The sequence below is a fragment of the Streptomyces sp. NPDC039423 genome, assembly GCF_055598725.1.
In genome coordinates, this window is the sequence record NZ_JBVKAH010000001.1 from 115,344 (window position 1) to 169,199 (window position 53,856).

55 protein-coding genes, 3 tRNA genes and 1 riboswitch (1 of these 59 cut by a window edge) are annotated in these 53,856 nt (G+C 72.1%); of the genes, 36 read left to right on the forward strand and 22 right to left on the reverse strand.

The window, feature by feature from the left end:
• On the forward strand, nt 1–280 hold the 3' portion of the coding sequence (locus tag ACZ7LK_RS00475; protein ID WP_469463782.1) for a hypothetical protein. Its footprint begins 74 nt before the window's first position; 280 of the gene's 354 nt are visible here — the last part of the coding sequence; its start codon lies beyond the left edge, outside the window; the stop codon is at nt 278–280.
• Between the two features lie 57 nt (nt 281–337).
• Here ACZ7LK_RS00475 and ACZ7LK_RS00480 read toward each other — a convergent pair whose 3' ends face one another.
• Both ACZ7LK_RS00480 and ACZ7LK_RS00485 read right to left on the reverse strand, forming a co-directional pair.
• Nucleotides 338–925 (reverse strand): isochorismatase family protein, encoded by a 588-nt coding sequence (locus ACZ7LK_RS00480; protein WP_392274453.1) that lies wholly within the window; start codon nt 923–925, stop codon nt 338–340.
• Nucleotides 926–1,073: 148 nt separating this feature from the next.
• Nucleotides 1,074–2,402, reverse strand: a complete 1,329-nt coding sequence (locus ACZ7LK_RS00485; RefSeq protein WP_471137709.1) for a nicotinate phosphoribosyltransferase — start codon at nt 2,400–2,402, stop codon at nt 1,074–1,076.
• Nucleotides 2,403–2,492: 90 nt separating this feature from the next.
• Between ACZ7LK_RS00485 and clpS the strand changes: the two genes are divergently transcribed.
• The 7 genes from clpS to ACZ7LK_RS00520 all read left to right on the forward strand — a co-directional run bounded on the left by clpS (nt 2,493) and on the right by ACZ7LK_RS00520 (nt 7,253).
• Nucleotides 2,493–2,798: an ATP-dependent Clp protease adapter ClpS gene (gene clpS, locus ACZ7LK_RS00490; RefSeq protein WP_471137710.1), complete on the forward strand. Its 306-nt coding sequence runs from the start codon at nt 2,493–2,495 to the stop codon at nt 2,796–2,798.
• Nucleotides 2,798–3,373 carry a DUF2017 domain-containing protein gene (locus ACZ7LK_RS00495; protein ID WP_392274455.1) on the forward strand — a complete coding sequence of 192 codons (576 nt, stop codon included), beginning with the start codon at nt 2,798–2,800 and terminating at the stop codon, nt 3,371–3,373. The genes clpS and ACZ7LK_RS00495 overlap by 1 nt, the downstream gene beginning before the upstream one ends.
• A gap of 312 nt (nt 3,374–3,685) precedes the next feature.
• On the forward strand, nt 3,686–5,113 hold the full coding sequence (locus ACZ7LK_RS00500) for an amino acid permease (RefSeq protein ID WP_469463784.1): 1,428 nt from the start codon (nt 3,686–3,688) through the stop codon (nt 5,111–5,113).
• Between the two features lie 91 nt (nt 5,114–5,204).
• Nucleotides 5,205–5,627: a M67 family metallopeptidase gene (locus ACZ7LK_RS00505; protein ID WP_392274457.1), complete on the forward strand. Its 423-nt coding sequence runs from the start codon at nt 5,205–5,207 to the stop codon at nt 5,625–5,627.
• A gap of 86 nt (nt 5,628–5,713) precedes the next feature.
• On the forward strand, nt 5,714–5,833 hold the full coding sequence (locus ACZ7LK_RS00510) for a putative leader peptide (RefSeq protein ID WP_392274458.1): 120 nt from the start codon (nt 5,714–5,716) through the stop codon (nt 5,831–5,833).
• Nucleotides 5,834–6,024: 191 nt separating this feature from the next.
• The gene (locus ACZ7LK_RS00515; protein ID WP_189554479.1) at nt 6,025–6,303 is read left to right on the forward strand and encodes a MoaD family protein; all 279 of its coding nucleotides are present in this window, start codon (nt 6,025–6,027) and stop codon (nt 6,301–6,303) included.
• A complete protein-coding gene (locus tag ACZ7LK_RS00520) occupies nt 6,303–7,253 on the forward strand; it encodes a PLP-dependent cysteine synthase family protein (RefSeq protein WP_392274459.1) in 951 nt (316 codons plus the stop codon). Before ACZ7LK_RS00515 ends, ACZ7LK_RS00520 begins: the two co-directional genes overlap by 1 nt.
• A gap of 75 nt (nt 7,254–7,328) precedes the next feature.
• Here ACZ7LK_RS00520 and ACZ7LK_RS00525 read toward each other — a convergent pair whose 3' ends face one another.
• Nucleotides 7,329–7,784: a type II toxin-antitoxin system PemK/MazF family toxin gene (locus ACZ7LK_RS00525; RefSeq protein ID WP_471137714.1), complete on the reverse strand. Its 456-nt coding sequence runs from the start codon at nt 7,782–7,784 to the stop codon at nt 7,329–7,331.
• A gap of 163 nt (nt 7,785–7,947) precedes the next feature.
• On the opposite strand from ACZ7LK_RS00525, the gene ACZ7LK_RS00530 reads away from it, so the two are divergent.
• Complete coding sequence (locus ACZ7LK_RS00530) at nt 7,948–8,700, forward strand: MBL fold metallo-hydrolase (RefSeq protein WP_392274461.1); 753 nt, start codon at nt 7,948–7,950, stop codon at nt 8,698–8,700.
• A 52-nt stretch (nt 8,701–8,752) separates the two neighbouring features.
• On the opposite strand, the gene ACZ7LK_RS00535 is transcribed toward ACZ7LK_RS00530, so the two are convergent.
• Nucleotides 8,753–10,015, reverse strand: a complete 1,263-nt coding sequence (locus ACZ7LK_RS00535; RefSeq protein WP_471137715.1) for a PTS transporter subunit EIIC — start codon at nt 10,013–10,015, stop codon at nt 8,753–8,755.
• 215 nt (nt 10,016–10,230) lie between these two features.
• Complete coding sequence (locus ACZ7LK_RS00540; protein ID WP_392274463.1) at nt 10,231–11,529, reverse strand: PTS transporter subunit EIIC; 1,299 nt, start codon at nt 11,527–11,529, stop codon at nt 10,231–10,233.
• A 188-nt stretch (nt 11,530–11,717) separates the two neighbouring features.
• On the opposite strand from ACZ7LK_RS00540, the gene ACZ7LK_RS00545 reads away from it, so the two are divergent.
• The 4 genes from ACZ7LK_RS00545 to rdgB all read left to right on the forward strand — a co-directional run bounded on the left by ACZ7LK_RS00545 (nt 11,718) and on the right by rdgB (nt 13,849).
• Nucleotides 11,718–11,951, forward strand: coding sequence for a PTS sugar transporter subunit IIB (locus tag ACZ7LK_RS00545; protein WP_031076305.1), 234 nt, complete (start codon nt 11,718–11,720; stop codon nt 11,949–11,951).
• 77 nt (nt 11,952–12,028) lie between these two features.
• Complete coding sequence (gene rph / locus ACZ7LK_RS00550) at nt 12,029–12,760, forward strand: ribonuclease PH (RefSeq protein ID WP_064072990.1); 732 nt, start codon at nt 12,029–12,031, stop codon at nt 12,758–12,760.
• Nucleotides 12,761–12,851: 91 nt separating this feature from the next.
• Complete coding sequence (locus ACZ7LK_RS00555; RefSeq protein ID WP_392274465.1) at nt 12,852–13,235, forward strand: hypothetical protein; 384 nt, start codon at nt 12,852–12,854, stop codon at nt 13,233–13,235.
• 11 nt (nt 13,236–13,246) lie between these two features.
• Nucleotides 13,247–13,849 (forward strand): RdgB/HAM1 family non-canonical purine NTP pyrophosphatase, encoded by a 603-nt coding sequence (gene rdgB / locus ACZ7LK_RS00560; RefSeq protein WP_392274466.1) that lies wholly within the window; start codon nt 13,247–13,249, stop codon nt 13,847–13,849.
• An 81-nt stretch (nt 13,850–13,930) separates the two neighbouring features.
• On the opposite strand, the gene ACZ7LK_RS00565 is transcribed toward rdgB, so the two are convergent.
• The 3 genes from ACZ7LK_RS00565 to bcp form a co-directional block, all read right to left on the reverse strand.
• Nucleotides 13,931–14,014, reverse strand: a tRNA-Leu gene (locus ACZ7LK_RS00565).
• Nucleotides 14,015–14,063: 49 nt separating this feature from the next.
• Nucleotides 14,064–15,545: a glycine betaine/L-proline transporter ProP gene (proP, locus tag ACZ7LK_RS00570; RefSeq protein WP_471137719.1), complete on the reverse strand. Its 1,482-nt coding sequence runs from the start codon at nt 15,543–15,545 to the stop codon at nt 14,064–14,066.
• A 152-nt stretch (nt 15,546–15,697) separates the two neighbouring features.
• The gene (gene bcp / locus ACZ7LK_RS00575; protein ID WP_392274468.1) at nt 15,698–16,165 is read right to left on the reverse strand and encodes a thioredoxin-dependent thiol peroxidase; all 468 of its coding nucleotides are present in this window, start codon (nt 16,163–16,165) and stop codon (nt 15,698–15,700) included.
• 131 nt (nt 16,166–16,296) lie between these two features.
• On the opposite strand from bcp, the gene ACZ7LK_RS00580 reads away from it, so the two are divergent.
• From ACZ7LK_RS00580 to ACZ7LK_RS00590, 3 genes are all read left to right on the forward strand, one after another.
• Entirely contained in the window at nt 16,297–16,617 is a 321-nt protein-coding gene (locus ACZ7LK_RS00580; RefSeq protein WP_392274469.1) for a DUF3618 domain-containing protein, read from the forward strand.
• Nucleotides 16,618–16,672: 55 nt separating this feature from the next.
• Nucleotides 16,673–17,011, forward strand: coding sequence for a GroES family chaperonin (locus tag ACZ7LK_RS00585; protein WP_073750705.1), 339 nt, complete (start codon nt 16,673–16,675; stop codon nt 17,009–17,011).
• A gap of 66 nt (nt 17,012–17,077) precedes the next feature.
• Nucleotides 17,078–17,143: riboswitch (guanidine-III (ykkC-III) riboswitch) on the forward strand.
• A gap of 38 nt (nt 17,144–17,181) precedes the next feature.
• Complete coding sequence (locus tag ACZ7LK_RS00590) at nt 17,182–17,502, forward strand: DMT family transporter (protein WP_392274470.1); 321 nt, start codon at nt 17,182–17,184, stop codon at nt 17,500–17,502.
• Nucleotides 17,503–17,597: 95 nt separating this feature from the next.
• On the opposite strand, the gene ACZ7LK_RS00595 is transcribed toward ACZ7LK_RS00590, so the two are convergent.
• A complete protein-coding gene (locus ACZ7LK_RS00595; protein WP_471137722.1) occupies nt 17,598–20,273 on the reverse strand; it encodes a transglycosylase domain-containing protein in 2,676 nt (891 codons plus the stop codon).
• A 261-nt stretch (nt 20,274–20,534) separates the two neighbouring features.
• Here ACZ7LK_RS00595 and ACZ7LK_RS00600 point away from each other — a divergent pair, with 261 nt between their 5' ends.
• The 5 genes from ACZ7LK_RS00600 (at nt 20,535) to ACZ7LK_RS00620 (ending at nt 25,389) form a co-directional block, all read left to right on the forward strand.
• Nucleotides 20,535–21,335, forward strand: a complete 801-nt coding sequence (locus ACZ7LK_RS00600) for an ABC transporter permease (protein WP_392274472.1) — start codon at nt 20,535–20,537, stop codon at nt 21,333–21,335.
• 40 nt (nt 21,336–21,375) lie between these two features.
• Nucleotides 21,376–22,140: an ABC transporter permease gene (locus ACZ7LK_RS00605; protein ID WP_471138588.1), complete on the forward strand. Its 765-nt coding sequence runs from the start codon at nt 21,376–21,378 to the stop codon at nt 22,138–22,140.
• Nucleotides 22,141–22,146: 6 nt separating this feature from the next.
• Nucleotides 22,147–23,112 carry an ABC transporter ATP-binding protein gene (locus ACZ7LK_RS00610; RefSeq protein ID WP_469463789.1) on the forward strand — a complete coding sequence of 322 codons (966 nt, stop codon included), beginning with the start codon at nt 22,147–22,149 and terminating at the stop codon, nt 23,110–23,112.
• Between the two features lie 25 nt (nt 23,113–23,137).
• A complete protein-coding gene (locus ACZ7LK_RS00615; RefSeq protein WP_392274474.1) occupies nt 23,138–23,758 on the forward strand; it encodes a DUF1707 SHOCT-like domain-containing protein in 621 nt (206 codons plus the stop codon).
• 341 nt (nt 23,759–24,099) lie between these two features.
• On the forward strand, nt 24,100–25,389 hold the full coding sequence (locus ACZ7LK_RS00620; protein ID WP_392274475.1) for a DUF445 domain-containing protein: 1,290 nt from the start codon (nt 24,100–24,102) through the stop codon (nt 25,387–25,389).
• Nucleotides 25,390–25,532: 143 nt separating this feature from the next.
• On the opposite strand, the gene ACZ7LK_RS00625 is transcribed toward ACZ7LK_RS00620, so the two are convergent.
• Together ACZ7LK_RS00625 and ACZ7LK_RS00630 are read right to left on the reverse strand one after the other, a co-directional pair.
• Nucleotides 25,533–25,835: a hypothetical protein gene (locus ACZ7LK_RS00625; RefSeq protein ID WP_392274865.1), complete on the reverse strand. Its 303-nt coding sequence runs from the start codon at nt 25,833–25,835 to the stop codon at nt 25,533–25,535.
• 44 nt (nt 25,836–25,879) lie between these two features.
• Nucleotides 25,880–26,077 (reverse strand): hypothetical protein, encoded by a 198-nt coding sequence (locus ACZ7LK_RS00630; protein ID WP_469463791.1) that lies wholly within the window; start codon nt 26,075–26,077, stop codon nt 25,880–25,882.
• 207 nt (nt 26,078–26,284) lie between these two features.
• Here ACZ7LK_RS00630 and ACZ7LK_RS00635 point away from each other — a divergent pair, with 207 nt between their 5' ends.
• Entirely contained in the window at nt 26,285–26,881 is a 597-nt protein-coding gene (locus tag ACZ7LK_RS00635; protein ID WP_471137726.1) for a hypothetical protein, read from the forward strand.
• A gap of 20 nt (nt 26,882–26,901) precedes the next feature.
• Here the strand turns inward: ACZ7LK_RS00635 and ACZ7LK_RS00640 are convergent, their stop codons facing one another.
• From ACZ7LK_RS00640 to ACZ7LK_RS00650, 3 genes are all read right to left on the reverse strand, one after another.
• On the reverse strand, nt 26,902–30,054 hold the full coding sequence (locus ACZ7LK_RS00640; protein ID WP_471137728.1) for a DEAD/DEAH box helicase: 3,153 nt from the start codon (nt 30,052–30,054) through the stop codon (nt 26,902–26,904).
• A 151-nt stretch (nt 30,055–30,205) separates the two neighbouring features.
• Nucleotides 30,206–30,652, reverse strand: a complete 447-nt coding sequence (locus ACZ7LK_RS00645) for an excalibur calcium-binding domain-containing protein (RefSeq protein WP_471137730.1) — start codon at nt 30,650–30,652, stop codon at nt 30,206–30,208.
• A gap of 131 nt (nt 30,653–30,783) precedes the next feature.
• On the reverse strand, nt 30,784–31,797 hold the full coding sequence (locus tag ACZ7LK_RS00650; protein WP_392274492.1) for an SEC-C metal-binding domain-containing protein: 1,014 nt from the start codon (nt 31,795–31,797) through the stop codon (nt 30,784–30,786).
• Between the two features lie 271 nt (nt 31,798–32,068).
• Between ACZ7LK_RS00650 and ACZ7LK_RS00655 the strand changes: the two genes are divergently transcribed.
• The 3 genes from ACZ7LK_RS00655 to ACZ7LK_RS00665 all read left to right on the forward strand — a co-directional run bounded on the left by ACZ7LK_RS00655 (nt 32,069) and on the right by ACZ7LK_RS00665 (nt 34,146).
• Nucleotides 32,069–32,377: a DUF6412 domain-containing protein gene (locus ACZ7LK_RS00655; RefSeq protein ID WP_392274493.1), complete on the forward strand. Its 309-nt coding sequence runs from the start codon at nt 32,069–32,071 to the stop codon at nt 32,375–32,377.
• Nucleotides 32,378–32,494: 117 nt separating this feature from the next.
• The gene (locus ACZ7LK_RS00660; protein WP_392274494.1) at nt 32,495–33,187 is read left to right on the forward strand and encodes a YidC/Oxa1 family membrane protein insertase; all 693 of its coding nucleotides are present in this window, start codon (nt 32,495–32,497) and stop codon (nt 33,185–33,187) included.
• Between the two features lie 101 nt (nt 33,188–33,288).
• A complete protein-coding gene (locus ACZ7LK_RS00665; RefSeq protein ID WP_469463804.1) occupies nt 33,289–34,146 on the forward strand; it encodes a fumarylacetoacetate hydrolase family protein in 858 nt (285 codons plus the stop codon).
• Nucleotides 34,147–34,257: 111 nt separating this feature from the next.
• Here the strand turns inward: ACZ7LK_RS00665 and ACZ7LK_RS00670 are convergent, their stop codons facing one another.
• Complete coding sequence (locus tag ACZ7LK_RS00670; RefSeq protein ID WP_471137736.1) at nt 34,258–34,746, reverse strand: heme-degrading domain-containing protein; 489 nt, start codon at nt 34,744–34,746, stop codon at nt 34,258–34,260.
• Nucleotides 34,743–35,810, reverse strand: coding sequence for a Gfo/Idh/MocA family oxidoreductase (locus tag ACZ7LK_RS00675; RefSeq protein WP_392274497.1), 1,068 nt, complete (start codon nt 35,808–35,810; stop codon nt 34,743–34,745). The genes ACZ7LK_RS00670 and ACZ7LK_RS00675 overlap by 4 nt, the downstream gene beginning before the upstream one ends.
• Nucleotides 35,811–35,866: 56 nt before the next feature.
• On the opposite strand from ACZ7LK_RS00675, the gene ACZ7LK_RS00680 reads away from it, so the two are divergent.
• The 6 genes from ACZ7LK_RS00680 to ACZ7LK_RS00705 all read left to right on the forward strand — a co-directional run bounded on the left by ACZ7LK_RS00680 (nt 35,867) and on the right by ACZ7LK_RS00705 (nt 41,627).
• Nucleotides 35,867–36,934 (forward strand): ROK family transcriptional regulator, encoded by a 1,068-nt coding sequence (locus tag ACZ7LK_RS00680; protein WP_471137738.1) that lies wholly within the window; start codon nt 35,867–35,869, stop codon nt 36,932–36,934.
• A gap of 294 nt (nt 36,935–37,228) precedes the next feature.
• Nucleotides 37,229–38,026 carry a hypothetical protein gene (locus ACZ7LK_RS00685; protein ID WP_469463806.1) on the forward strand — a complete coding sequence of 266 codons (798 nt, stop codon included), beginning with the start codon at nt 37,229–37,231 and terminating at the stop codon, nt 38,024–38,026.
• Between the two features lie 202 nt (nt 38,027–38,228).
• Nucleotides 38,229–39,008, forward strand: a complete 780-nt coding sequence (locus ACZ7LK_RS00690) for an HAD-IIA family hydrolase (protein WP_392274500.1) — start codon at nt 38,229–38,231, stop codon at nt 39,006–39,008.
• A 113-nt stretch (nt 39,009–39,121) separates the two neighbouring features.
• The gene (locus ACZ7LK_RS00695) at nt 39,122–39,721 is read left to right on the forward strand and encodes a hypothetical protein (protein ID WP_471137741.1); all 600 of its coding nucleotides are present in this window, start codon (nt 39,122–39,124) and stop codon (nt 39,719–39,721) included.
• Nucleotides 39,718–40,404, forward strand: coding sequence for a class F sortase (locus ACZ7LK_RS00700; RefSeq protein ID WP_471138590.1), 687 nt, complete (start codon nt 39,718–39,720; stop codon nt 40,402–40,404). Before ACZ7LK_RS00695 ends, ACZ7LK_RS00700 begins: the two co-directional genes overlap by 4 nt.
• A gap of 191 nt (nt 40,405–40,595) precedes the next feature.
• Nucleotides 40,596–41,627: a glycoside hydrolase family 6 protein gene (locus tag ACZ7LK_RS00705; protein WP_392274502.1), complete on the forward strand. Its 1,032-nt coding sequence runs from the start codon at nt 40,596–40,598 to the stop codon at nt 41,625–41,627.
• Nucleotides 41,628–41,707: 80 nt separating this feature from the next.
• Here the strand turns inward: ACZ7LK_RS00705 and glxA are convergent, their stop codons facing one another.
• From glxA to ACZ7LK_RS00720, 3 genes are all read right to left on the reverse strand, one after another.
• Nucleotides 41,708–43,660 (reverse strand): radical copper oxidase GlxA, encoded by a 1,953-nt coding sequence (glxA, locus tag ACZ7LK_RS00710; RefSeq protein ID WP_392274503.1) that lies wholly within the window; start codon nt 43,658–43,660, stop codon nt 41,708–41,710.
• A complete protein-coding gene (locus tag ACZ7LK_RS00715) occupies nt 43,657–45,618 on the reverse strand; it encodes a glycosyltransferase family 2 protein (RefSeq protein WP_392274504.1) in 1,962 nt (653 codons plus the stop codon). Before ACZ7LK_RS00715 ends, glxA begins: the two co-directional genes overlap by 4 nt.
• Before the next feature lie 413 nt (nt 45,619–46,031).
• Nucleotides 46,032–46,105, reverse strand: a tRNA-Lys gene (locus ACZ7LK_RS00720).
• 207 nt (nt 46,106–46,312) lie between these two features.
• Between ACZ7LK_RS00720 and ACZ7LK_RS00725 the strand changes: the two genes are divergently transcribed.
• From ACZ7LK_RS00725 to ACZ7LK_RS00745, 5 genes are all read left to right on the forward strand, one after another.
• A complete protein-coding gene (locus ACZ7LK_RS00725) occupies nt 46,313–47,653 on the forward strand; it encodes a peptidoglycan-binding protein (RefSeq protein WP_471137744.1) in 1,341 nt (446 codons plus the stop codon).
• Between the two features lie 20 nt (nt 47,654–47,673).
• Nucleotides 47,674–48,861 (forward strand): SPFH domain-containing protein, encoded by a 1,188-nt coding sequence (locus ACZ7LK_RS00730; RefSeq protein ID WP_469463810.1) that lies wholly within the window; start codon nt 47,674–47,676, stop codon nt 48,859–48,861.
• Between the two features lie 117 nt (nt 48,862–48,978).
• Nucleotides 48,979–49,569, forward strand: a complete 591-nt coding sequence (locus ACZ7LK_RS00735) for a lytic polysaccharide monooxygenase auxiliary activity family 9 protein (RefSeq protein ID WP_392274507.1) — start codon at nt 48,979–48,981, stop codon at nt 49,567–49,569.
• Between the two features lie 107 nt (nt 49,570–49,676).
• Nucleotides 49,677–50,930, forward strand: coding sequence for a sensor histidine kinase (locus ACZ7LK_RS00740; RefSeq protein ID WP_471137745.1), 1,254 nt, complete (start codon nt 49,677–49,679; stop codon nt 50,928–50,930).
• Complete coding sequence (locus ACZ7LK_RS00745) at nt 50,909–51,562, forward strand: response regulator (protein ID WP_392274509.1); 654 nt, start codon at nt 50,909–50,911, stop codon at nt 51,560–51,562. The genes ACZ7LK_RS00740 and ACZ7LK_RS00745 overlap by 22 nt, the downstream gene beginning before the upstream one ends.
• A gap of 90 nt (nt 51,563–51,652) precedes the next feature.
• Here ACZ7LK_RS00745 and ACZ7LK_RS00750 read toward each other — a convergent pair.
• From ACZ7LK_RS00750 to ACZ7LK_RS00760, 3 genes are all read right to left on the reverse strand, one after another.
• A tRNA-Lys gene (locus ACZ7LK_RS00750) sits at nt 51,653–51,726 on the reverse strand.
• A gap of 121 nt (nt 51,727–51,847) precedes the next feature.
• A complete protein-coding gene (locus tag ACZ7LK_RS00755; protein ID WP_392274510.1) occupies nt 51,848–52,606 on the reverse strand; it encodes an IclR family transcriptional regulator in 759 nt (252 codons plus the stop codon).
• Between the two features lie 276 nt (nt 52,607–52,882).
• Nucleotides 52,883–53,833, reverse strand: coding sequence for a D-2-hydroxyacid dehydrogenase (locus ACZ7LK_RS00760; RefSeq protein WP_392274511.1), 951 nt, complete (start codon nt 53,831–53,833; stop codon nt 52,883–52,885).
• Nucleotides 53,834–53,856 lie beyond the last annotated feature (23 nt).

Sequence of the window (53,856 nt, forward strand, 5' to 3'; positions counted from 1 at the left end):
CGACGGCTCCACGGTCCGCGTCCTGGTCCACGCGGCCAACCGCGCCCGCGCCCTGACCCGGCTGCGGAACCTGGGCCTTCGCGCGGTCTACCTCCGGGGCAACACCCACCCGCCCACGCCGGACGAGGTCACCGCGGTGCTCCACCACCCCGACGGCCTGCTCTGGCGCACGGTCCCGGAGTCCCGCACCGAGCTGTGGCACCCCATCCGCGCGCTGCTCCCGCGGCCGAGGGCCTGGGGCGCGCCCACGGGCGCCTCGTGGCCCGGAGGCGCGCCGTAGGACCTCCATGGGGCCGCCGCAGGGCCGATGCGGGGCCGTCGGGGGGCCGTCGGGGGTTCAGACGACCGGCTTGCCGGTCAGCTCGACGCCCGCGGCCCGCAGGTCCCTCAGGGCCCGCTCCGTGGTCTCCGCGGCGACACCGGCGGTCAGGTCCAGCAGCACCTGGGTGCGGAAGCCCGCCCGGGCCGCGTCCAGCGCGGTGGCGCGCACGCAGTGGTCGGTGGCGATGCCCACCACGTCCACCTCGGTGACCTCCCGCTCCCGCAGCCAGTCGGCCAGCCGGACGTCGTTCTCGTCGGTGCCCTCGAAGCCGCTGTACGCCGCCGCGTACGCCCCCTTGTCGAACACCGCGTCGATCGCGCCCGACGCGACCGCCGGCGCGAAGTTCGGGTGGAAGCCCACCCCCTCCGTTCCGGCCACGCAGTGCCTCGGCCAGGAGTTCACGAAGTCGGGCCGGTCGGAGAAGTGGTCCCCCGGGTCGACGTGGTGGTCCCGGGTGGCCACCACGTGCTGATAGACGGCTCCGGCGGCCTCGCCGACCAGGTCGGTGATGGCGGCGGCGACGTCCGCGCCGCCCGTCACCGCGAGGCTGCCGCCCTCGCAGAAGTCGTTCTGGACGTCGACGACGATCAGTGCGCGGTGCATGACGGTAGTCCTTCGGTGGGGGACCGGTCGGCCGGCCGTTCGAGCGGGTGGTCACGGGGGATGGGACCGAGCCTAGAGACTCCTCCGGTCCGGCGGGAGGGGGCGTCCCACCCGCCCGGACCCGGTCGTCCGCACGCTCCGGGTGATCTCAGAGGTACTCCGTGGGGATGACGGCCTCGCCCCGGGAGAGCTGGATCGCCGACATCGGCAGCCCCGCCAGCGCCGCCATGTGCCGCTCGCGCGCCGCGTCCAGCGGCTCGCGCGCCACCACCTCGCCGCCCTTGACCAGCTCGACCAGGAGCTGCCGGTCCGCGAGCTCCGCCGGCACCGGCCCGGTGCCGATGACCTCGGCCTCGGCCACCCCGTCCGCGTCCACCCGGCGCGCCGCCCATTTGCGGCCGCCGACGGACATCTTGCCGCCCAGCGACTTCTTGGCCACCGACCGCAGCGGCGCCTTCGGGTCCGCCGACTCGGCACGGGCGACCAGCTTGTAGACCATGGAGCAGGTCGGGTGGCCGCTGCCGGTCACGAGCTGGGTGCCCACCCCGTACGCGTCCACCGGCGCCGCCGCCAGCGACGCGATGGCGTACTCGTCCAGGTCGGAGGTGACCACGATCCGGGTGTCGTGGGCCCCCAGGTCGTCGAGCTGCTGGCGCACCCGGTGCGCCACCAGCAGCAGGTCCCCGGAGTCGATGCGCACCGCGCCCAGCTCGGGGCCGGCGATCTCCACGGCGGTGCGCACCGCCTCGGCCACGTCGTAGGTGTCGACCAGCAGCGTCGTACCGCGGCCCAGGGACTCCACCTGGGCGCGGAAGGCGTCCCGCTCCGTGTCGTGGAGCAGGGTGAACGCGTGCGCGGAGGTGCCGACCGTCGGGATGCCGTAGCGGAAGCCCGCCGCCAGGTCGGAGGTGGAGGAGAAGCCGCCCACGTACGCGGCGCGGGCGGCTGCGACCGCGGACAGCTCGTGGGTGCGCCGGGCGCCCATCTCGATCAGCCGCCGGTCACCGGCCGCGGCCGACATCCGCGAGGCGGCGGCCGCGATGGCCGAGTCGTGGTTGAGGATGGACAGGATCACGGTCTCCAGCAGCACGCACTCCGCGAAGGAGCCCTCCACGCGGAGGATCGGCGAGCCGGGGAAGTACACCTCGCCCTCGGGGTAGCCCCAGACGTCGCCGCCGAAGCGGTAGTCCGCGAGCCAGGCGAGGGTGGGCTCGTCGACGATCCCGCGCTCCCGCAGGAAGCCGAGCACACCGGCGTCGAAGCGGAAGTTCTCCACGGCGTCCAGCACCCGGCCGGTGCCGGCCACCACGCCGTAGCGCCGCCCCTCGGGCAGCCGGCGGGTGTACACCTCGAAGACCGACCGCCGGTCGGCGGTGCCGCCCCGCAGTGCCGCCTGGAGCATGGTCAGCTCGTACTGGTCGGTGAAGAGCGCGGTAGACGGCACGTCCACCGGCAGCCCAAGATCCGCAGCATTCATAGGACGATGCTACCCCCGAATACTCGTCACTCTGACGATTTCTAGGACCCGTTTGTGCGGCTGCCCACCCCGAGTGGCAGCATTGGGTGAGTGAGTGTTGCTCCCGCAGAGATCGAACGCACCGAAGCGGCCGAAGAGGGTTTCGCCGTCACCGAACCCGACGTGCCCTGGGTGACGATCGTCCACAACGACCCGGTCAACCTCATGAGCTACGTCACCTACGTCTTCCAGGCGTACTTCGGCTACTCCAAGGACAAGGCGCACAAGCTGATGCTGGACGTCCACCACAAGGGCCGGGCCGTGGTCTCCAGCGGCACCCGCGAGGAGATGGAACGCGACGTGCAGGCGATGCACGGTTACGGACTGTGGGCGACCCTCTCCCGGGACCGCGGCTGATGAGCGGCCACTTCGAGGCGCTGCCCGGCGGCGGCGCGGCCGTCCCGCTCGACGAGGTCGAGATCTCCATCCTCCGCTCCCTGGCCGTCCAGCTCCTGGAGCTGATCGGCCCCGGCGAGGCGCCGCCCATGGGCGAGGACCCGCTGGCCGAGCTGTTCCGCGACGGCCCCACCGAGCCGCCGGCCGACCCCGCGCTGGCCCGGCTCTTCCCGAACGCCTACGAGGACGCCGACGAGGAGCTGCGGGCCGCGTCCGCCGAGTTCCGCCGCTTCACCGAGAACGACCTGCGCGCCCGCAAGCGGGAGGACGCCCTCGCCGTCGTCCGCAGCCTGGACCTGCTGGACGTGGCGGGCGGCGGCGGCGCGGTCCTGGAGCTGACGGGCGAGGAGGCCCGCCACTGGCTGGGCGCGCTCAACGACCTGCGGCTGACCATCGGCACCCGGCTGGAGGTCAGGGACGACGACGAGAACGAGGCGCTGTACCGGCTGCCCGACTCCGACCCGCGCAAGCCGATGGTCATGGCGTACCTGTGGCTGGGCGCCCTTCAGGAGACGCTCGTCGAGACCCTCATGTGACCTCCGTTCGCTCAGCGGACGCTCAAATCCGCATAACGATCGGATTACCAGCCCGCCCCACCTTGTAGGCATTTCCTCCGTTTGTCCGCTTCTTCCTGTGCGGTGCGCCACAATCCGGCTCGTCGATCACTGTTGCGGCCGTGATAAATCTTCACGACCGCCCGGGGACGCCACCCCTGTTCCCGGGTGCGCTTCGACCGGCAGACCGCCGGTGGCACTCCATCCATATCCGGGGGGATCAGGACCTGATCCGCGGTCACGCGCAGTCCAGTGCGAGCGACGCGGATCAGCGTGGAGAAAGGCGCACCAACCATGACCTCAGTGCAGGTCGACAAGCAGCACGACGGCAGTGAGGCCGCGGAGTCCGCGTCCGGCGAGGGCTACCAGCGAGGCCTCGGAGCCCGTCAGATCCAGATGATCGCGATCGGCGGAGCCATCGGCACCGGGCTCTTCCTCGGCGCGGGCAAGGCCATCTCCAAGGCGGGACCGAGCCTCATCCTCGCGTACGCCATCGCCGGCCTCGTCATCTTCTTCATCATGCGGGCGCTGGGCGAGCTGCTCATGTACCGCCCCGTCTCGGGCTCCTTCTCCGAGTACGCCCGTGAGTTCGTCGGCCCCTTCATGGGCTTCGTCACCGGCTGGACGTACTGGCTCTTCTGGGTCGTCACCGGCATCACCGAGGTGACCGCGGCGGCCACCTATATGACGTACTGGTGGAACATCCCGCAGTGGGTGTCCGCCCTCGTCTTCACGATCATCCTGTACGGCGCGAACCTCATCTCCGTGAAGCTCTTCGGCGAGCTGGAGTTCTGGTTCTCGATGATCAAGGTCACCGCCATCATCGGCATGATCCTGATCTGCGCCGGCATCCTCACCATCGGCTTCTCCGACGCCGCCGACACCGCGTCCGTGACCATGCTCTGGTCCGAGGGCGGCTTCTTCCCCAAGGGCATCGGCGGCACGCTGATGACCCTCCAGATCGTGATGTTCGCCTTCCTCGCGGTCGAGCTGGTCGGCGTCACCGCCGGCGAGTCCAAGGACCCGAAGGTCACGCTGCCGAAGGCCATCAACACCGTCCCGTGGCGCATCGCCGTCTTCTACGTCGGCGCGCTCATCATGATCCTGTCGGTCGTGCCGTGGACGCACTTCAAGCCGGGCGTCTCGCCCTTCGTCGCGGCCTTCGAGCAGATGGGCCTCGGCATCGGCGCCGCGATCGTCAACTTCGTGGTGCTCACCGCCGCCCTGTCCTCCTGCAACTCGGGCATGTACTCCACCGGCCGCATGCTGCGTGACCTCGCGCTCAACGGCCAGGGCCCGAAGGTCTTCACCAAGCTGACGAAGTCCGGCACCCCGCTGGTCGGCACCACCTTCTCGGCGGCGCTGATGCTGGTCGGCGTCTGGATCAACTACGTCGCCCCCGGCAAGGCCTTCGAGTACGTCGTCTCCTTCGCGACCATCTCCGGCATGTGGGCCTGGATCATGATCCTGGTCTGCCAGATCCGCTACCGGGCGGCCGTCGGCCGCGGCGAGCTTCCGGAATCGGAGTTCAAGGCCCCCGGCGCCCCCTTCACGAGCTGGTTCGCCCTGCTGTTCATCGGCATGGTCATCGTGATGATGGGCATCGACGAGGGCGCGCGGGTCTCCCTGTACTGCGCCCCGCTGTGGGCCCTGCTGCTGGGCGTCTCCTTCCTGGTCCTGAAGAACCGGAACCCCGAGAACGCCGCCTTCAAGCGCCGCTGATCGGCTCCGCTCTCAGCATGTGGGCCCGTTCGTACCGGATGTTGGTACGAACGGGCCCGTTCGCTTGTTCCCTCTGCTTATCCTGATGCCCATGCTGACCATCACACGGGCCCTGTACGACCAGATCGTCGCGCACGCGCGCGAGGACCACCCGGACGAGGCGTGCGGCGTCGTCGCGGGCCCGGCCGGCTCCGGACGCCCGGAGCGCTTCGTCCCGATGCTCAACGCCGCCCGCTCGCCCACGTTCTACGAGTTCGACTCGGGTGACCTGCTCAAGCTGTACCGCGAGATGGACGACCGCGACGAGGAGCCGGTGGTCATCTACCACTCGCACACCGCGACCGAGGCCTACCCGTCCCGCACGGACGTGTCCTACGCCAACGAGCCCGAGGCCCACTACGTGCTCGTCTCGACCGCCGACGCGGACGGCGCCGGACCGTTCCAGTTCCGGTCGTACCGCATCGTGGACGGCGAGATCACGGAGGAAGAGGTCCAGGTCGTCGAGGCCTACTGACCTCCGGTCTCGCATGATGGTCGCAAAACGTCCACCATGCGATATCACACTCCGAATGCCGGACCGGGAATCGATACGATGACCGCATGGTTTCCCTCGACGTGAGCGAACAGACGCCGGGCACCGTGCTGCTCGTGGCGCGGCTGCACGTCGATCTGTGCCGTCTCGCCAGCGCCATCTGTCCGCGCCGCGCCCCCGCCGTCTGAGCCGTACGGCGCCGCGCGGAGCGCGCACCACCCGGCTGTACCGGTACCACCCGCACCACCGCGCGGCCGTCCCCGTGCGCGCACGCAGCACGTCCCGCACCAGCCTCCCGGCCGACCGGGCCGTCGCCCAGACTTCAGAGCCCGACCAGCCGTCCGACGCCATCCGACGCCATTCGACAGGAGCCCACGCCATGGCCATCGAGGTCCGCATCCCGACCATCCTCCGTACCCACACCGGTGGCGCCAAGGCCGTCGAGGGCAGCGGGGACACCCTCGCCGACCTCTTCGCCGACCTCGAGAGCCGGTACGCCGGCATCCAGGAGCGCATCGTCGAGGGCGGCGAGCTGCGCCGCTTCGTGAACGTCTACCTGAACGACGAGGACGTCCGCTTCCTCGAGGGCATCAACACCAAGCTGTCGGACGGCGACAACGTCACGATCCTCCCGGCCGTGGCCGGCGGCATGCGCTGATGCGCTACGACTCGCCCCTCGCCGCGGTCGGCAACACCCCGCTCGTCCGCCTGCCGCGCCTGTCCCCCTCGGAGGACGTGCGCATCTGGGCCAAGCTGGAGGACCGCAACCCGACCGGCTCGGTCAAGGACCGCCCCGCCCTGCACATGATCGAGCAGGCGGAGAAGGACGGCCGGCTCACGCCCGGCTGCACCATCCTCGAACCGACCAGCGGCAACACGGGCATCTCGCTCGCGATGGCGGCCCGCCTCAAGGGCTACCGCATCGTGTGCGTGATGCCCGAGAACACCTCCCAGGAGCGGCGCGACCTGCTCGCCATGTGGGGCGCCGAGATCATCTCGTCCCCCGCGGCGGGCGGCTCCAACACGGCGGTACGGGTGGCGAAGGAACTCGCCGCCGAGCACCCCGACTGGGTGATGCTCTACCAGTACGGCAACCCCGACAACGCGGGCGCCCACTACGCCACCACGGGCCCCGAGATCCTGGCCGACCTGCCGTCCGTCACGCACTTCGTGGCGGGCCTCGGCACCACCGGCACCCTGATGGGCGTCGGCCGCTTCCTCCGGGAGCACAAGCCGGACGTGAAGATCGTCGCCGCCGAGCCGCGGTACGACGACCTCGTGTACGGGCTGCGCAACCTCGACGAGGGCTTCGTCCCCGAGCTGTACGACGCCTCCGTGCTCACCACCCGCTTCTCGGTCGGCTCGGCCGACGCGGTCACCCGCACCCGGGAACTCCTCCAGCAGGAGGGCATCTTCGCGGGCGTCTCGACGGGCGCGGCGCTGCACGCGGCGATCGGGGTCGGGAAGAAGGCGGTCAAGGCGGGCGAGAGCGCGGACATCGTGTTCGTCGTCGCGGACGGGGGCTGGAAGTACCTGTCGACGGGCGTCTACACGGCCCCGACCACGGAAGCGGCCATCGAGACCCTCCACGGCCAGCTCTGGGCCTGACCCCCCGGGCGCCGCGGAACCGGGGCGGCGCCGCCGCGGGGGCGGCCCCGGTGGGGGCACGGGGTTGCGGGACCGTCAGGTGGCCAGGTGCCGCACGCGGTCCCACACCAGCGGGTCCACGTCACTCGCGCGCCGCCGGAACCCCGCCAGCGGCACGTCCCGCAGCTCGTCCGTCTCCAGGAAGCTCGGCCGCCCCCGCGCGTCGCCCACCGCGCCCGGCCGCAGCGCGATCACGCCCGGCCGGTCGTCCCGGTAGCGGCTGGTGATCTTCGCGACCAGCGCCGTACCGCCGCGTACCGTCAGCACCAGACAGGGGCGGTCCTTGGAGCCGGGGCCGTCCTCGTAGGGGACGTCCGCCCACCAGATCTCGCCCGGCCGGGGCCGCGCCCCGCGCCCGCCGGGCCGGCCCGGCGGGCGGGTACGGCCTCCCGGTCGGCGACGCCGGCGCCGCCGACCGGTCGCGTCGGACACCGCCGCCACCAGCGCGAGCACCACGACGGCGCCGAGCGCCAGCCACCAGGACGTGTCCATGGAACGGACGCTACCCGCCCGAACCGGTGACAGCGCGGGTGAGTTCGACCACAAGGGGCCACTGCGGAGGAGCGACCCGGCGCGCCGCGCCTTACGCTCGGTAAACCGCACGACCTCCCCTGTCAGCGCCTGCCCGGCTCCCGTCCTCGGAGGTTCACGCTCCATGAAGCTCACCGTCGTCGGCTGCTCGGGGTCGTTCCCGTCCGCGGAATCGGCCTGTTCGAGCTACCTCGTAGAGGCCGACGGCTTCCGGCTGCTCCTCGACATGGGCAACGGCGCCCTGGGCGAGTTGCAGCGCCACATCGGTCTGTACGACCTCGACGCGATCTTCCTCAGCCACCTGCACGCCGATCACTGCATCGACATGTGCGGGTACTTCGTCGCGCGCTACTACCGCCATGAGGGCGGCCGCTGCCCCGCCATCCCCGTGTACGCGCCGGACGGCGCGGAGCAGCGCCTGACGACGGCGTACGCGGACACCCCGTCCGACACGTCGATGAGCGAGGTGTTCGACTTCCACACGCTGAAGACCGGCTCGTTCGACCTCGGCCCGTTCCGGGTGCGGACGGAGAAGGTGTGCCACCCCGTGGAGGCCTACGGGATCCGGGTGGAGCACGGCGGGAAGTCCCTCGTGTACTCGGGCGACACGGGTGTCTGCGAGGAGCTGGACACGCTCGCCGCGGGGGCCGACCTGTTCCTGTGCGAGGCGTCGTTCACGTACGGCAAGGAGGACATCCCCGGACTGCACCTGAACGGCAGGGAGGCGGGGGCGCACGCCGCCCGGGCCGGGGCGGGCCGGCTGGTCCTCACGCACATCCCGCCGTGGACGGACGGCGAGCGCAACCTGGCGGACGCGCGGGCGGTCTACGACGGCCCGTCGGAGCTGGCGTACGCGGGCGCGGTCTACGAGGTGTGACGGCATGCGGAAGGCCCCCGGAACCGAGTGGTTCCGGGGGCCTTCGGCGTGCTTACTTGGCCTCGGCCTTCTGGAGCTCGGCGAGCTCCTCGTCGGACTCACGGCCCGGCGTCGGGAGGTTGAACTTGGTGATCGCGAAGCGGAAGACCACGTAGTAGACCGCCGCGAAGCACAGGCCCACCAGGGCCAGGCCCCACGGGTTGGACGCGATGCCCAGGTTGAGGAAGAAGTCGATCGCGCCGGCGGAGAAGCCGAAGCCGTCCTTCATGCCGAGCGCCCAGGTCAGTGCCATGGAGACACCGGTCAGCACCGCGTGGAGGGCGTACAGCACCGGGGCGATGAACATGAAGGTGAACTCGATCGGCTCGGTGACACCGGTGACGAAGGAGGTCAGCGCGAGCGAGAACATCATGCCGCCGACGACCTTGCGGCGCTCGGGGCGGGCGCAGTGCACGATCGCGAGGCAGGCCGCGGGGAGAGCGAACATCATGATCGGGAAGAAGCCGGTCATGAACTGTCCGGCGGTCGGGTCGCCGGCGAGGAAGCGGGCGATGTCGCCGGTCTTGCCGTTGTACTCACCGGCCTGGAGCCACGGGAAGGAGTTCAGCAGGTGGTGCATGCCGACCGGGATCAGGGCGCGGTTGGCGACACCGAAGACACCCGCACCGACGGCGCCGGAGCCGACCAGGCTCTCGCCGAACCAGTGCAGACCCGCGCCGAGCCACGGCCAGATCAGGCCGAACACGATGCCGACGAGCAGACCCGCGAAGGCGGACAGGATCGGGACGAGACGGCGGCCGCCGAAGAAGCCCGCCCAGTCCGGCAGCTTGGTGCGGTAGAAGCGCTGGTAGAGCAGCGCCACGATGATGCCCATGACCACACCGCCGAGCACCTTGGCGTCGACCGCCTGCTCGACCATGACGATCTTGCCGTCGACGATGGCCTGCTTCTTCGGCAGGCTGCTGTCCGTGAAGGTGCCCAGCACGCTCTTGAAGACGAGGTAACCGACCACCGCGGCCAGCGCGGTGGAGCCGTCCGACTTCTTCGCGAAGCCGATCGCGATGCCGACGGCGAAGAGCAGCGCCATGTTGTCGAGCAGGGCCCCGCCACCGGCGGCCATGTAGCCTGCGATCTTGGTGATGAAGGTCGGGAAGGACTCCCGGCCCAGCATGTCGGGCTGACCGAATCGCACCAGGAGCGCGGCGGCCGGCAGCACGGCGACCGGCAGCATGAGGCTGCGGCCGATGCGCTGCATGACGGCCATCACGCCGGCGCCCTTCTTCTTCTCCGCCGCGGGGGCGGTGGCGGTGGACATCAAGTTCCTCCAGGTGGGCAAGGCGCCGCCCGGGGACATGGTTCACGGGGGACGGCGGCGTCTCGGAAAACGCGGCGCGACGCCGCGTGGTCTACACCATTAACTGGTGTAGACCTGTTGTAGCACGGTGAGGGTTAGATAAGGAACTTGCGATTTGATAACGCCGAAAGGGCCCCGGACCAGAGCTGGTCCGGGGCCCTTCGCGCGTCCGGTGGCTACGGCTTGGTGACGTCCGTCTCCGCGTCCTCGGGCTCCCGGCCCGGGGTCTTCAGGTCGAACGTGGTGATCGCGAAACGGAAGATCGCGTAATAGACGACGGCGAAAGCGAGACCGATGGGAATGATCAGCCACGGTTTGGTCGCCAGCCCCCAGTTGATCACGTAGTCGATCAGGCCCGCCGAGAAACTGAAGCCGTCCTTCACGCCGAAGGCCCAGGTCACGGCCATCGACACACCCGTCAGCAGGGCGTGGACCACATACAGCAGCGGGGCGATGAAGAGGAAGGAGTACTCGATCGGCTCGGTGATGCCCGTGACGAACGAGGTGAGGGCCACCGAGAGCATCAGGCCGCCGACCTCCTTGCGCCGGTGCGGCTTGGCGCAGTGGGTGATGGCCAGCGCGGCGGCCGGCAGCGCGAACATCATGATCGGGAAGAAGCCGGTGGTGAACTGGCCCGCGTCGGGGTCGCCCGCCAGGAACATGCTGATGTCGCCGTGCACCACCGTTCCGTCCGGCTTGGTGTACGAGCCGAACTGGAACCACACGGGCACGTTCAGGAACTGGTGCAGTCCGATGACCAGCAGCGCGCGGTTGGCCACGCCGAAGATGCCGGCGCCCCAGGAGCTCAGCCCCACCAGCCAGTCGCTGAAGCTCTCCAGGGCGTCACCGACCGGCGGCCACACGAAGAGGCACACCACCGCGAACGCGATCGCGAGGAACGACATGAGGATCGGCACGAGCCGGCGGCCGTTGAAGAAGCCCAGCCAGTCGACCAGCTTCGTCCGGTGGTACCGCTGCCAGACGTACGCCGTGAGCAGGCCCATGACGATGCCGCCGAAGACGCCCGGGTTCTGGTACGTGTACGCCACGAAGGTGTCGTCCGAGGCCAGGCAGCCGCCGTTGACGTCCGTGGTGTCCGCCGGGCAGTCCTTGGGAAAGGCGCGCAGCACGCCCCGGTAGACCAGGAAGCCGGTGACGGCGGCGAGCGCGGTGGAGCCGTCCGCCTTCTTGGCCATCCCGATCGCGACGCCCACGCAGAAGAGCAGCGGAAGACCCAGGTCGGCGTCGAGAAGGGCCCCGCCCGCGCCGGCCATCACCCTGGCGACGTCGTTCCAGCCGAGCCCGTCCGCGCCGAACACGTCCGGCTGGCCGAGCCGGTTGAGGATGCCGGCCGCGGGCAGCACGGCGATGGGGAGCTGGAGGCTGCGGCCCATCTTCTGGAGCCCCTGGAAGGCACCGGCCCACCGTTTCGGCTTCGGTGCGGACCGCGATCCAGCCGCGCTCTCGGCGCTCATCGGCGTCCTCCTGAAGACTGGTGTAGACCAGTTGCGATATCGTAGGCGCTGGTGATCGTCATCCTTCGGTACAACCGGGTAATGCGCCCGCGAAGATGGGCCAACCGTGCGTTACCGTGACGAAAGACCTAGGTGGGCCGAGCAGCGCTCAGTGCTCCGAAACGGCTCTTGGACGCAGGGAGAAAGACATGGCCAGCAAGGCTGAGAAGATCGTCGCCGGGCTCGGTGGCATCGACAACATCGAAGAGGTCGAGGGCTGCATCACCCGCCTGCGCACCGAGGTCGCCGACCCCGCCCTGGTCGACGAGGCCGCGCTGAAGGCCGCCGGCGCCCACGGCGTCGTCAAGATGGGCTCCGCGATCCAGGTCGTCATCGGCACCGACGCCGACCCGATCGCCGCCGAGATCGAAGACATGATGTGAGCCGACCGCTCACCCGTGAGGGGCCCGTTCCGGTACCGGAACGGGCCCCTCGCACGTCGGCGGCTAGGCTCGACCCCATGTCTCGAATCGACGGCCGCACCCCCGAACAGCTCCGCCCGGTCACCATCGAACGCGGATGGAGCAAGCACGCCGAGGGCTCCGTCCTCATCTCCTTCGGCGACACCAAGGTCTTCTGCACCGCCTCGGTCACCGAGGGCGTCCCCCGCTGGCGCAAGGGCAGCGGCGAAGGATGGGTCACCGCCGAGTACTCGATGCTCCCGCGCTCCACCAACACCCGCGGCGACCGCGAGTCCGTGCGCGGCAGGATCGGCGGCCGCACGCACGAGATCAGCCGGCTCATCGGCCGCTCCCTGCGGGCCGTCATCGACTACAAGGCCCTCGGCGAGAACACCATCGTCCTCGACTGCGACGTCCTCCAGGCCGACGGCGGCACCCGCACCGCCGCCATCACCGGCGCGTACGTCGCCCTCGCCGACGCCGTCGCCTGGGCGCAGGGCAAGAAGCTCGTCAAGGCCGGCCGCAAGCCCCTCACCGGCACCGTCGCCGCCGTCTCCGTCGGCATCGTCGACGGCACCCCCCTGCTGGACCTCTGCTACGAGGAGGACGTCCGCGCCGAGACCGACATGAACGTCGTCTGCACCGGTGACGGCCGCTTCGTCGAGGTCCAGGGCACCGCCGAGGCCGAGCCCTTCGACCGCAAGGAGCTCAACGCGCTCCTCGACCTCGCCACCGGAGGCTGCGCCGACCTCGCCGCCCTCCAGCGCGACGCCCTCGGCATCACCCTGTAGCAACCGCGGACGCCCTGCCGGCGTCCCTACCGGTACGGGCGTACGGGCCGAACCGTACGCCCGTCCGCAGCCCCTGGGGAGGACCCGTTCCATGCGACGTCGCCGTACCGCCGCTCTCGCCGCCGCCACCGCGCTCCTCGCCGTCACCGGAGCGGCCGGCTGCGGCGCGCTGGACAAGGCCATGGACTGCGTCCAGGCCGCCGACTCCATCGCCACCAGCGTCGACGAACTGGGCCGTGCCGTCTCGTCCGCCGCCGACGACCCCACCCGGCTCAACGAGTCCCTCGACAAGATCGACAAGGAACTCGACGGCCTCAAGGACAAGACCGACAACGCCGACCTGTCCAAGGCCGTCGACGACCTCGGCAGGGGCGTCGACAGCGTCCGCACCGCCGTCAACAACGGCGACGCCACCCCCGACATCACCCCCGTCACCGACGCCGCCACCGAGATCGGCAAGATCTGCACCCCGTAGATACTGGGGACATGACCCGCCTGATCCTCGCCACCCGCAACGCCGGGAAGATCACCGAACTGCACGCGATCCTCGCCGACGCAGGACTGCACCACGAACTCGTCGGCGCGGACGCCTACCCGGAGGTCCCCGACGTCAAGGAAACCGGCGTCACCTTCGCCGAGAACGCCCTCCTCAAGGCCCACACCCTCGCCCGCGCCACCGGCCTGCCCGCCATCGCCGACGACTCCGGCCTGTGCGTCGACGTCCTCGGCGGCGCCCCCGGCATCTTCTCGGCCCGCTGGTCGGGCCGGCACGGCGACGACGAGGCCAACCTCCGGCTCCTGCTGGCCCAGCTCTCGGACATCGACGACGCCCACCGCGGCGCCCACTTCGCCTGCGCCGCCGCCCTGGCCCTCCCCGACGGCACCCAGCGCGTCGTCGAGGGCCGCCTCGGCGGCACCCTCCGCCGCGCTCCGGCCGGCACCGGCGGCTTCGGCTACGACCCGGTCCTCCAGCCCGACGGCGACAGCCGTACATGCGCCGAGCTGACCGCCGAGGAGAAGAACGCCATCAGCCACCGCGGACAGGCCTTCCGCGCCCTGGTCCCGGTGATCCGCGAACTCGTCGGCTGAGCAGCCCGCGCCGGCCGGGCCCGCGGCCCGCGGACGCACCGAAGGGCCGCCCCCCACCGGGAGGCGGCCCTTCGCCGTGCGTGCGGCCGGAGGGACTCGAACCCTCACGGGTGTTACCCCACTGGGACCTAAACCCAGCGTGACTGCCAGTTCCACCACGGCCGCGTGCGCGCCACCATCGTAGTGGGCGGCCCGCCGCCGCTCGGCGCCACCGTCAGAACCGCGGCTCCGGGGCGCGGGACTGGACGAGTGCGGCCGCCTCCTCCTTGGTGCAGACCGACGGCGGGGAACCGGCGAGGGGCTGACGGGCCGTCTCCTTCATGCAGGCCACCGCCACGACACCGACCAGGGCCGCCGCCATCGCGTAGTACGCCGGCATCAGGGTGCTGCCGGTGAGGCTGATGAGGGCCGTGATGACCAGCGGGGTGGTGCCGCCGAACAGGGAGGCGGACAGGTTGTAGCCCACCGACAGGGAGCCGTAGCGCACCTGGGTGGGGAACAGCGCCGGGAGCGCCGCCGACATGGTGCCCAGCAGGCAGACCAGCGACAGACCGAGCATCAGCATGCCCGCCGTGATGGCGACGACGCCGCCGAGGCCGATCAGCAGGAAGGCCGGGGCCGACAGCAGCAGGAAGCCCAGCATGCCCGCCATCAGCAGCGGCTTGCGCCCGAAGCGGTCACTGAGGCGGCCCACCTGGGTGATGATCAGCATCAGGAACGCCATCACGGCCAGCAGGATCAGCAGACCGTGCGTCGCGCCGTAGCCGAGCTCGTCGGAGAGGTACGTCGGCATGTACGACAGCAGCATGTAGTCGGTGACGTTGTACGCGCCCACCAGTGCCACGCACAGGATCAGCGTCGGCCAGTGGTCGCGGAAGATCGTGGCGAGGTCGCCCTTCACCGAGGTCTCCACCGGATCGGCCGCCTCGGACGCCGAGGCGCTCTCCGACTCCAGCTTCTGGAAGGCCGGGGTCTCGTCCAGCCTCAGCCGCAGGTACAGCCCCACCAGCCCGAGCGGGCCGGCCACCAGGAACGGGATCCGCCAGCCCCAGGCCTCCATGGACGCGTCGCCCAGGACCGCCGTCAGCACCGTGACCAGACCCGCCGCCCCGACGTACCCGGCCAGCGTGCCGAACTCCAGGAAGCTGCCGAAGAAACCGCGCCGCTTGTCCGGGGCGTACTCGGCGATGAAGGTCGAGGCACCGCCGTACTCACCGCCCGTGGAGAACCCCTGGACCAGCCGGAACAGGATCAGCAGCACCGGCGCCCAGAAGCCGATCGACGCGTACGAGGGGATCAGGCCGATCGCGAACGTACCGACCGCCATCAGGATCATCGTCAGCGCGAGGACCTTCTTGCGGCCGATCCGGTCGCCCATGGGACCGAACACCATGCCGCCCAGCGGCCGGATCAGGAAGGCGACGGCGAAGGTCGCGAAGGACGACAGCAACTGCGCCGTGCCGTTCCCGGGCGGGAAGAAGACATGGCCGATGGTGACGGCCAGATAGCTGTAGATGCCGAAGTCGAACCACTCCATGGCGTTGCCCAGTGAGGCCGCCTTCACGGCCCGCTTCACCGCCGCCTGGTCGGTGACGGTGATGTCGCACCGACGGAGCTTCGGGTTCTTCCGCTGCTGGATCGTGCGGAACAGGGTGCGGTGGCGCCTGACCGCCGCTGGATCGGCCGTGGCCGCCATGGGCAGGGGTCCTTTCCTGGACTTCGGGTGGGGAGAATCCAAGGGGGACACCTGCTCGGGCATAGCGTTCGCAAACCGAAGTCCCGGGGGACGGGAATGGGACTTCGGTCACACGACGACGGGCGGGCCCAAAGGGCGGACCGGGCGCCCGATCAGATGCCCAGGTCCTTGATGATCTTGGCGACATGGCCGGTCGCCTTCACGTTGTACAGCGCGCGCTCCACCGTGCCGTCCTCGGCGACGACGACCGTCGAGCGGATGACGCCCGTGACCGTCTTGCCGTACAGCTTCTTCTCGCCGAAGGCGCCGTACGCGGCCAGCGTCTCCTTCGACGGGTCGCCGACCAGCGTGACCCGCAGGTCCTCCTTCTCCCGGAACTTCGCCAGCTTCTCCGGCTTGTCCGGCGAGACGCCGATCACGTCGTAGCCGGCGGCCGCGAGCACGTCGAGGTTGTCGGTGAAGTCGCACGCCTGCTTGGTGCAGCCGGGCGTCAGCGCGGCCGGGTAGAAGTAGACGATGACCTTGCGGCCGCGGTAGTCCGCGAGCGACACGTCCTTGCCGTCCGCGTCGGGCAGGGTGAAGGCGGGGGCGGTGTCGCCGGGCTGGAGTCGCTCGCTCATGGCTTCTGGCTCCTCGGGAGAGGGGATGCTCGTACGCGTTCAGAGCCTAATGGGGGTCTGCGACAGTCATCCGGGTCCCGAGCTGACAGACTGTCCACCACGGATTCGGCCGGACCTACGGAGGCAGCGCGGTGTCGGAAGCCAGGACCCCTGCGCAGATCGAGGCGGACATCGTCCGCCGACGCGAGCAGCTCGCCGTCACTCTCGACGAGATCGGCGTGCGCATGCACCCGAAGACGATCATCGGGGACGCGAAGGCCAGGGTGGCGTCGACGGTCGACCAGACCGCCGGACGCGCCTTCGTCACCGTCAACCGCGTCGTCACCGATGTGAAGGGACGGTTCGTCTCGGAGGACGGCGCGCCCCGGCTGGAACGGGTCGTACCGGTGGCGCTGCTCGCCGTCGGCGTGGTCGGGCTGCTCGCCCTGTCCGCCCGCAGGCGCAAGGGCTGACGCGAGTCGTGACCCACCGGCGTGCGGGACGGGGCCGGGCAGGTAGGTTCGTGGCGTGAGCGAGAACACCCACGACAAGCTGCCCATCCGGATGCTGCACGACCGGGTGCTGGTCCGCACCGACACGCCCGAGGGCGAGAGGCGTTCGGGCGGCGGCATCCTGATCCCCGCGACCGCCGCCGTCGGCCGCCGGCTCGCCTGGGCCGAGGTCGTCGCGGTCGGACAGAACGTACGGACCGTGGAGACCGGCGACCGGGTGCTGTACGACCCCGAGGACCGTGCCGAGGTCGAGGTGCGGGGCGTGGCGTACGTACTGATGAGGGAACGCGACCTGCACGCGGTCGCGGCGGACCGTTTCGGGGGCTCGGAGGACTCGACCGGCCTGTACCTGTAGGGCGGCGTTCGACACGCGCGTGCGGAAAAGGCCTGGTGGCGGACGTCACCAGGCCTTTGTGCATGCGCTGTGCCAGCATGGAGGGACCCCCGACGAGACGCGCCGTACCGGGTCACGCAAAGACGACGCACCCCGTTGTCCGTACGTCTTCGCGTCCCGGAGGTGCCGTCATGGCATGGGTCCTGCTGATCGTCGCCGGCCTGCTCGAGGTGGGCTGGTCGATCGGAATGAAGTTCACCGACGGATTCACCCGGCTGTGGCCCAGCCTGCTCACCGGCGCCGCCATCGTGGCCAGCATGGCCCTGCTGTCCCAGGCCGCCAGAACCCTGCCGATCGGCACCGCCTACGGCGTCTGGGTCGGCATCGGCGCGGCCGGCGCGGCGGTCGTCGGCATGGTGGTGCTGGGCGAGCCGGTCACCGCCGCGCGGATCTTCTTCGTCTGCCTGCTGCTCGTCGCCGTCGTGGGCCTGAAGGCGACGTCGGGGCACTAGGTCATGTCCGCAAGCCCTTCCCGGGCGGCCCCGGGCGCATGGCCGTCCCGGGCCGGCGCGGAACCGGTGCCCCGGTGCCCGCCGGGCCCGGGGGCTCAGCGGGCGGGTGGTGCGGCGCCCGGACCGCCCGGGGGACCGGCGGGGGTGACCGGGACGGGGGCCGGGTCCACGGCGGCGGCGTTCGTGCCGGGTGCCGGGCCGGTGCTCACCGCCGCGCCGCTCCGCCCGGGGCCCGGCCCGCCGGTGCCCCGCGCCGCGCCCCGGTCGCCGCCCGGCGCGCCGGGGCCTTCGTACCCCTCGTACCCGTCGTACCCGTCCTCCTCCTCCCGGCCCCGGCCCGCCTCCCGGCCGTTCGCGTCCCGGACCTCCTCGGGGTCGCCCGGCTCCGAGGACCAGGGCTCCTCCTCCGGTTCCTCGTCCGCGCCCTTGGCCAGGACCAGGTCGAAGTCCCGTACCGGACTGCCCTCCAGTGCCGCCCGCGTGTACTGGCCCCAGATCTCCGCGGGCGCCCCGCCCCCGTTCATCCGTTCCAGCCCCAGCGCCCCGTACAGCGGCTTCTGCGCCCCGGTGTCCGGGTCCTGGCCCATCACGGTGACCACCGTCGCCAGGTCCGGGGTGTAGCCGGCGAACCAGGCGGCCTTGTCGTCCTCCGCCGTCCCGGTCTTGCCCGCGGCCGGCCGCCCGGCCGCCTGCGCGGCGGTGCCGGTGCCGCCGTCGATGACGCTGCGCAGCATGGCCGTGGTCGTGTCGGCGGCCTCCCTGCTGATCACCTGCTTGCTGCCGGAGGACGGCAGCGGCAGCTCCCGCCCGTCCTTCTCGATCTTCCGCACGAGCACGTACGCGCCGTGCTTGCCGTGGTTGGCGAGGGTCGCGTACGCCTGCGCCATGTCCAGCACGCTCGCGGTGGCGGGGCCGAGCGCGATGGAGGGGGACGGGTTGAGGTCGGGCGTGTCGGCGGGCAGGCCCAGGTCGATGGCGGTCTGTTCCACCTTGGCCGGGCCGACGTCCACGGCGAGCTGCGCGTAGACGGCGTTGACGGACTTGTCGGTGGCGGTGCGGACGCTGATGGGACCGTAGTCGACGTCGTCCTCGTTGGCCGGCGCGTACGGGCCGCCGCTCCAGCCCTGCACCCGGCGTTTGTTGGTGCCGTCGTACCGGGTGTTGGGGGTGATGGGGTCGCCGTCCTGGGTGACGGAGGAGTGGTCGACGGCGGCGGCGAAGACGAACGGCTTGAAGGTGGAGCCGACCTGGTAGTCGCGGCGGGTCGCGTTGTTCACGAACTGCTGGGTGTAGTCGATGCCGCCGTACATGGCGACGACCTCGCCGGCGGCGGGCTCGATGGACACCCCGCCGACCCGTACGTAGCGGTCCGTCTCGTTGGAGGTGTCGAGGCGGGCCACGACCTGTTCGTCGACGGCCGCCGCGAGGGACTCCTGCTTGTCCTGCTCCAGGGTGGTGGTGATGCGGTAGCCGCCCTGGGCCAGGGTCTTGCGGTCGATGACGTGGCGGGCGGTGAGGTAGTCCTCGACGGCCTGCACGATGTAGCCGCGCTGGCCGGACAGGCCGGTCGTGGCGGTGACCTCCTCCGGGTCGGGGAAGTCGGTGGCGCCGCGCGCGGCGGGGCTGAGCCACTTCTCCTCGACCATGGCGTCCAGGACGTAGTTCCAGCGGCGGACCGCCTTGGCGCGGTTCTCGGGCCGGCCGTCGACGTCGTAGGCGCTGGGCGCGTTGAGCAGGACGGCGAGGTACGCGCCCTGGGCGGTCGTCAGTTCCTGGGCGTCCTTGCCGTAGTAGGCGCGGGCGGCGGCCTGGATCCCGTAGGCGTTGCGGCCGTAGAAGCTGGTGTTGAGGTAGCCCTGGAAGATGGCGTCCTTGCTCTTCTCCCGGTCGAGCTTGATGGAGATGAAGAACTCCTTCACCTTCCGGACGAGGGTCTGTTCCTGGCCGAGGTAGTAGTTCTTGACGTACTGCTGGGTGATGGTGGAGCCGCCCTGGGTGCCCTTGCCGGTGAGGGTGTTCCAGGCGGCGCGGAGCATCGCCTCGGGGTCGACGCCGGGCTGGGAGTAGAAGTCGCGGTCCTCGGCGGCGAGTACGGCGTGCCGCACGGTGGCGGGGACCTGCGAGAGGCGTACGTTCTCGCGGTTCACGTCACCCTTCTGGGCGAGCGGGGTGCCGTCGCGGTAGAGGAACACGTTCGACTGGGCCGTGGCGGCGGCGTTGGCGGGCGGGATGTCGACGAGGTGGTAGCCGGCGAAGAAGCCGCCGAGCAGCAGGACGGCGGTGATGAGCGAGGCGCCCAGGACCATCCGCCAGGTCGGCAGGAGGCGGCGCCAGCCGGTGCGTTTCCTCCGCGCCGCCTTCCCGTTCTTCCCCGGCTTCCCGCCCGGCGCGGTCTTCCCGGGCTTCCCGTCCGGTGCGGTCCTGCCGCCCGGTGCGGCGGTGCCGGCCTTCCCGTCCGGTGCGTTCTTCCCGGACCGCGCGGTTCTGCCGGATCGCGCGGCGCCCTTGGTGCCGGGCTTCCCGTCCCTCGCGGCGCTCTTGGTGCCGGCCGCCTCGGCCGCCCGGGCACCCTCGGCCCCCTGCGTGTCGTCGGCTCCCGCCGCCCCGGTGGGTCCTGCTGAGCCCGTGGCTTTCCGCGCGTTCCGCGCGTCCGGGGTGCTCCCGTCGCCGTGGTCGGTCTGCCCGGCCGGCCGGGCGGGGGTGTCGGGGCCTCGCCCGGGAACGGTCGGGTCGCGGGGCTCCCAGCCCGGCTGCGGTGGCTCGTCGCTCATGGTCTCCGGCCTGTTTAGTCGATTATGGGGCGATTTGCGCAGTCCCTTCATAGTGCACGGCCCACCCGCCCAACCCCGGCAACGGCAGCCGAAAACCGCTCGCGGACATGCATCGGGGCCCATTAGGCTCCTCGGCTTTGGCGCGTGCCGGGACGTGGGCAGGTATGTGCCGGACGCGTACGCGGCGCGTACCGGACGGGGGCGGACCCGACGCACGCGTACCGGACGCGGCCGTACCGGGGACGCGGGAGGGAGCAGGGGATGCGGCTGTACGCGGCCGTGGCGGCGGGCGGGTTCCGGCGCTACGCGACGTACCGGGTGGCGACCGCCGCCGGGGTGTTCACCAACACCGTCTTCGGCTTCATCCTGACGTACACCTACATCGCCCTGTGGGACGAGCGACCCGGTCTCGGCGGGTACGACATGGCCGAGGCGCTGGCCTACGTGTGGATCGGCCAGGCCCTGCTGGCGACCTGCGGGCTGATGGGCGGCGGGTTCGAGGACGAGCTGATGGAGCGGGTCAAGACGGGCGACATCGCCGTCGACCTCTACCGCCCGGCGGACCTCCAGCTCTGGTGGCTGTCGGTCTCCCTGGGCCGGGCCGGCTTCCAACTGCTGGGCCGGGGGGTGGCGCCGATGGCGGTCGGCGCGCTCGTCTTCGACCTGGCCCTGCCGGAACACCCGTGGACCTGGCTCGCCTTCCTGGTGTCGGTGGCGCTGGGTGTGGTGGTGAGCTTCGCCGTCTGGTTCCTGGTGGCGCTGAGCGCGTTCTGGCTGATGGACGGGGCCGGGGTGGTGCAGGTGGCCTGGCTGTCGGGGATGTTCTTCTCGGGGATGCTGCTGCCGCTGACGGTTTTCCCCGGGGCGCTGGGCGAGGTGGCGCGGGCGCTGCCGTGGGCGTCGCTGCTCCAGGTCCCGGCGGACGTGTTCCTGGAGAAGCGGACGGGATGGGGGCTGATGGGGGCGTACGCGTTCCAGGCCGGCTGGGCGCTGGTGCTGCTGGCGGCGGGCCGGGTGCTCCAGGCGGCGGCGACCCGGCGGGTGGTGGTCCAGGGTGGCTGAGGCGGGCGCGGGGCTGCGCGCGTACGGGCTGATCGCCGCGATGTGGGTGCGGTCCACCATGACGTACCGCTTCTCCTTCGCGATGACGCTGCTGTCGAACTTCGTGGCCACCGGCTTCGACTTCGTGGTCATCCTGCTGATGTTCAGCCAGGTCCGCGGGCTGGGCGGCTTCTCGTTCGCCGAGGTGGCCTTCCTGTACGGGACGACCGGCACGGCCTTCGGACTGGCGGATCTGGTGCTCGGTCAGGTGCAGCGGCTGGGGCGGCGGGTGCGGGACGGGACGCTGGACACGCTGCTGGTGCGGCCGGCGCCCGTGCTGGCGCAGGTGGCGGCGGACCGGTTCGCGCTGCGGCGCCTGGGGCGGGTGGCGCAGGGGCTGATGGTGCTGGTGTGGTCGCTGGTCCTCCTCGACGTGGACTGGACCCCGGCACGGGTGGCCCTGGTGCCCCTGATGGTGCTGAGCGGATGGCTGATCTTCTCGGCGGTGATGGTGATGGGCGCGGCGTTCCAGTTCTGGGCGCAGGACGCCTCGGAGGTCGCCAACGCCTTCACCTACGGGGGCAACAACCTGCTCCAGTTCCCGCCGGTGATCTTCGCCCAGGACCTGGTCCGGGGCGTGGTGTACGTGGTGCCGCTCGCCTTCGTGAACTGGGTCCCGGCACTGTACGTGCTGGGGCGCGAGGCACCGGCGGGCCTGCCGGTGTGGGCGGTGTTCGCGTCGCCGCTGGTGGCGGCGGTGTTCTGGGTGGTGGCGGGGCTGGCGTGGCGGGTGGGGGTTCGTTCGTACCGGAGCACGGGGAGCTGAGCAGGGATGCAGGACTTCATCGCACTGGACGGCGTCGAGAAGGTCTTCGACGTACGCCGCAAGGCCGGCCGCTTCCGACGGGAGCGGCACCGGGTCCGCGCGGTCGACGGAATCAGCTTCCGGGTGCCGCGCGGCGAGATGGTGGGCTACATCGGGCCCAACGGGGCCGGCAAGTCGACCACCATCAAGATGCTGACCGGCATCCTCACCCCCAGCGGCGGCCGGCTGCGGGTGGCCGGCATCGACCCCTCCCGGGACAGGACCCGGCTGGCGCGCCGCATCGGGGTGGTGTTCGGGCAGCGGACGACGCTGTGGTGGGACCTGCCGCTGCGGGACTCGTACCGTCTGGTCCACCGGATGTACCGGATCCCCGACGCCCGCTTCCGGGAGAACCTGGAGCGGTGCGTCGAACTGCTCGACCTGGCCGACCTGCTGGAGGTGCCGGTCCGTCAGCTCTCCCTGGGGCAGCGGATGCGGGGCGACATCGCGGCCGCGCTGCTGCACGACCCCGAGGTCCTCTACCTGGACGAGCCGACGATCGGCCTGGACGTCATCTCCAAGGCCAAGGTGCGTGACTTCCTCCGGGACCTGAACGCCGAGCGCGGCACGACGGTGCTCCTCACCACGCACGACCTCACCGACATCGAGCAGCTCTGCAAGCGCGTGATGGTCATCGACCACGGGCGGCTGATGTACGACGGGCCCCTGGGCGGGCTGCACGAGGTGGGCGAGAGCGAGCGCACCCTGGTCGTGGACCTGGAGCGGGAGCTGCCCCCCATCTCCGCCGACGGCGCCCGGGTGGTGAGGGTGGACGGCCCGCGTCAGTGGCTGGCCTTCCCCGCCGCCCGCTCGGCCGCCCCGCTGGTGGCGCGGATCGCCGCCGAGTACCCGCTGGTGGACCTGTCGGTGCGGGAGCCGGACATCGAGACGGTGATCGCCAAGATGTATGCCGAACGATCAACGGGCCGGTGACCGCACCCCGCACTAGTCTGTTCGTATGACGAGCGAACTGCCCGAGATGCGGGCCTCGGACGCCGACCGCGAGCGGATCGCGGAGCGGCTGCGGGACGCGGTGGCGGAGGGCCGCCTGGACATGGCGGAGTTCGAGGAGCGTCTCGACCTGGCGTACAAGGCGCGTACGCACGGCGAGTTGGTCCCGCTCGTGCGCGACCTGCCGCAGGCGGTCGGGGACGGGGCGACCCGTGCCGGGGCCTCGGACGGCAACTGGCCGGCCCGGATCGGGAAGCCCGCCACCTCCAGGGGTGCCTTCGCCTTCTGGAGCGGCTTCGGGCGCCGCGGCAGGTGGACCGTCGCGCGCCGCTTCACCGCGGCCGTCCTCCAGGCCGGCGGCGACATCGACCTGCGGGAGGCGGACTTCGAGGACCGGGAGGTCGTCATCCGCTGCTTCGCCGTCATGGGGGGCATCCAGGTGGTCGTCCCGCCCGAGCTGCACGTGGAGGTCACCGGCTTCGGCTTCATGGGCGGCTTCGACGACCGGGGCTCGGGCGGGGGCACGCCCGGCTCGCCGCGCGTCCGGGTCACCGGGTTCGCGCTGATGGGCGGGGTGGACGTGAAGCGCAAGGAGCGGAAGGCGGCCCGCAAGCAGCTCGGGAAATGACCGGGCGGGGGCCCATGGCCGGGCTCCTGGCCGGTCCGCCCGCCGCGCCGGGGTCCCGGCGGGTCTCGGCCCGGCGCGCCGGGCTCCCGCCGGTCTCGGCCCGCATCCCGGCCGGGGCCCGGCCTCCGCCAGCGGCCCCGGCCCCCGCCCGCAGCGGCCCGCCAGGCCGCCCAGCCAACCCGCCCGCAGCGGCCCGGCCACCCGCCCTCCAGGGCCCGGTGTGTCGTCAGGGGCGTGACCGTCCGGGTGTGCCGGCCCGTGCGGGCGGGAACTCGCCGTGCGGCTGAGGAGTACCTGAGGTAGGGACTGAGGTACGCATGCGCGGGGACGGGTGGAACCGGATGAACCATACGAAGACGCCGCTGGTCGCCTTCTCGTACACGGCCGCGGACGAGGAGAAGCGCAGGGGCGTGCGCCGGATGAAGATCACGGCGACCAGCCTGCTGCTGCTGGTCGCGCTGATCTACGTCCTGGCCACGTGGGCCGGGAACTCCGGCGTCACCGGCTGGCCCGGTTACGTCGCCGCCGCGGCGGAGGCCGGCATGGTGGGCGCGCTGGCGGACTGGTTCGCGGTGACCGCGCTGTTCCGCCGCCCCATGGGCCTGCCCATCCCGCACACGGCGATCATCCCCACCAAGAAGGACCAGCTCGGCGCCTCGCTCGGCTCCTTCGTCGGCGAGAACTTCCTCTCCGAGGGCGTCGTCCGCGGCCGGCTCCACGCCCTCGGCATCAGCAGCCGCCTCGGCGCCTGGCTGGCCGAGCCCGAACACGCCGACCGGGTCACCGCCGAGCTGTCGACAGCGCTGCGCGGCGCGCTGACCGTCCTCCGGGACGCGGACGTCCAGGCGGTGGTGGGCGAGGCCGTCACCCGGAGGGCCGAGGCGGCGGAGATCGCCCCCGGGCTCGGCAAGGCCCTGGAACGGGTCGTCGCCGACGGGGCCCACCGCGGGGCGGTCGACCTGGTCTGCAACCGGGCCCACGACTGGCTCGTCCTGCACGCCGACTCGATCATGGAGGCGGTGCAGGGCGGGGCGCCCGGCTGGACGCCACGGTTCGTGGACCGGAAAGTCGGCGAGCGCGTCTACAAGGAGCTGCTGCGGTTCGTCACCGAGATGCGGGACATGCCCGGCCACCCGGCGCGCGGCGCCCTCGACCGGTTCCTCACGGACTTCTCGGCCGACCTCCAGGGCGACACGGACACCCGGAGCCGGGTGGAGCGCCTCAAGTCCGACCTGGTGGCCCGGCCGGAGGTGCAGGACATCATCGCCTCGGCGTGGGCCTCCGTACGCGCCATGATCATCTCGGCGGCCGAGGACGAGCGCAGCGAGCTGCGCCTGCGCGCCCGCGCCTCCCTCCTCAAGCTCGGCAACCGGCTGGCCACCGACGGCCGCCTCCAGGCCAAGGTCGACGGCTGGGTCGAGGACGCGGCGGTGTACGTGGTCACCACCTACCGCGCCGAGATCACCTCGCTGATCAGCGACACGGTCGCGAGCTGGGACGCCGACCAGACGTCGAAGAAGATCGAGGCGCACATCGGCCGCGACCTCCAGTTCATCCGCATCAACGGCACGGTCGTCGGCGCCCTGGCCGGCCTGCTGATCTACACCGTGTCGCACGCCCTGGGCGGCTGACCCCGCCGGCCGTCCGGCCCGGGCGCGTCCCTCCCCCGCTCGTGGGGGACGTGCCGGGCGGGGGACCGGCCCCTGCCCGACCGGTCACCCGCCCAGCCACTGTGGGGAGGTGCTGTGCTATACGTGCGCCGGGGCGCGGGTGTTCAACCGCTCTTCCGGCTGACCGCCCAGGACGCCGCCGCCATGCCCCCGGCCACCGAGAACACCGCGGGCCACGCCCCCACCTTCTTGGCCAGCGGGTGCGAGCCGGCGAAGGCAGCCACGTACGCCGCGGTGAGCCCCGCCGCGGCCTTCCCGCCGCTGCGCTGCTTCCACTCCCGCGCGGCCACGGCGCCGGCCGCCGCCAGCGCCACCCCGCCGAGCGGCCGCTTCTTCGTCCACCGCGCCACGGCGTACCCGCCGACGAGCCCGCCCGCCGCCACCACCGTTGCCGGAACCCTTGCCATCTCCGTCGCCTGCCCTTCGTCGTACGACATGCCTCCGCCCGAGGCTAACGCGGCGGCCGGGGGCGGCCGCGGCGGGTGCGCGCGTACACCCCGCAGCCCAGGGCGACGGAGACCCCGAGCACCATGCCGAGGGCGGCCCCTTCCGGTACGTCGGGGAGGAGCAGCGTCACGCCCCTCACGAGCAGCGCCCCGGCGACGGAGCACAGGAGGCCGATCAGCAGCGGGCGCGTCGGACGGGTCATGGGGTGTCCACCTGTCGTTCGGTGATGTTCGTGGCTGCCGGGCGGCGCACGCACACCCCGCCGCCGTGCTCCAACGCGCGCGCCGCCCCGCCGACACGGCCGCGGGGCCGGCGTACCGCCGGATGTGCAGGACCCTTCCTGCCACCATCCCGTAACGGACGGCCGTCCCGCGGGTAGCCACCCGCCCCCCGCGGGCACGAACCGCGCATGCCGACCCCCATCCCGCCGCAGCTCCTCGCCACCGACCCGCTCGTGGTCGCCCAGGACGGCGTCGCCACCGTCCACCAGCTCATGGACCTGGGCTGCGCCTCCTCCGTGATCGCCGCCCACTGCCGCCCCGCCGGCCCCTGGCGCCGCCTCCTGCCCCGGGTGGTCACGCTCCAGACCACCGCCCCCACCCCCCGCCAACGCCTCCGCGGCGCCCTCCTGTACGCCGGCCCCGACGCCCTCCTCACCGGCCCGGCCGCCCTCGCCCTGTACGGCCTGCCGTCGGCCCCCACCACCGCCGAGGTCGACGTCCTGGTCACCCACCGCACGGCCCCCCGGGGCCACGCCTACACCCGCGTCCGCCCCACCCACCGCCCCACCCGCCGCGTCCCCGTCGACGGCCTGGCCTGCGCACCCCCGGCCCGAGCCGTCACCGACGCCGTCCCGCACCTCACCCCCGACACCGCCACCACCCTGGTCACCGACCTCGCCCACCACGCCCTCTGCCGCCCCGCCGACCTCCGCACCGAAATCACCGCGGCCCAACTCCCCCACACCCCGGTCGTACTCGCCCTCTTACAAGCCGCCGCCGACTGATCCCCCCTCCACGCGGAGGTTCAGCCCGCTGCGATCGCCGAGTACGTGTAGACATCAGCGGGGATCTCGTGCCGGAGCTGCCAGGTGATGGCCATCGGCTTGCTACCGGTGTGCTGTACGTACTCCGCCGGGCCGAGCAGCATCCAGGGTTGGGCACCGCCTATGTCCGTACTCTTGTAGCGGCGGACGAAGAGCAGCACGTGACTGCCCTGCGCGACGTGCTTCTGGTAGCGCATTCCGGTGGGGGAGGTGTCGGAGATCTGGTTCTGTGACTCCCAGTGGAAGCGCGTCTCGCTGAGGGCATAGTCGTGGTAGCGCGTCTGCGGCGAGAAGTCCTTCTCGTCCTTTTCCAAGGTGATGAGCAGCGCATCCGTCTTGATGGACTCGCACCACTTCACGCCTTCGCGGAAGTCGGCGGGCATGAAGCCGCCGATGAAGGACTGGCCGAGAGCGGGCAGGATTTCCTCGCGGCTGTAGGAGGCGTGCACGGTCAAGGGGAGACCAGCGTGCTCGTCAGCCAGCGGGATGGGCACGTGCTCCGTGTGTTCCAGGTTGTACGCCAGGACTTGGCGCAGCTCGCGGCGGAAGGCGTGCTGGTCGCGGAGGGTGGCGAATCCCTCGTCATAGCTTCCGTAGCCCTTCCTCGTGGTGCCGCCGAGCGGCCAGAGCTGGAAGAAGAGCATGCGGGCGTACGCCTGGTCCTGCGGGGTGAGATCGTCATACGCGGGGGCATCGTCCTCGAGGAGGCGGGTGTAGGCGGCGACCCGCTGCGGGTCGTCCACGTGCAGGAACGACGGAACGCGCTTCAGAAGAGCAGCTTCGCCCTCCGGAGGGTCCGTCTTCAGCAGCCCGGCGCGGCGCAGCAGGCCGGTCCAGGAGTTGCCATTGCCTCGGTACAGCTCCTTAAGCTCGCGCCCACTTTCCGCGAGGTAGCTGCTGAGTTCCGGGAGGGCGTAATCCGCTACCTCGCGGGCCAAGGCCGTGACGTTGACACCGATCTGCTCCTTGATGTTCGCGATGATGGTCTTCTTCGCCTTCTCCTCGAGAACGATGTGGCATCCGGAAGGCAACTGAGGGAAGTCGTGTTCGATGTTTGCCAGGAGTCGCTTCCTGGTCAGGTTGGTGAGTGCTCGGAACTGGTTCTCGAAGCGGAACTCCTTGCGGTGCTGACCGATGAAGTCCAGGACGGTCAGGACAGCCTTGTTCTCGCTGCGTCGCAGTCCCCGTCCCAGCTGCTGGAGAAAGACGGTGGCGCTGGAAGTCGGGCGGAGGAGGAGCAGGGTGTCGACGTCAGGGATGTCGAGACCTTCGTTGAAGAGGTCGACCGAGAAGATCACCTGAATACTGCCGGCCCGGAGGTCGGCCAGAGCCTTCTGGCGCTGCTCGGCAGGCGTTTCACCGGAGAGCGCCACGGCGTTCAGGCCGGCAGTACGGAAGAACTCCGCCATGAAATGGGCGTGGGCGACGGTTACGCAGAAGCCCAGAGCCCGCATGGCGAAGGGATCGGCGATCTTTTCCTTCACCGACTTGACGACCAAGCGCGCACGGGCGTCGTTACCGGTCAGCACGTTGCCGAGGTCGGTCGCGTCGTAGCCCCCGCGTTTCCACTGCACGGCACTCAGATCGGTGGTGTCGCTGATGCCGAAGTAGTGGAAGGGGCTGAGCAGGTCGTTCTCCAGCGCCTCCCACAGGCGCATCTCGGAGGCGATCCTTCCATCGAAGAATTCGTCGTGGATGTTCTTGCCGTCCATCCGCTCGGGAGTGGCGGTCAGGCCGAGGAGTTCCACCGGCTGGAAGTGGTCAAGGATCTTGCGGTACGTCGGTGAGGTGCCGTGGTGGAACTCGTCGATGACGATGACGTCGAAATGATCGGGCGCCAGTCGTTCCAGGGCGCGGGCGTTCAACGATTGCACGCTGGCGAAGACATGCGTCCACCGTTCCGGGATGTCGCCGCTGTGGAAGTGCTCACCAAAGTTCGCATCGGTCAGGACGTCCTGGTAGGTCCGCATCGACTGCTGCAAGATCTCCTTGCGGTGGGCGACGAAGAGCAGTCGCAGCTCACGCCCGTACCGTTTGCGGAGCTGCTTGAAATCGAGTGCGGCCATCACCGTCTTGCCGGTGCCGGTCGCGGCCACCAGGAGGTTGTGGTGGCGGCCGTGGACGGCCCGCTCGACGTCGAGCCGCTCCAACATGTCCCGTTGGTGCGGGTACGGCCGCACCTCCAGGCCCGACAGCGTGATGCGGGCCGATGAGGCGGACGGTGCCCCACCAGCAACGGTCAGCGCCTCATCGAGACGGGGCCCGTCCCGTTCCGGGTCGTAGGTCTCGAAGGAGGGATCGTTCCAGTAGGCATCGAAGGTGCCCTCGAACTTGCGGATCACATCGGGGGTGGCGACGGACGAGAGGCGCACGTTCCACTCCAGGCCGTCGAGTAGTGCTGCCTTTGAGAGGTTGGAACTGCCGACGTAAGCCGTGTCATAACCGGTGTCACGACGGAAGAGCCACGCCTTGGCGTGGAGGCGAGTGGAACGCGTCTCGTAGTTGACCTTCACCTCGGCGCCGAACTCCTGCACCAGACGGTCCAGTGCGCGGCGCTCGGTGGCGCCGATGTAGGTGGTTGTGATGACCCGTATGGGCACCCGGCGCTCGCAGGCCGCCCTCAAGGACTGCTCGATGATGCGCAGCCCGTGCCACTTCACGAAGGCGCAGAGGAGGTCGATGCGGTCAGCCGTGGCGATCTCGGAACGAAGCTCGAAACCCAGACTGGGGTCTTCGGGCGCGTTGGTGATGAGCGCAGTGTCCGAGAGCGGTGTCGCCGGCCGTACGGCGTAGACGCCGGGGGCTTCTTGTCGGGCCAGTGCGAGCAGTTCCCGGGGGCCGTCGGCGACCAGCTCCACCCATTCCCGGGCGCCTTGCAACGTGCTGACGGACTCCAGGATGTGGTTGGCCGCGTGCACACGCTCTTCGGCCGGCATGCCGCGCAGCACGTGGCGCACTGTTTCCGCGACGTGTCTGGCCAAGACGTGGGGGGTCGACTCCGGCCCGACTTCCTCACTGATCAGGTGCCAACCCTGATCGGCAGCATCGGCAAGCTGCTGTGCCAGCCGCACGGTGATGAGCTGCTCGTACAGCCCTGTTGACAGGGTCGATGGATCGCTGCCGATCTGAGGCATGGCTCGCTCCCGGTGCACGTGATCGTTGGACTCGTTCTACCAAGACGTACTGACAACGGAACGTGAATTGATCAGAGTCCGACCGTCAACATTGCTGTCGGGGCCGCCAGTTGGCCGATCGCGTCCCGTGAAGTCCGACGATCTGCACCGCTCAGCCGTTGTCGCAGCCGACGCCGTCGTTGTCGCGGTCGAGGTGGCGGGCGTAGCCCGGGTCGCCGCGGTGGACGGGGGTGGCGCCGGCGGCGCGGGCGGCGGCGCAGTTGGCGTAGTAGACGTCGCCCCCGCTGTCGGAGCCCGAGTCGATGGTGGCGGGGTCGTCCTGGGTGGCTGCCGGGGCCTGGTGGGTGATCGTCGCCGTCGCCGTGACCGTTTCGGTGACGCTGACCGCCGAGGCGGGGGCCGGTGTCGCGGTGGTCGTGGCGGTGGTGGTGATGGTGACCGTGGGGGCGGGGGCGGCCTTGGTGGTGGGCTTGGCGGCGTCCTCGGCGGTCACGGCGCCGCAGCCGGTGCCGATCAGGAGGAGCAGGAGGCCGCCCGCCCAGACGCGCTTCATGCGGGACAGGGGGCGGGCGGCGGGCTGCTGGTACGCGTTGGTCATGGGACACGTCTCCCTCGCACACAGGGACTGGAGCTGTGTGGGGGAACAGGGGCCAGTCGATGCAGTAGTTGAGGGCGAAATTACTGCATGGACAGGGACCGGCGGAGGGGAACGGTCCGATTGCCTGCCGGTCAGATCCGCGCCGTCCCGTGGCAGTCGCCGTACTTCGTGCCCGAGCCGCACCAGCACGGGGCCGTGCGGGAGGGGGGCCAGGGGGTGGCGCGGCCGCGGGCGGCGAGGGTGGTGGCGTACTGGGGGAGGAGCGCGGCGTTGGAAGGGGACGTGGACTCGGAGGCGGCGAAAGCCTCGTACGAGGGGACCGTGCCCTGCACCACGCCCAGGTTCGGGGTGCCCGCCGCCGCGAGTTCGCGGAGGGAGGCCTCCAGATCGGTGAGGTGGGCCTCGTGGGTCGGGTACTCCGACTCCAGCTCCGGGTAGGCGGCCAGCAGCTCGTCCAGCTCGTCGGCCGGCCAGAGGAGGACCGCGACCGGGAAGGGGCGCGACAGGGCCGTGCGGTACGAGCCGAGCTCACTGCGCAGACGGGCGATCTCGGCCTGGAGCTCGGCCGGGTCCGAGGAGCCGAGGGACCACAGGCGCTTGGGGTCGTGGAGCTCGTCCAGCGGCACCGAGCCGGTGTGCAGGCGGTCCGCCAGGACGTCCCAGTCGTCGTGGCGCAGCCCGAGCAGGCGGCGCACGCGGTGGCGGCCCATGAGGAGCGACTGGTGCGCGTACGGCACCTCGTCGTCCGGGGACGGGATGAGCGCCGTCACCGCCGTGGTGAAGGTCGCCTCGGAGGCCGGCAGCTCGTCGTGGGCCTCCAGCGTCTCCGCGACGATCTCCCACGCGGCGGCGTCGCTCACGGGGGTCGCCCGGAGGCCGTCGATGATGGCCCGGGCCTCGGCCTCGTGCCCGTACTCCCAGAGATTGGCCGCCTTCAGGGCCTTCACCAGGTGCGGGTCCTCCGGCGGCGGCGTCGCGGCCAGGAGGTCGTCGTACAGCGTCGTCGCCCGAGCGCGGTCGCCGGCCAGCTCCAGATGGGCGGCCGCCCGGAGGAGCAGCGGTTCGCGGTCCTCGGGGTACTGCGCCGCGGTGCGCAGCAGACGCTCGGCTTCGGTGATGTGATCGGCAGGCGTGTCGGGGCGCATGGGTGACACCGTACTGCCGTGCGGCGCGGCTCCGGTGGGTTGACGGGCGACCACCCAGGGTGCCGCCGCGCGCGGGCGGACACCGGTGGTGGTACGGCGACGACGGGGCGTGACGGTGGTCCCGGGGGCTGCGGGTCGCGGCCGATCCCGTGGTCACGGTCGGCCCCTCACCTCGTGCACTCCCGAGTACAGTTCTGCGTACCGGCTCGTCGTGTGGGGGAAGCTCCCGTCGATGCGCCCGCGTCAGCAGGAGAGGAAGGGGGGAGCGGTCATGAGCGGTCTCGTCGCACGGCTGGCCCGCTGCGGTCTGCTCGGCTTCCTGCTGTTCCTCTGCGCCGAGGGTCTGTACGCCGAGGGCGGCACCCTCTCCGCGGCCGTCGCGCTCGCCGCCGTGGCCTCCGGGCTGGTCGCGTGCGCCGTCCTCGCCGCCCGGTCCGTGCCCGCCGTGCCCCCGACCCGGGTGCGCACGGCCATCCGCGACCGTGAGCAACGCACCGCGTTCCTTCCCCAGCGCGATCCCGACGCCTCCGGGCGCCGGCGGCCCCGAGCACCCGGCCGTCCCCTCCCGACGGCCGCGTAGGGGTACGCACCACCGACTCCCCGGTACTCCGGGCGCTTCGCGCTACCTCCCCGCGCGGTTCCGTCATGCCGAGATCCAGATCCCCGGTACGACGAGACCCCCGGAGGGCTCCTTCCCATGTCCGTTTTCGCCTCGCTGGTCGAGCAGCTCGCGGCGCTGCTCCAGCCCCTGTTCCACGGTTCCGCCACCGCCGCCGCCATCGTCGTCTTCACCCTGCTCGTACGGCTCGCCGTGCACCCGCTGTCCCGGGCCGCCGCGCGCGGGCAGAAGGCGCGGACGCGGCTGGCCCCGCGGGTCGCCGAGCTGCGCAAGAAGCACGGCAAGGACCCCGAGCGGCTCCAGCGGGCGGTGCTGGAGCTGCACGCCGAGGAGAAGGTGTCGCCGCTGGCCGGCTGCCTGCCGAGCCTGCTCCAGGCGCCCGCGTTCCTGCTGATGTACCACCTGTTCTCGGGCGGCGGCATGAGCGGGCACACCCTGCTGGCCGCACCGCTCGGCGGCCGCTGGGCGGACGCCCTCCGGGACGGCGGCGTCCTCGGCCCCGCCGGGCTCGTGTACGTGGCCCTGTTCGTGATCGTCGCCGCCATCGCCACGTACGGCTACCGGCGTGCCAAGGGGCAGATGGTGGAGCTCGGCGAGGGCATGGCCGGGGGGATGGGGGCCGGGCTGGGGAAGGTCATGCCGCTGCTGTCCTTCGGCACGCTCATCACGGTCGCCGTCGTGCCGCTCGCCGCCGCGCTCTACGTCGTCACGAGCACCGCGTGGACCGCCGCCGAGCGGGCCTACCTGTTCCGTGACGCGTCCAGTGGGTGAACGGGGTCTTGCGGGGTGATCCGATGTCTTGGAGGATCGGCCAATCCTCCGATGGCCGCACCCCATCGGCCGGGGCCTACCTCGACCACAGGGAGAAGACCATGAAGCTGCTGCGCGTCGGTACGGCGGGGGCCGAGCGTCCCGCGCTGCTCGACCGGGACGGGGTCCTCCGGGACCTGTCCGCGATCGTCCCGGACATCGACGGAGCCCTGCTCTCCGACGCGTCCGCGCTCGACCGGGTCCGGGCCGCGGCGGGTGCGGGGGTGCTGCCCGCGCTGGACCCGACGGGGCTGCGGATCGGTCCGCCGGTGGCGCGCGTCGGCAAGGTCGTGTGCATCGGGCTGAACTACCACGACCACGCCGCCGAGACCGGCCAGGCCACCCCCGCCGAGCCGGTGGTGTTCCTCAAGGCGGCCGACACGGTCGTCGGGCCGGACGACACCGTGCTCGTGCCGCGCGGCAGCCGCAAGACCGACTGGGAGGTCGAGCTCGCGGTGGTCATCGGACGTACCGCCCGCTACCTGGACTCCGCGGAGTCCGCGCTCGCCCATGTCGCCGGGTACGCGGTCGCGCACGACGTCTCGGAGCGGGAGTTCCAGATCGAGCGCGGCGGCACCTGGGACAAGGGCAAGAACTGCGAGACGTTCAACCCGCTCGGCCCCTGGCTGGTGACGGCGGACGAGGTGCCCGACCCGCAGGCGCTGTCGCTGAGGCTGTGGGTCAACGGCGAGCTGCGGCAGGACGGTTCGACGTCCGACCAGATCTTCCCCGTGGCGGAGGTCGTGCGGTACGTCAGCCGGTTCATGACCCTGTACCCGGGTGACGTCATCAACACCGGCACGCCCGCCGGGGTGGCCATGGGGCAGCCGGAGCCGAAGCCGTACCTGCGGGCCGGGGACGTCGTGGAGCTGGAGATCGAGGGGCTCGGGCGGCAGCGGCAGCAACTCAAGGACGCCTGACCGCGGCCGCCCCAGGAGGGGCGTACGGGGCCGTACGGAAAGGGAAGGCGGGCCACCCCTCGGGGGAGGGGGGTGGCCCGCCGGCTCATGGGGCGGGGGTGGCCCGCCGGTTCATCGGGCGCCGGTGAGGCGTTCCAGTGCCTCGACCACCAGCGCGTGGTCCTCAAGCTGCGGCAGGCCCGAGACGGTGACCGTGCCGATGACGCCCGCGCCCGCGACCGTGATCGGGAACGAGCCGCCGTGGGCCGCGTAGCGGTCCGGGTCCAGGCGCGAGTCCGTGTCGAAGGACTTGCCCCTGGCGCGGAAGCGGGTGCCGACGAGCAGGGAGCTCTCGGCGTACCGCTCGACCACCCGGCGCTTGCGGTCGATCCAGGCGTCGTTGTCCGCGCTCGAACCCGGCAGGGCGGCGTGGAACAACTGCTGCCCGCCGCGCCGGACGTCGACCGCGACCGGGGCGCGGCGCTCGCGGGCGAGGTCGACCAGCAGCGTGCCGAGCGTCCAGGCGTCGTCGTACGTGAAGCGCGGCAGCGTCAGGCGGGCCTGCTGGGCCTCCAGCTCCGCCACGGTGGGGGAGTCCGGTGCGGGGGTGCCGGCGCTCACAGGGTCACCGTCACACCGTCGCGGGCCGACCGGCGCGCGGCCTCCAGGACGTCCAGCGCGGCCGCGGCCTCCCGGGCGGTGACCGGCGGGGGCGTACCGTCGCGCAGCGCGGCGGCGACGGCGGCGTAGTAGGCCGGGTAGTCGCCGGGGACGCTCGGCACCGGGGTGCCGCCGCCGGTCGGCGGGGACTCGCCCGCGCCGATCCGGCCCCACAGCGCCTCGGGTTCCGCGCCCCAGCCGGGGCCGGGGCGCCGGCCCTCGCGCAGCGCCGCCTCCTGCGGGTCCAGGCCGTGGGTGACGAACCCGGCCCGCGAGCCCAGCACCCGGAAGCGGGGGCCGAGCTGGGCGGCGGTGGCGCTCACGTACAGGTGGGAGCGGACGCCCCCGGCGTGGGTGAGCGCGATGAACGTGTCGTCGTCCGCCTCGGCGCCCTCACGGCGCACGTCCGCCTCGGCGTACACCCGCGTGGCCGGGCCGAACAGCACCAGCGCCTGGTCGACGACGTGACTGCCCAGGTCGTACAGCAGTCCGCCGAACTCCTCCGGCGCCCCCGACTCGCGCCAGCCGCCCTTGAGCCGGGGCCGCCACCGCTCGAAGCGGGACTCGAAGCGCTGTACGTCGCCGAGCTCGCCGCGCTCGATCAGGCCGCGGAGGGTCAGGAAGTCGCTGTCCCAGCGGCGGTTCTGGAAGACGGAGAGGAGCAGTCCGCGCTCCTCGGCGAGGGCGGCGAGGTCGCGGGCCTCCGCCGCCGTGCCCGCCACCGGCTTGTCGACGACGACCGGCAGCCCGGCCCGGAGCGCGGCGGTGGCCAGCGGGACGTGCGTCTTGTTGGGGGAGGCGATGACGATCAGGTCCAGCTCACCGGCCCGCGCCCACAGCTCGTCCGGCGACGCGGCGAACCGGACGTCCGGGTACGCGTCACGGGCCTGCTGCCGCCGCTCCTGGCTGGAGGTGACGACCGTGTCGAGCACGAGGCCCTCGGTCGCGGCGATCAGCGGGGCGTGGAAGACGGACCCCGCCAGGCCGTAGCCGACGAGTCCGACGCGCAGCGGTCGACCAGTCATGCCCGCCACTTAAGCAACGCTGTTGCCAAAGTGCAAGCGGGCGCGACAATGGACCGGTGAACAGCGATACGGGTGTGAACCTGCCGGCCCTCCGGAGCCACAACGCCGCGCTCGTGCTCGACCTGCTGCGCACGGCCGGCGAGCGGGGAGCCAGCCGCCCGGAGCTCGCCGAGCGGACCGGGCTCACCCCGCAGGCGGTCAGCAAGATCACCGCGAGGCTGCGGGGCGAGGGGCTCGCCGCCGACGCGGGGCGCCGCGCCTCCACGGGCGGCAAGCCGGCCTCCGTGCTGCGGCTCGTCCCCGGCGCCGCCCACGCCGTGGGCCTGCACCTGGACCGGGACGAACTCACCGCGGTCCTGGTCGACCTGTCGGGCGTCGTCGTGGCGTCGAGCGTCGTCCCGCTGGACCTGGGGTCGGGGGCGGAGGTGGTCATCGAGGTCGCCGCCGGCGAGGTCGCCGCGCTCACCTCCCGGCCGCTGCTGGGCGTCGGCGTCGCCATGCCCGGGCCGCTGGACCACGCCGCGGGCGTCCCGCACCGCGTGACCGGCTTCCCCGAATGGGACGGCTTCCCGCTGCGCGCCGCGCTCGCCCGGCGGCTCGGGCTGCCCGTGGTGCTCGACAAGGACACCAACGCCGCCGCCCTGGGCATCGCGCTGGACGGGGCGGGCGGGGACTCGTTCGCGTACCTCCACCTCGGTACGGGGCTGGGCGCCGGCCTGGTGCTCGGCGGCACCGTGTACCGGGGGGCGCGGACCGGGGCGGGCGAGTTCGGGCACCAGACCATCCAGCTCGACGGCCCGGCCTGCGGCTGCGGCGGGCGCGGCTGCCTGGAGGCCCTGTGCCTGGCCGCCGTCGCCCGGGGCGACCACGCCGGGGCCGCCCGGGTGCTGGGCGCCGGAGCCGCCAACCTCGTCAAGCTCCTGGACATCGACCGCGTCCTGCTGGGCGGCCGGGTGGTGACGGGGGCGGCGGAACCGTTCGTCCGGGGCGTGAGCGCCGTGCTGGCGGAGCTCGGCGAGCGCGCCGGCGAACCCGTGGTCCCGGTGGCCCTGGCCGACGGCTCGGCCCACCCGGTCGCCGAGGGTGCGGCCCAGCTCGTCCTGGCCCCCCTCTTCGGCCGCTGACCCCCGCCGACGCGTCGTCGCGGCCCGGTCCGGCCGCCACCCCCGGTCCGTCACGGGCCCCGGTCGGTCACACCCGGCGGATGCGCGGGACTCCCGGTCCGGCCTGCCCGGCGGGTGGGGGACTCCCGGCCCCGTCCGCCGGCGCCGCCCGCCCCGTGCCGGGCGCGGGCGCTGGGCCGATCGGGGGCATGGCTGCCGCCGTACGGCGGGACGTTGCCCGGGCAGGGGTGCGGCGGCGGGGCGGCGTGGGAGGTTCTCGGCGTACGACCGTCCGCCGGCCGCCAGAGGTTCCCCATGCGACTGCGCAACGTCTCCGCCCCCGTCGCCGCCGTCGCCGTCGCCGTCCTCGCGCTCACCGCGGCGGCACCGGCCCGGACGGCTCCCTGGAGGGACGGCACCGTGACCTTCGAGGCCGCCGTTCCCGACCGGCAGCCGACCTGCGGCAGCCCCACCGCCGCCGACTTCCCCATCCGCACCCGCATCACCGGCGGCCCCGCCGCCTACCGGCCCGGCGGCGGGTTCCGGACCTGGAACGTGGAGCTGACCAACACCACCGCCGAGCCCTGCGCCAACATCCACCCCGTCATCGTCTTCACCGACCGCGCCCGCACCCTCGAGCCGGGTCAGATCCAGCTCGAGTTCTACGAGGACGGCGGAAGCGGCCGCCAGTACCCCGTGACCGTCGAGCGGACCGACGAGAGCGAACTCGTCGGCGTCCTCGACGACGGCACCGGCGGCCCCGCCCGGCCCCCGGCGCGCGGCGGGGCCGCCCCCTTCCGCGGGTTCGCCGTGCCGCCCGGCCGGACCGTCACCGTGCCCGTCCGGCTCGCCTTCACCTCCGACGCCCGGCCCGACACCATCACCGTCAACGCCGCGATCGTCCAGCGGCGCGGCGGCGACGGCGACTGGGTGGGCGACTCCGCCGACTACCGGTTCTCCCTCGTGGACGAGGAGCCCGCCAGCGAGTTCGCCGAGGAACTGCCCCGCACCGGACGCAACGTCCTGATCGTCGCCGGCGCCTCGGTGCTCGCCTTCCTCCTCGGCGCCGGCACCCTCGCCCTGGCGGGCCGTCTCCGCGACCGCAAGGACTGACGGGCCGCCAGGACCCCGCCCGTGCGGCTGACGGCGGGTCATACGCGGCGCACGACCCGGCCCCGCGCCGCCCGGCGACCGGTACCGCATGATCGACCGGGTGAAGACGGCGACATCCTGATTAGGCTGGGGGCGTCGCCACAGCGCTGTCGCGGCGTCCCCAGCACGCATGCATGTACCTGTACGGCAGGAGTCCCGCCCCATGGCAGAGCGCAAGCCGATCGAATCCTGGCTCACCGACATGGACGGCGTCCTCATCCACGAGGGCGTACCGATCCCCGGCGCCGACGCCTTCATCAAGAGGCTGCGGGACGAGGGGAGGCCCTTCCTGGTCCTCACCAACAACTCCATCTACACCGCGCGCGACCTGCACGCGCGCCTCGCCCGGATGGGCCTGGACGTGCCGGTGGAGAACATCTGGACCTCCGCCCTGGCCACCGCCCGCTTCCTCGACGACCAGCGGCCCGGCGGCACGGCGTACGTGATCGGTGAGGCGGGGCTCACCACCGCCCTGCACGACATCGGCTACATCCTCACCGACCACGACCCCGACTACGTGGTCCTGGGCGAGACCCGCACCTACAGCTTCGAGTCCCTCACCAAGGCGATCCGCCTCATCAACGCCGGTGCCCGGTTCATCTGCACCAACCCCGACGAGACCGGCCCGTCCACCGAGGGCCCGCTGCCCGCCACCGGCTCGGTCGCCGCGCTGATCACCAAGGCCACCGGCAAGGACCCCTACTTCGCGGGCAAGCCGAACCCCCTGATGATGCGCACCGGGCTGAACGCCATCGGCGCCCACTCCGAGACCAGCGCCATGATCGGCGACCGGATGGACACGGACGTGCTGGCGGGCCTCGAAGCGGGTATGGAGACGTTCCTCGTCCTCACCGGCCTCACCACCCCCGCCGACGTGGACCGCTATCCCTTCCGGCCCTCCACGATCGTCGACTCGATCGCCGATCTGGTCGATCGTGTCTGAGCCTCGTCCGCGCCCATCGGCCCAGGTCACCAGCCGTCTGACCGGGTGAACGCCGATCCCTGCGGATGCGGGAAGCACCGAACCGGGTGAATCTTCTGTGCAGGAGGTTCACGATGCGTTCAGCTTTGTTTGCTCTCCGTGCCGCGGGGACGGCCGCCGCGACGGCCACCGTCCTGACGCTGGCCACGGGGCCCGCCCACGCAGGTGACGGCGACGAGCACCGGGACGGCGGGAAGCACCGGGAGAGGGTGACGGTCCTGGTCGTCCCGGCCACCAGCGAGCCCGGCGGGGACGTGGACGTCCAGGTCCACGGCTGCCACGGCGGACACGGCTGGGTCAGGTCCCGGGCGTTCGTCGCGGACGCCGAGCTGTCCGGACACGAGGGCAAGGGCCGGCCGCTGAAGGGCGGCGCCACCGTCAAGTCCCACCTCGACTCCGGTACGTACCCGGTCACCGTGCACTGCGACGGGCGCGACCACCACGACGTCGGCACCATCCACGTCGCCCGGCACGCCCCGCCCAGCCCGATCGCCCCGGTCCGGGCCGGCGGCGGGGGCGCCGCGGTCATGGCCGCCGACGCGCCCCGGGGCGTCACCGGGGAGCAGGGGCCGAGCACCTCGCACACCGTGGTCGGCCTGGTGCTGGCGGGGGTCGCGGCGGTCGCCGTCGCGTTCCGCAGCACCCGCCGCCGTCGCCGCAGCGGCGCGGACTGACCGTGTCCACCGCACCGCGCGCCGCCGGTCACGGGCGGCTGCTCACCGGCGTGGCCTGGGCCCTGTTGCTGCTGGGCCTGTGGCTGTGGGGCAAGGACATCGCGGCCGGCCCCGGCGGCCTGTCCGCCCCGACCACCGGTGACGTCGCCGCCGTCGGCCGCCCCCTGGGCGTGCCGTTGCCGCCGGCCCGCCCGCCGCTGGCGCCGGGCGAGCCCGAGCGCCTGGAGATCCCGTCGCTGGGCATCACCGCGCCCGTCGTCCCGAGGGGCCTGGACGGGGCCGGCGCGATAGACCCGCCGCCGTACGGGACGGCGGACACCGTCGGCTGGTACCGCGACGGGACGAAGCCGGGCAGCGACGGGGCCGCGCTCCTCGTCGGGCACGTCGACACCGAGACCGAGCCGGCCGTCTTCTACGGGCTGAGCTCCGCCCGGCCGGGCGAGCGGGTCGAGGTGACCCGGGCGGACGGCTCGGTCGCCGAGTTCACCATCGACGACGTCCAGGTCTTCGCCCGCCACGAGTTCGACCCGAGGAAGGCCTACGGGCAGCGCCGGGAGGGCCGCGCCGAACTGCGCCTGATCACCTGCGGCGGCACCTTCGACCGGGAGGCCGGCGCCTACACGGCGAACGTCGTGGTCTCCGCGTACCTGACGGGCGCGGGTGACGCACCCCGCCGCGGATGACGGGCGCCCCCGCACCGGGCGCCCCCGCACCGGGCACCACCCGGGGGCGGCCGCCCGCGCACCGGGAGCGACCGGGGGCGGCCGCCCTCGTGGCTGTCAGGACCGGTGTGTCAGGATGGATTGGACCGGGTTGTCCGGGAGAGGGGCGCCTGGGGGGTGGCCCCGCGCAGAGCGCACCCGAGGGGGAGTGGATGTACGGCAGTTGCACCGGGCGTGCCCGCGTGAGGGCGGTCGCGCTGGGGGTGGGCGCGGCGGCGGCGTTGCTGCTGGCGGGCTGCACCTCCCCCGACGCCGGCGCCGGCAAGGAGCCGGAGGCGGGGCCCAGCCTGGGGCAGCAGCCGAAGGCGACCGACCCGTTCTGGGTCAACCCCGGCAGCAAGGCGGCCCAGCAGGTGGGCAGTTACCTGCGGGACGGCAAGAAGGCGGACGCCGAGCTCATCAAGAAGATAGCGTCCCAGCCGGTGGGCGAGTGGGTCGGTACGGAGCAGCCGGAGGAGGACGCCCGCGGCTTCACCGAGGCCGCCACGAAGGCCGACCGGGACGCCGTGCTGGTCCTCTACAACATCCCGCACCGCGACTGCGGGCAGCACTCCGCGGGCGGTGCCGCCGACGGTGACGCGTACCGGGCCTGGCTGGACAAGGTCGCCGACGGCATCGGCGACCGGCGGGCCACGGTGATCGTGGAGCCGGACGCGGTGATGCACATGGTGGACGGCTGCACCGAGGACCAGTACCACGAGGAGCGGTACGACCTGCTCAAGGGCGCCGTCCAGCGGCTGAAGAAGCTGCCGAACACCAAGGTGTACCTGGACGCGGGCAACGCCGGCTGGGGCAAGCCCGACCAGATATTCGAGCCGTTGAAGTGGGCGGGCGTCGAGAAGGCCGACGGCTTCGCGGTGAACGTGGCCAACTTCCAGACGACCGAGGCCAGCAAGGTGTACGGCAAGAAGGTGTCGGCGAAGGTCGGCGGCAAGCCGTTCGTCATCGACACCAGCCGCAACGGCAACGGCCCCTACACCAAGGGCGACCCCGCCGAGAACTGGTGCAACCCGCCGGGCCGGGCCCTCGGCGAGACGCCCACCACCGAAACGGGCGACCCGCTGGTCGACGCGTACCTGTGGATCAAGCGCCCCGGCGAGTCGGACGGCGACTGCAAGGGCGGCCCGAAGGCGGGCGACTGGTTCCCGGAGTACGCCCTCGAACTGGCCCGCAACACCAAGTAGGACCCGCACGAGGAAGGGGCGCCCCCGCCGGGGGCGCCCCTTCCTCATGCCTGCCGCCGGTCCCGCCGGGACCCGGGGACCTACGGGACCTCGACCCAGACCGCCTCGGACGGCGTGCCCTTGTCGTCGGTGACGAAGAGCATGTACCAGCCGGAGGGGACCAGGGCGCGGTTCTTGGGGACCTTGACCTCGATGCCGCCGGCGGTCTTCTTCACCTCCAGGGCTATGGAGCGCTGGTCCACGTCGGTGACGTGGGTGACGGCGCTGGGCCGCATCAGCTTGGCCGTCTTGATCCTGGCGGCGTCCGGGGTGGTGAAGACCCCGCTGCCGCCGCGCTTGATCTTCGCCGGGCCGCCGGTGACCTTGGGCTTGGCGTCCCGGTAGAGGTAGGGCGGGGTGTAGATCTCGATGCGCTGCTCGAAGACGCCCGGCTTGGTGTTGGCCTTGTCGGCGAAGAGCGAGTCCGAACCGAAGATCATCACCCGGCCGTCGGGCAGCAGCACGGAGCCGGAGTGGTAGTTGCGCCCGACCCGCGGGTCGGCGACCCGCGTGTACGTCCCCGACTTCGGGTCGTAGGTGCGGGCCTCCAGCACGTTGGAGTCGCCGCGGCCCCGGTAGTCCTCCGACCCGCCGGTGACCAGGACGGTGTCGTCCGGCATCAGCGAGGCGCTCGGGTAGCGGGTGCCCCGGTCGAGGGAGGCGCCGTCCTTGAAGCGCGGCTTCGGGTCCTTGAGGTCGACCAGGCGGGACTTCTCGCTGGACTTCTCCGACTCGCCGACCCCGCCGCCGCCGATGACCATGAACCGCTGGTCCTGGGCGGGCGGCAGCATGACGGTGGCCGAGGTCTCCATCTTGTCGGCGTCGCTCAGGCCGGGGATCTTCTCGAACGTGTTCTTCCCCAGGTCCCAGACGCCCGGGTCACGGCCGATGTCGGCCGGGCCGTACCCGGCGTTGGAGCCGGAGTAGAACAGCTTGCCGTTGTCCATCAGGAAGATGGCCGGGTAGGTGGGGAAGCGGCGCTCGAAGCCGGTGTACTTCCACGTCTTGGTCTTCGGGTCGTAGATCTCGTCCTTGCCGGGGACGATCTGCCCGATCTCGTCGAGGCCGGACAGGGCGAGGACCTTGCCGTCCTTGAGCGTGGTCAGCGTCGGGTACCAGCGCGCCTCGTTCATCGGGTCGACCTTGACGTACTTCTCGGCGACCGGGTCGAACTCGAAGGCGTCGCGGATGCCCTGGAAGTCCTTCTTGTCGAGGGCGAGCTTCTGCGCCATGCCGTAGACGTTGCGGGCGTCCTTGCCGGTCAGGCCCTCGACCTTGTAGTTGTCCTCGGTGCCGGTCTCGAACTCCTTGCCGGACTCCTCGGCCTCGACGTAGATCCGGCCCAGTCCGGGCTGGGTGCGCTGGAAGCGGCCGGTGGTCTTGTCGAAGATCTTCTCGGCCTTCTCCACCAGGACCGGGTCCTTGGAGACGAACGTCTTGCCGTTGGCCTTGCCGGTGAACCGGGTACCGGCGGGCAGGGTGATCGGCTTGTCCGGGTCCTCGTTGTGGACGATCATCAGGCCGCCGGCCTTCGTCACGTCGCCCTGGAGCTTCTCGTACCGCTTGGTGCCGCCGGCGATCAGCAGCTTGCCGTCGGGGAGCTGGGTGTGCCCGGAGCAGAACATGTCCTTGGGCGTGGGGATCTTCTTGAACCCGTTGGTCTTCGGGTCCCACAGGACCGACTCGAACTTGTTCGCGTCGAAGTTCTTCTGGTTGTTGCCGGAGCCCGCCACGAGCAGCACCTTGCCGGTGTGCAGCAGTGCCGCGTGGATGGTGTTGATCCGGAACTCGGAGGGGACGTCGAGGAAGTCCCAGTGGCCGTTGGCCGCTTTGTACTCCGGCTTGTTGATCGTGTAGTCGTGGTACTTCTCCGAGCCGTACCGGTACAGGGCCGGCCCGTTGAACCCGGCGACCACCGCAACCACCGCCGTGCCTATCAGGATGCGACGGGCGCGGTTCCTCCGGTGGTTCGGCCGGACGGGCAGGCTGCTCATTTGTTACGTCCCCCAAGGGCGATCTGCATGGTGTCGTTCTGCTCGGCCCAGCTCGGGCCGGCCGGCTGCGCGGGGTCCACGGCCGGGGTGGGCGGCTGCGCGGGGTCCACGGCCGGGGTGGGCGGCTGCGGCGGCCGGCCCGCTCCGTGCCGGGCGGGGCGCTTCTTCTTCTCCTGTCGCAGCATGTGCCGCCAGACGAAGATCGGCGTCGCGGTGATCAGGGTGGCGAAGGTCGCCCAGATGATCATCGCGGGGTGGGAGTGCCCGAAGACGAAGCCGGCGGTGATGGAGGCGCCGAAGATCCCGATGAAGTACCAGTGGTAGCGGAAGGTCCCGAACCACCTGTCGGGGCTCGCCGAGTCGCCCTTGGGGGTGACCACGAACTTGCTCTTGCGGCGGAGGGCGGAGTCGATCAGCGCCTTGGCGTAGAGGGGCGCGGACAGTGCGGACATGAGCATGCCCGCGACACCGCCGGAGCCCTCCGGCTCGTGCGGGGAGACGTTGTGCCGGCGGTTCCAGACGTAGAGGCCGATCTGGAGCGCGGAGGCGTTGCCGTAGAGCATCAGCCACACGGTGGGGTCGATGTTCACGCCGGAGGCGCCCAGGCCCAGGAACAGCGCGCAACTGAGAGCGGCGAGGATCCAGTTCAGGGCGGACATCGGATAGAAGATGATCATCATCGTGTAGTTGAAGAGCTTGCTCGGCGGCAGCGAGTACCAGCCCTTCCAGTACTGCTTGAGGATCGTCTCGTACGTACCCCGCGACCAGCGCATCTGCTGGGTGAAGAAGTCCGTCCAGGCGCTGGGGCCCTCGCCGACCGCGAGCACGTCCGGGGTGTAGACCGAGCGCCACTTGTTGCCCGTCGCCGGGTTCTTGTGGCGGTGGATCTCGAAGCCGGTCGCCATGTCCTCGGTGATCGAGTCGTACAGGCCGCCGATCTGCTTGAGCGCCGTGATGCGCACCGCGTTCGACGTGCCGACGAACATGGGCGCGCCGTAGCGGTTGCCGGCGCGCTGGATCAGGGCGTGGAAGAGGAACTGCTGCGACTCGGCGGCCTTGGTGACGAAGTTGTCGTAGTTGCCGTAGACCTGCGGGCCGATGACGAAGCCGATGTCCGGGTCCCGGAAGAAGCCCAGCATGCGCTCCAGGTAGTTGGGCAGCGGCACGTGGTCGGTGTCGACGGAGGCGAAGAAGTCGTACTTGTCACCGTGCGCGTCCAGCCAGGCGTTGTAGTTGCCGTGCTTGGTCTTGGCGCGGTGGGGGCCGGTGGGCTGGTTCCACTTGTCGATGCCCTTGCGGGAGAAGTGGTGCACGCCCAGGCGCTCGCAGACGGCCTTGACCTCCGGGTCGTTGCCCTCGTCGAGCAGCCAGACGTGCATCAGGCCGCGGTGCCGGATCCTGACGGCGGCCTCCAGCGTCTTCGTCACCATCTCCAGGGGCTCCTTGCCCGGGACGAAGGAGGTGAGGAAGGCGACCCGGGTGCCGGACTCCGGCACGACCGGGACGGGGTCGCGGGCGACCAGCGTCGCGTGCGCGTTCGACAGGACGTTCATGCACCGGAAGAACTCGATCAGGCCGATCGAGACGAGCATCACGATGTCGAGGGCCGGCAGCCAGTCGAACGCGGGGTAGTCGCGCTCGGTCCAGTGCGACGGCTGGAGCAGCCAGACCAGCAGGACCAGCGACAGCACCGGGGCGGCGGCGAGCATCAGCGCGACGCGTATGCGGTGCGGCTCCTGCGAGATCAGGGAGCGGTACTGCACCGTGTACGGCTTGTTCGGGTCCGGCTGGGTGAGGGGTCCGGCGAGCCGGCTGTAGTGCTCGTAGTCGTAGCGCGGCAGCGGCTTGGCGGCGGCGCGCTGCCGGGCCCCGCCGCTCCGGAGCTGCGGGGGAACCCGGAGCTGGGTGGTGTGGGACGGGTCGTTGTCCTGCCGGGCGCCGCTCGGCGTCGACGTCATGAGTCTTCCCCCCGCACGCATGCTGGCTGCGTGTTTGGTCGTGTTCCTTCGTCCGGAGCGCGGTCCCCCCTGGACCGGCGCGTCCTGACGTGTCAGTGGCAGGCCGCCGTCCGTGAAGACATGGAACGACGACCTTCCGGTTGCATGATGCCTGTCACGGCACCGCGTGCGTGAACGGGGCCCCCGCCCTGCGGTCCCCGCAACCGGGGCATCCCCCCGCGACTGCCGCCAACTGCACGAACCACATGCCCCATTGAGGCGCACCGGTTCCAGGATAGGGTCTACGGCCGCCCCGCTTGATCGCAAGGGCGAAAAGGACCGCTTACCGGGCATATGCGTGCTTCGGGTGCCGTATGGCAGCGAGAGCACGACTGAGGCCCCCTCACTCGTGGTGAGGGGGCCTCGGCCTCGCGTGCGCCGCCAGGGACTCGAACCCCGGACCCGCTGATTAAGAGTCAGCTGCTCTAACCAACTGAGCTAGCGGCGCCTGCTGACCTGCACAACTTTACCCGATGTCCGGGGGTGGTCCGGACCGCCGGGTCCCGGCGGGCCCCGGCGGGTCCCGATCGCCGGGCCGCGCCCGGCCTGTCGGCTGGCAGCTTTTTCCCTTTCAACCGTCAAAATGCGACATGTCGGGACAGTTGCGACACTGGCGCCCGTACCGCAGTACCGGAAGAACCTGGAGGGGACCCGCATGGCAGCCGTACCGGTCTTCGAGGAGTACGAACCCGCCGCCGACTGTCCCTGCGCCGGCTGCGCCCGGCAGCGCCGCGAGACGGCCCTCCGCCTGGCCGTGCGGGCCGGCGGCCACCCCGCCGCACACGGTGCCCGCCGCGCCCTGGTCCTGTTCACTGCCGCCGGGGTGGCCCTGGGCGGCGGGGCCGGGGCGGGCGGCGCGGCCGCCGTCACCCACCCGGCCGGTCCCGCGGGACCCCTGGGGGCCGGTGCCGCCGGGCCCGTGCGAGACCGGGATGAACCGGACACCCCGACCCCGCAGGGCGGCGCCGGGCCGCTGCACGGGAGACCGCACGCGGGGCCGGCGAGCGGGCACGTCTCCGCCCCCGCCCTGCGCGCGTCCACCCGGACCGAGATCATCAACCGCGCCAAGCGCTGGGTCGCCGCGAAGGTCCCGTACTCGATGGAGAAGTACTGGACGGACGGGTACCGCCAGGACTGCTCGGGCTTCGTCTCGATGGCCTGGAACCTCGCCGGCAACGAATGGACCGGCTCCCTCGACCGGTTCGGCGTCCGGCTGGACCACTCCGAACTCCAGCCCGGCGACATCCTGCTCTTCCACAACCCGGCCGACCCCAACCGGGGCTCGCACGTCACCCTCTTCGGCGGCTGGACCGACTACACGCACACCTCCTACACGGCCTACGAGCAGACCCGGCCGCACGCCCGCCGGCTGGCCACCCCCATGGCGTACTGGACGAACGCCGGCCGGTACGTCGCCTACCGCTACAAGGGCCTGAGCGGCGGCGCCCTCGGCAACCCCGGCAGCCCCGGCGCGTCGGTCGCCTACCCGGGCCCGGGCTCCTTCGGGCCGGGGGCGGACAACCGCTACGTCACCCGGCTCGGACGGATGCTCGTGGAGCGGGGCGGCAAGCGGTTCTACCGGTCCGGGCCGGGACCGCGGTGGGGCGAGGCCGACCGGAGGGCGACCCGGGCCTTCCAGCGGGCGCAGGGCTGGATCGGGCGGGACGCGGACGGGCTGCCCGGGCCGCACACCTGGCGGCTGCTGGTCACCGGGGAAGGCCGGGACATCCCGGCCGGCTCCGGCGCGGGGGCCCCGGCGCCGCCCTTCCCGGGGCGGGCGCACTTCAGGCCCGGGCGGTCGAGCGACCACGTCGAGCGGCTCGGGCGCCAGTTGGTGAAGCGCGGCTTCGGCGCCCACTACCGCTCCGGCCCCGGGCCGCGCTGGGGCGAGGCGGACCGGCGGAACGTCGAGGCGTTCCAGCGGGCCCAGGGCTGGCGCGGAGCCGCCGCCAACGGCTACCCGGGGCCCGAGACCTGGCGGCGGCTGTTCCGATGACGGATCACGAGGAGGCAGGGTTGAGTACGGCGACGCCGGAGGGCGGCGGGACGACGGCCGGGCGGCGGGTCCCGGTGATCGGGAACGAGACCACCGGGCCGATCCCGGTGCACCTGCTGTTCCGGGACGACACCGAGGCGGACCCGGGGACGGTGACCACCGGGCCGGTCACGGTCGTACGGGACCGGGCCGCCTCCGGGGCGCGGCCCGCCGGCCGGGTCCCGGTGCGGGTGCCCGCGCCGGCCCGGCGGTCCGCCCCGGCGGCCGACCCCGAGCTGGCCGAGCGGCCCGGGCCGGTGCTGCCGGGGTGGGCCGGGGTGGCGGCCGGGACGGTCGCGCTGGCCGGGTGCGCGGCGGTGCCCTGGTGGACGGGGGCGGTGCCGCCGGCGGTGACCGGCATGCTGGGGCTGCCGTCCCGCCCGTACCACGGGATCCCGCTCGGGGTCTGGGCGGTGCTCGCGCTGGGCGTGCTGGTGGTGCTCTTCGCGTTCGGCGGGCTCGTCCGGGGCAGGGTGGGGTACGCCTGGGTCCTCACCCTCTTCGGGGACTACCGGGGCAGCGTGCGGCGCACGGGGCTCATGTGGGTGAGCCCGCTGCTGCTGCGCCGCCGTGTCGACGTACGGCTGCGGCACTGGCGCAGCGAGCCGCTCCCGGCGGTCGACGCGCACGGCACGGCGCTGCGGGTGGTGGTGCTGGTGGTGTGGCGGATCCGGGACACGGTGCGGGCGGCGCTCGGGGTGGCGGACCACGAGCGGTACCTGCGCGAGCAGGTGGAGTCGGCGCTGGCCCGGGTGCTGTCCCGGCTCCCCGCCGACGCCGCCTCCGACCCCGCCTCGGGTGGGGGCAACCCCGTGCCGGAGGACGCCCCGATGACGCTGCGGGACGCGGAGGTGGTGGGGGAGGCGCTGACGCGGATGCTGTCGGCGGAGTGCGCCCCGGTCGGGATCGACGTCTTCTCGGCGCAGCCGACCCGGATCGAGTACGCGCCGGAGATCGCCGCCGCGATGCAGCGGCGCCGGGTGGCGGCCATCGACGCCAAGCACCGGGACACGGTGCTCACCTCGGTGGTGGACGCGGTGGACGACATGGTCCACCGGCTGACCACGCGTGGTCTGGTCGAGCTGGACGACTACGACCGCAAGGCGCTGGTCAAGGACCTGACGGTGGCCTTCTACACGGGGCGGAGTGGTCCGGTCGAAGGCCCGTGATTGGTATGGACATGTTCAAGTGGCGTCCATACATTGGGACTTGGTCTAGACCGGATCCCCGCGCACGCGTGCAGCACGGCTCATGGAACGTCCCCCACCTCCACCTGGAGCGACAGCATGCGACACAAGATAGGTACGGCCGTGGTGGCCCTCGGTGTGACCGGGGCCTCCCTGCTGACCGCCGGCAGCGCCAGCAGCCACGGCTACACCGACTCGCCCATCAGCCGCCAGAAGCTCTGTGCCAACGGCACCGTCACCAACTGCGGCAACATCCAGTGGGAGCCCCAGTCCGTCGAGGGGCCCAAGGGCTTCCCGGCCGGCGGCCCCGCCGACGGCCGGATCTGCGCCGGCGGCAACGGGCAGTTCGCCGAGCTCGACGACCCGCGCGGCGGCAACTGGCCCGCCACCAGGGTGACCGGCGGTCAGTCCTTCACTTTCCGCTGGCAGTTCACCGCCCGGCACCGCACCACCGACTTCAGGTACTACATCACCAAGGACGGCTGGAACCGGACGGCGCCGCTCACCCGCGCCGCCCTGGACCCCCAGCCGTTCCTGACCGTCCCCTACAACGCCCAGCAGCCGCCGTCCACGCTCAGCCACCAGGGCACCATCCCGGCCGGGAAGACCGGCAAGCACCTGATCCTGGCCGTCTGGACCGTCGCGGACACGGCGAACGCCTTCTACGCCTGCTCCGACGTGCAGTTCTGACGGCCGGACAGGAACGCTCCTTCCGCCCCCGGTAGGGCCTGCCCCACCCCGCGTACACCCGCTGGGGCCATGGTGGCGCCGTGAGCCCGGCGCCTACCGTGGTCCCCATGGATCCCCGTACGCCCTGGCAGGCCCTGACCAGGGGCGACTACCTGCGCGGCGGCTGGCCCTGGCGGTCGGCCGGCTACCTGGCGGGCGGCGTGCTCGTCGGCCTCCCGCTGGCCGCCGTCCTGCTGGTGTCGGCCGCCTCCTCGCCGGTGCTCGTCGGCCTGCCGCCGCTGCTGCTCGCCGGGGTCGCCCTCGGCGGCGTCGAGCGGCGGCGGCTGCGGCTCGTCGACACCGAACCGGCCGAGGACCCGCACCGGACACCCGGGGAACCGGGCCTGCGGGCCTGGCTGCGGGTGCGGGCGGGGGAGCAGGCCACCTGGCGGGAACTGGCGTACGCGCTGCTGCACGGCTGCGTCCTGTGGCCGCTGGAACTCCTCGCGCTCGCCGTGGCCCTGGGCGCGCCGCTCGCCCTGATGGCCACCCCGGCGCTCCTCGCGCTGGACGGCCAGGAGGTACGGGTGCTGAAGGGGCCGCTCGTCACCACCTACCCGGCCGCCTTCGCGGCCGCCCTGTGCGGGCTGCTCCTGCTGCCCGCCCTGCTGTACCCGCTGGGCGCCCTGGCCGGTGCCCGCGCCGCCCTGACCCGGCTGCTCCTGGCGCCCCGCGACGCCGAGCTGAGCCGCCGCGTGGGCGAGGTCACCCGCTCCCGCGCCCGCCTGGTCGCCGCGTTCGAGGCCGAGCGCCGGCGCATCGAGCGCGACCTCCACGACGGGGCCCAGCAGCGGCTGGTCGCCCTCACCATGACGCTGGGCCTCGCCCGGCTCGACGCCCCGCCCGGTCCGCTCGCCGACCGGCTCGCCCGGGCGCACGACGAGGCGGGACAGGTCCTGACCGAGCTGCGCGAACTGATCCACGGCATCCATCCGCAGGTCCTCACCGACTACGGCCTGGGCGCCGCCCTGACCGACGCCGCCGACCGGTCGGCCGTCCCCGTCGCCACCGATGTGGACCTGCCGCGCCTGCCGCAGCCCGTCGAGAGCGCCGCCTACTTCGCGGCCCGCGAGGCGCTCGCCAACGTCGGCAGGCACAGCGGCGCGGCCCGCGCCCGGCTCACCGCCCGGCACTCCGGCGCCCTGCTGCGCATGGAGGTCGGGGACGACGGCCGGGGCGGCGCCGACGCCTCCCGGGGCACCGGCCTGACCGGCTTGGCCGACCGCGTCGCCGTCCTCGGTGGCACACTGGCGCTCGACAGCCCGCCGGGCGGGCCGACCGTGCTGCGAGTGGAGATCCCGTGCCGAGCCCTCTGCGAATAGTCCTGGCCGAGGACGGCGTGCTGCTGCGCGAGGGGCTGACCGGGCTCCTGGAGCGCTTCGGCCACGAGGTCGTCGCGGCGGTCGGTGACGCCGCCGCCATGCAGGGCGCGGTCGTCGAGCACGATCCGGACGTCGTGGTCACCGACGTCCGGATGCCGCCCGGCTTTCGGGACGAGGGGCTGCGGGCGGCCGTGGCGCTGCGGTCCGAGCGCCCCGCCCTGCCGGTGCTGGTCCTCAGCCAGTACGTCCAGCGGGCGTACGCGGCCGAGCTGCTGGAGTCCGGCGACGGCACCGGGGTCGGCTACCTGCTCAAGGACCGGATCGGGCAGGTCGAGGAGTTCCTGGACGCCCTGACCCGGGTCGCGTCGGGCGGCACGGTCGTCGACCCCGAAGTGGTCCGCCAGCTTCTGCGCCGTCACCGCGATCCACTGGCGGCGCTGACCCCCCGGGAGCGCGAGGTGCTCGCCCTGGTGGCGGAAGGCCACTCGAACGGCGCCATCGCCCGCCGGTTGTCGGTGACGGAGGCGGCCGTCGGCAAGCACATCGGCAACATCCTCGGGAAGCTGGACCTGCCTCCGGCCGGGGACACCCACCGGCGGGTCCTCGCCGTCCTGGCCTTCCTCCGCGCCTGAGCAGGCACGAGCGGGGGCGATCCCGCTCCGGCCGCCGCGCGCCGTGACACGAAGAAGCCCCCCGCTTCCGCGAGGGGCTTCTTCCGTCTGTGCGCCGCCAGGGACTCGAACCCCGGACCCGCTGATTAAGAGTCAGCTGCTCTAACCAACTGAGCTAGCGGCGCCTGCTGACAGAGTTAATACTACCCGGTCCGCAGGGCGCTCCCGACCACTCGGCCGTGAGCTGGCTCACATCGGCGCCCGAAAGGTTTAGCGGCGTGTTTCGCCCTGGGTCGTGTCCACTCCCTAGAGCGCCAGGGAGAGCACCACCGGCGCGGCTCTGCGGTTCAGCGTGTCCGCCGCCGAGCGCAGCCGGTGCGCGTGCTCGATCGGGAGCGAGAGGGCGAGGCAGCCGACGGCCGATCCGGCGGTCAGCGGAACCGCCGCGCAGACCGTGCCCACCGCGTACTCCTGGAGGTCGAGCACGGGGACGGTCGGCGGCTGGCTGTCCAGCTTGGAGAACAGCACCTTCTCGCTGGTGATCGTCCGGGAGGTGAGCCGGGCGATCTTGTGACGGGAGAGGTGGTCGCGGCGGCCGTTCTGGTCGAGCTGGGTCAGCAGGCACTTGCCGACGGCGCTGGCGTGGGCGGCGGAACGGAAGTCCACCCACTCGTTCACCTTGGGGGTGTGCGGGCCGTCCGCCATCTGTGTGATCTTGACTTCGCCGTCGATGTACCGGCTGATGTAGACGGCGGCGCCGACCGAGTCGCGCAGCTCGGTGAGCGTCTCCTGGAGCTTGCTCTCCAGGGCCTCGCGGCGGGTGGCGCCGGAGCCCACCAGCACCAGGGAGTCGCCCACGACGTAGGCGCCGTCGCTGACCTGCTCGACGTACCCCTCGCGGCGCAGCATGAGCAGCAGCGGGGTCAGGTGGCCCGCCGGGAGCCCGGTCTCGCGTGCGATCTGGACGTCGGTCACCCCGCCACCGTGCCTGGAGATCGTTTCGAGAACACGCAGGGCGTACTGCACCGAATGGAACGGCGCGGTCGGCTCGGGCTTCAGCGCCACGGTTTCCCCCTACCAGGTTGTGACCGCAAGCTTCCGTACCACGATAGCGGCCAAGAGCCGTTTCGTGGGCTCCTGTTGACAAGAATCTGTTCCACCCCACGCGCATACGCTGGGGCGGGACACCGGGGCATATGCCCACGGCAAACTTCCGGGCGGTAACGAGAGGTCAGGGCACCGCGTCGACGGGGTCACGGGCCCGTGCGGGCGCCGGGTTCGAGAAGATTTTCACCCGGCCCCGGCCGGGGAGCGGCCGTCACGCGCCCGTGCGCCGCCGGCTCAGTCGCGCCCGGGCACGTACCCGCGTTCCTTGTCCACCACGTTCGGCAGCGGCCGCCCGGCCGCCCACAGCTCGAACATGTCGACGAACTGCTCCCCCACACGGTCCCGCCAGCCCACCGTGTCCCCGCTCATGTGCGGCGAGACGATCAGCCCGGGCACGTCCCACAGGGGGCTGTCCTCGGCCAGCGGCTCCTCGGCGAACACGTCCAGCGCCGCCCCCGCGATCCACCGCCTGGTGACCGCCGCCACGAGGTCGTCCTCCACCACCAGCGCGCCGCGCCCCACGTTGACGAACCGGGCCGACGGCTGCATCAGCCCGAAGCGCCGCGCGTCGAACATGCCCCGGGTCTCCTCGGTCAGCGGTGCCGCGCACACCACCCAGTCCGCCCGCGTCAGCAGCAGGTCCAGCTCGTCGGCCCCGTGGACGCGCGGCCGTGCCGTCCGCCCCACGACCGCGGTCCGCACCCCCAGCGCCCGCAGGGTGCCGGCGACCGTCCGGCCGATCGGCCCGGACCCGACCACCACCGCCCGGCTCCGGGCGACCGGCAGGCTCTCGCGGTGCCGCCAGTGGTGGCGCCGTTGCAGCTCCAGGGTGCCGGGCAGGTCCTTGGCCATGGCGAGAACCAGCCCCGCCACGTACTCGGCGATCGGCTCCTCGAACACGCCCCGCGCGTTCGTCACCACCGTGTCCGAGGCGACCAGTTCCGGACACAGCAGCCGGTCGACCCCGGCGCTCGGCGTGTGCACCCACCGGGGCCGGGGCCCGCCGCCGGGCCAGGCCGCGCGGACCGCGTCGGAGGTGAAGTCCCACACCAGCAGGACGTCGGCGGAGGGCAGCGCCTCGGCGAGGGTGCGCCCGTCGGCGTACCGGACGTGGACCCGCCCGGTCAGCCGGCCGAGGCGGGGCGGCGGGTCGGCCCGGAGGACGAGCAGGGTCGGCGGCGTCATCGGTCGACCACGGTGGCACCCGG

Coding starts and splice junctions, on each gene's coding strand:
- ACZ7LK_RS00665 (WP_469463804.1), top strand. CDS start 33,289: ATGAAGCTGCTGCGCGTCGGTACGGCGGGGGCCGAGCGTCCCGCGCTG.
- ACZ7LK_RS00515 (WP_189554479.1), top strand. CDS start 6,025: ATGGCCATCGAGGTCCGCATCCCGACCATCCTCCGTACCCACACCGGT.
- ACZ7LK_RS00545 (WP_031076305.1), top strand. CDS start 11,718: ATGGCCAGCAAGGCTGAGAAGATCGTCGCCGGGCTCGGTGGCATCGAC.
- ACZ7LK_RS00675 (WP_392274497.1), bottom strand. CDS start 35,810: ATGACTGGTCGACCGCTGCGCGTCGGACTCGTCGGCTACGGCCTGGCG.
- ACZ7LK_RS00625 (WP_392274865.1), bottom strand. CDS start 25,835: ATGGCAAGGGTTCCGGCAACGGTGGTGGCGGCGGGCGGGCTCGTCGGC.
- ACZ7LK_RS00620 (WP_392274475.1), top strand. CDS start 24,100: ATGAACCATACGAAGACGCCGCTGGTCGCCTTCTCGTACACGGCCGCG.
- ACZ7LK_RS00635 (WP_471137726.1), top strand. CDS start 26,285: ATGCCGACCCCCATCCCGCCGCAGCTCCTCGCCACCGACCCGCTCGTG.
- ACZ7LK_RS00600 (WP_392274472.1), top strand. CDS start 20,535: ATGCGGCTGTACGCGGCCGTGGCGGCGGGCGGGTTCCGGCGCTACGCG.
- ACZ7LK_RS00690 (WP_392274500.1), top strand. CDS start 38,229: ATGGCAGAGCGCAAGCCGATCGAATCCTGGCTCACCGACATGGACGGC.
- ACZ7LK_RS00695 (WP_471137741.1), top strand. CDS start 39,122: ATGCGTTCAGCTTTGTTTGCTCTCCGTGCCGCGGGGACGGCCGCCGCG.
- ACZ7LK_RS00555 (WP_392274465.1), top strand. CDS start 12,852: ATGCGACGTCGCCGTACCGCCGCTCTCGCCGCCGCCACCGCGCTCCTC.
- ACZ7LK_RS00495 (WP_392274455.1), top strand. CDS start 2,798: ATGAGCGGCCACTTCGAGGCGCTGCCCGGCGGCGGCGCGGCCGTCCCG.
- glxA (WP_392274503.1), bottom strand. CDS start 43,660: ATGAGCAGCCTGCCCGTCCGGCCGAACCACCGGAGGAACCGCGCCCGT.
- ACZ7LK_RS00540 (WP_392274463.1), bottom strand. CDS start 11,529: ATGAGCGCCGAGAGCGCGGCTGGATCGCGGTCCGCACCGAAGCCGAAA.
- ACZ7LK_RS00485 (WP_471137709.1), bottom strand. CDS start 2,402: ATGAATGCTGCGGATCTTGGGCTGCCGGTGGACGTGCCGTCTACCGCG.
- ACZ7LK_RS00615 (WP_392274474.1), top strand. CDS start 23,138: ATGACGAGCGAACTGCCCGAGATGCGGGCCTCGGACGCCGACCGCGAG.
- ACZ7LK_RS00650 (WP_392274492.1), bottom strand. CDS start 31,797: ATGCGCCCCGACACGCCTGCCGATCACATCACCGAAGCCGAGCGTCTG.
- ACZ7LK_RS00735 (WP_392274507.1), top strand. CDS start 48,979: ATGCGACACAAGATAGGTACGGCCGTGGTGGCCCTCGGTGTGACCGGG.
- ACZ7LK_RS00530 (WP_392274461.1), top strand. CDS start 7,948: ATGAAGCTCACCGTCGTCGGCTGCTCGGGGTCGTTCCCGTCCGCGGAA.
- ACZ7LK_RS00760 (WP_392274511.1), bottom strand. CDS start 53,833: ATGACGCCGCCGACCCTGCTCGTCCTCCGGGCCGACCCGCCGCCCCGC.
- ACZ7LK_RS00535 (WP_471137715.1), bottom strand. CDS start 10,015: ATGTCCACCGCCACCGCCCCCGCGGCGGAGAAGAAGAAGGGCGCCGGC.
- ACZ7LK_RS00705 (WP_392274502.1), top strand. CDS start 40,596: ATGTACGGCAGTTGCACCGGGCGTGCCCGCGTGAGGGCGGTCGCGCTG.
- ACZ7LK_RS00660 (WP_392274494.1), top strand. CDS start 32,495: ATGTCCGTTTTCGCCTCGCTGGTCGAGCAGCTCGCGGCGCTGCTCCAG.
- ACZ7LK_RS00480 (WP_392274453.1), bottom strand. CDS start 925: ATGCACCGCGCACTGATCGTCGTCGACGTCCAGAACGACTTCTGCGAG.
- rdgB (WP_392274466.1), top strand. CDS start 13,247: ATGACCCGCCTGATCCTCGCCACCCGCAACGCCGGGAAGATCACCGAA.
- ACZ7LK_RS00510 (WP_392274458.1), top strand. CDS start 5,714: ATGGTTTCCCTCGACGTGAGCGAACAGACGCCGGGCACCGTGCTGCTC.
- ACZ7LK_RS00640 (WP_471137728.1), bottom strand. CDS start 30,054: ATGCCTCAGATCGGCAGCGATCCATCGACCCTGTCAACAGGGCTGTAC.
- ACZ7LK_RS00655 (WP_392274493.1), top strand. CDS start 32,069: ATGAGCGGTCTCGTCGCACGGCTGGCCCGCTGCGGTCTGCTCGGCTTC.
- ACZ7LK_RS00725 (WP_471137744.1), top strand. CDS start 46,313: ATGGCAGCCGTACCGGTCTTCGAGGAGTACGAACCCGCCGCCGACTGT.
- ACZ7LK_RS00645 (WP_471137730.1), bottom strand. CDS start 30,652: ATGACCAACGCGTACCAGCAGCCCGCCGCCCGCCCCCTGTCCCGCATG.
- ACZ7LK_RS00715 (WP_392274504.1), bottom strand. CDS start 45,618: ATGACGTCGACGCCGAGCGGCGCCCGGCAGGACAACGACCCGTCCCAC.
- bcp (WP_392274468.1), bottom strand. CDS start 16,165: ATGAGCGAGCGACTCCAGCCCGGCGACACCGCCCCCGCCTTCACCCTG.
- ACZ7LK_RS00590 (WP_392274470.1), top strand. CDS start 17,182: ATGGCATGGGTCCTGCTGATCGTCGCCGGCCTGCTCGAGGTGGGCTGG.
- ACZ7LK_RS00610 (WP_469463789.1), top strand. CDS start 22,147: ATGCAGGACTTCATCGCACTGGACGGCGTCGAGAAGGTCTTCGACGTA.
- rph (WP_064072990.1), top strand. CDS start 12,029: ATGTCTCGAATCGACGGCCGCACCCCCGAACAGCTCCGCCCGGTCACC.
- ACZ7LK_RS00740 (WP_471137745.1), top strand. CDS start 49,677: ATGGATCCCCGTACGCCCTGGCAGGCCCTGACCAGGGGCGACTACCTG.
- proP (WP_471137719.1), bottom strand. CDS start 15,545: ATGGCGGCCACGGCCGATCCAGCGGCGGTCAGGCGCCACCGCACCCTG.
- ACZ7LK_RS00595 (WP_471137722.1), bottom strand. CDS start 20,273: ATGAGCGACGAGCCACCGCAGCCGGGCTGGGAGCCCCGCGACCCGACC.
- ACZ7LK_RS00500 (WP_469463784.1), top strand. CDS start 3,686: ATGACCTCAGTGCAGGTCGACAAGCAGCACGACGGCAGTGAGGCCGCG.
- ACZ7LK_RS00520 (WP_392274459.1), top strand. CDS start 6,303: ATGCGCTACGACTCGCCCCTCGCCGCGGTCGGCAACACCCCGCTCGTC.
- ACZ7LK_RS00525 (WP_471137714.1), bottom strand. CDS start 7,784: ATGGACACGTCCTGGTGGCTGGCGCTCGGCGCCGTCGTGGTGCTCGCG.
- ACZ7LK_RS00605 (WP_471138588.1), top strand. CDS start 21,376: ATGTGGGTGCGGTCCACCATGACGTACCGCTTCTCCTTCGCGATGACG.
- ACZ7LK_RS00505 (WP_392274457.1), top strand. CDS start 5,205: ATGCTGACCATCACACGGGCCCTGTACGACCAGATCGTCGCGCACGCG.
- ACZ7LK_RS00685 (WP_469463806.1), top strand. CDS start 37,229: ATGCGACTGCGCAACGTCTCCGCCCCCGTCGCCGCCGTCGCCGTCGCC.
- ACZ7LK_RS00630 (WP_469463791.1), bottom strand. CDS start 26,077: ATGACCCGTCCGACGCGCCCGCTGCTGATCGGCCTCCTGTGCTCCGTC.